Source organism: Salinivibrio kushneri (assembly GCF_027286325.1).
In the GTDB taxonomy this organism is placed as follows: Bacteria; Pseudomonadota; Gammaproteobacteria; order Enterobacterales; family Vibrionaceae; genus Salinivibrio; species Salinivibrio kushneri_A.
Genome location: NZ_CP114588.1, coordinates 1,497,947 through 1,555,617, shown reverse-complemented (window position 1 = coordinate 1,555,617; position 57,671 = coordinate 1,497,947). Strand labels below are relative to the sequence as shown.

Below are 57,671 nucleotides of genomic sequence, written 5' to 3'. Positions count from 1 at the left end.
TCGTTACCGATCAAAGCATCGATAGTGTCGAGGCATTAACTCAGCTGGTTCATGAGGTGTTTTTATTGCAACCGCCGAAAGCAGTGTTGGAAACTGCGTTTGCACAGGTAGCGGCCAACGCGGCGGCTTGAGTGAGCGGGTATTAACGAGTACGTTCGTCTTGACGTACGTACGAGATGTCGTACAATTGTTTAAAAGTTAATCACCGGAGAGGCGCTATGACGGGGATCACTGCCACTGAAGCGCGTAGTAAATTGTATCGGCTCATTGATGAAACCGCCGAATCGCATCAGCCCATTGTTATTGCGGGCAAACGTAACAAAGCGGTGCTGGTTTCTGAAGAAGACTGGTCAGCAATTCAGGAAACACTCTATTTGCTTTCTGTACCAGGGATGCGTGAGTCAATTCGCGAAGGCATCGCCACGCCGACGGATGAATGCGATGAGGAGTTGGACTGGTGACATGGAAGTTGGTTTACACCAAACAAGCCCAGAAAGACGCAAAAAAGCTGGCTTCCAGTGGCCTAAAACCAAAAGCGCAAGAACTGTTAGCACTGATTGAAGACGACCCCTACCGTAAACCTCCTCCGTTTGAAAAGCTTGTCGGTGATCTCACTGGTGCCTATTCACGCCGTATTAATATTCAACATCGTTTGGTCTATCAAGTCCTCGAGGATGAACAAGTGGTGAAAGTGCTCAGGCTCTGGAGCCATTATGAATAGTGGCACTGTCTGCGATTGCTAATGCCCTGCTCCCGAGGCTAGAAGAAAAAAGCCAGCACACAGCTGGCTTTTTTGTGGGTTAGCTATTCGTACATCCAAGTCGATAAGGTAACAATATAGCTACTAGCTAACTTTCTGTGTATGGTTTTGTGTACATTCATCCTCGTGATGCGTACTATTCTAAGCTTTCGCTGTTTAGTCAAAAATCTTGTTGGAATTTTTAAATGGATAGCAGAAGTGAGTTTTATCTTTCGTGCGCGAGTTGTGGTGATGCGATCCACTTGACTCATGACCACTTATCGACATTGAAAAATGGTAGTGCTATTGCGTGTGAGTGCGGGGTGCTTTTACATGCTGATGATGAAAAATTTGATCAAGCAAAAGCAGTCATAAACGAGCGACAAAAAGCCAAATACCTCATTTTGTCTGGGGCAGCTATGGCGGCGTTATTAGCATTTGTATATCGAGCACCTGCGCTGTGGATATTGATAACATTGGGAGCAGGGTTTTTAGTTCGAAATCTGGGGCATGGTGAGGTCTTTGAAATAAAAACTCAGCTCGCGCCACTGAATGCGGCACCTAGTGTAACGTTTTCGACCTTTGAGGAATTTAAAGCAAGTCACCCAAAACTAAAATATGGCTTTAATAAAGCGTTTAATAAATGTTGTATTTGTGAAAGCTTTACCAAGCAAACAATCAACGAGCTTCCTGTTTGTGGCGTTTGTAGTAGTACCGTCCACGCTCGCTCGTAGCGATTAAAAGTATTCGTTTTTCAAAACACCTCCGGCATCTCTCCAGAGGTGTGATACTAATAACTAACGTTTGTTGGATAGTCGCTATTGGGGTTACACCTCTGCCAGTAGTCCTGTTGGTGAGGTTGTCTATACCTTAAACTAGCCGCCCTGCAAAACATGCATGAGCATTTTGATGCTGAGCAAGAGGGATAGCACGCCCAGTGTCTTTTTCAGTTTGTCGGCGGGCAAACGTGCGGCACAGGCCACACCCAGTGGTGCTGAGAAGTAACTGGCGAGCGAGAACAGCACCACCGCGGGCAGATAGATATAGCCAAATGTGAGTTGCTCCGGTGTGGTGTTTTCCCAGCCGTTGAGCAAATACCCCAAGGTGCCTGTGATGGCGAGTGGAAACCCAATCGCTGCCGAGGTGCCAACTGCGTTTTTTACTGCTAAGTTTTGGCCGATTAAATAGGGAACAATCATGCCGGCGCCGCTGACTGAGACGAGGGCAGAAATGGTGCCAATCAGTGTGCCAACCGCGACATTGCCTGCCGGTTTGTGAGGCGTTAAGTTGGCTTGTGGGCGTTTGGGTTGGAACATTTTGTAAGCCACATAAAGCATAAACAGACTAAAAAAGAGAGCGAGTGCCACACCGTTGACGGCCGCGGCTAGGGTGGTGGCGATAAAGGTGCCGGCTATCACACCGAGTGCCATGTTAAAGGCAAGCGATGTATTGACGTGGCCTTTGGTATAGTGGGCACGCATACTACTGAAGGTGGTGAACACCATCGCGGCCATTGAGCTCCCGAGCGCCATATGGACGACATGTTGGTCGCCAATTCCTTGCGCGGCAAACAGCAAGGTAAAGGCTGGCACCGTTAGCCCACCTCCTCCCACTCCCACTAAACCGGCAATAAAGCCAACACCCATCCCTAATAACGCGTAATAAATGGCGAATGTTACGTCGATCATCGACAGTTCCTTTCTTTTGCTAACCACTGGGCTTCACTGTAGGGTGTTATTGTATTGGCATGTTAATGCGCCATGGCCTAATAATAATGAAATCTGGCCAAGTGGGGAGGGCAGCATGGGTGTTTGGGAGACAAGTGAAAGATCGTCAGGCGCGGCGCTGATCACCTGTTCGTGGTCACGTGAGGCTGATAATGGTAAAAGAGACATAAAGCGGTATCACTGGCACACGCACCATAGAGGGCAGCTTTTATGTGTGCAATCGGGACTGGTGCAGATAAAAACGGCTGAGGGCACATGGGTGTTACCACCGTCTCGCGCTGGCTGGATCCCTCCCAACGCGAAACATAGCGTGCTTTTTTGTAATGCGGTGAGCGGCTATTCGGTGTTACTTTTACCTGACTTATGCCAGTCGTTGCCGAATCGACCCCAAGTGGTCGGGTTGAATCAAATGCTGGAGTCGATGGTGGCGCGAAGTGCTGGATGGGATCAAGCGCAGCTCACTGCGGAGAACCGACGCATTACCGATGTGATAATCGATGAAATCCGCACCGCAGAGGCGGAAGCGCTTTATCTACCGATGCCGACTGATCAGCGATTAGTGCGTGTTGCCGAGGCGATTTTACGTCAGCCCGATAGTAAAAATACCGCGGAGCAGTGGGCCAAAGTGGGCGCATTGTCAGCCCGAACACTGCGGCGTTTAATGCCGGCCGAAACCGGCCTGACTTTTGTGCAATGGCGAAACCAAGCGCAGTTGAATCACGCATTAGCACTATTGGCGCAAGGTGAACGGGTGGGCGATGTGGCCTTTGCTTTAGGCTACGCGACCCCAAGTAATTTTATCGCCATGTTTAAAAAGGCGATGGGGCATCCCCCGGCCTATTATTTTTCTGGCTCACAGCGTAAGGACGTGCGATGAACATAAAACGATGGTTGACGGCAATGGTTGGGTTGGCATTGTCCTTCAATGTGAGTGCCAAGGAGTTTGCAACCAGTGGTTTGGCTTCACAGACGGTGTTTAACCCCGAGCGTGAGTCGACGATCGAGGTGGATATTTGGTATCCCACCACATTGGATTCAACCCATTTTGAGTTCGGCAAAAACAAAGTATTTGTAGGGACGAAAACCAACCGGAATGCGCCGGTTGCGTCGGGCAAACACCCTGTTGTGCTATTGGCACATGGCGGCATGCGCAGCGCCCTTCCACGCGGGGTGGGTGGCGTCCGGTTTGGCCAAAGCGGGATTTATGGTGGTGGTGCCGCAGCAAGTTGGGTTTTCTGCCGCGAATGTTACGTCGGCACCAAGCGAATTGTGGTTGCGGCCGAGCGATCTATCAATCAGTTTGACGCATCTCATAGATACCGCGCCGTTTAAGCAGGCTATCGATACTGACCATGTGTATGGGGTTGGGTTTTTCTTAGGCGGCACGTCCATGCTGTCACTGGCGGGGGCGAGATTTGAGCCGGCGCTTTACAAGCAATCTTGCGCACAGGAAGGGGTGAATATTGATTGTCAGTGGCTCCAGAAAAACAAGGTGGATTTGAGCAAGGTGTCTGAGCCAATGCTTAGCCGCACCAACCAAGATGATCGTGTCAAAGCCATTGTGGCGATTAATCCTGAATTAACCAAAACATTGGATACACAGAGCCTTGATGACATCAAGGTGCCTGTGAAAGTGATGGATATTCGCGGCCGTCAGGCTGCGCTGCCGGAATTGGAGGTGGCTGAATCTCTTGCCGCGATTCCGAATATGACGCTAATGAAAACGCCTCATACCACTATTTTCAGTGCGTTTAGTCGGTGTACGGCAAAAGGTGCGCAGATATTAGCATTGGAAGGGGAAGGCCATCTTTGCCAAACATCAGGGCAGCAATCCCGAGAAGAGGTGCACAGATTGATTATTGAGGCGATCACCCAGTTTGTTGGCAAGCATTAAAACATCAGCTTATGGTAATGATGGGCAAATGAGACAAAATTGGCCTCCAGTGACCTCAAACCAAAAGCGCAAGAACTGTTAGCACTGATTAAAGACACCGCTACCGTAAACTTCCATCATTTGAAAGCTTGCCAGTGATCAGCGGTGCCTATTCACGCCGTATTACTATTCAGCATCACTTGGTCTATCAAGTCCTCGAGGATGAACAAGTGGTGAAAGTGCTCAGGCTCTGGAGCCATTATGAATAGTGGCTGATTCGAATCCCTTTTTCTCATTTTTTAAGGAACAAAGTGTGAAATCTATCTTCTTTTTTAATTCGATGTTGACGCCAAAACTGGTCACCGGACTGTATTGGCTGTTGTTACTGATTGCGTTGTTCTCTGGGCTGTGCATTATGTTTGGAGCGCGATAATTATCAATCTCTCTCATCACACGTTAGCAATATGCACTACGCTAACAATACAACTGACTAAAATTTAAAGAGAAAGCTGAGCTAGCTGACAATAGCGAGCGGGTGATTTTACACCGTTGAGTGAATGAGCAAGGAATGTATATGTCTGTTTTAGATAAAGTTTTATATGTCGAGGATGACCCTGATATACGCGAAATTGCTACTCTCGCATTAGAGGATGTGGGAGGGCTCACTCTCAAAACTTGTGAGTCAGGTGAGCGAGCCTTGCAGGAAGTGGAAGGCTTTAAGCCGCAAATCATACTGCTCGACGTCATGATGCCGAATATGGATGGTCCCGAAACACTCACTGCGCTGCGGGAACGAGGGTTCGTTGATGACTCGGTACTGGTTCTTTTTATGACCGCGAAAGTTCATCCGGAAGAAGTAGCTCGCTATAAAGCGTTAGGCGTGAGTCAGGTTATCTCTAAGCCTTTCGACCCTATGACATTGGCTGACGAAATTAAGGCATTTTGGGACGAATTCGATGGACGATAACAAAAAGAATAATGACACCGAAAAGCGCCTTGAGAAGCTAAAGGAAGCGTATACTAAACGGCTGACCTCAGAGTTTAAACGGCTTCATGCTATCAATGATAAGTTGTTATCAGGCAATGATGATCATGAAACCTTAGAAGCGTTGCATGCTGGATTGCACACCATTGCAGGCGCGGCAGGAACATTTGGTTTTCCTAGTCTCGGTGAAGCCGCTCGTCATTTCGAGAGGCAGGTTGCTAACCGCTTATCTCAAGCTGAACAGCAAGCCAGTTTACCTAATGATTGGATCAAAGCGCTGGAGTCAGCGCATAACAAAGATAGCCTCTCAGCAAATCAGAGCACCACAACAATTCAGCAACCGGTCATGGAAGGGGCGCCTGTTATCGGCTTGGTCGAGCGCGATAGCATTTTAGCGAAATATGCCCAATCCCAGTTTGCTCGTTTTGGTTTTCAGGTGCATTGGGTCAAAGATGCGAACGAACTAAACCAATTAACCAGCCACGCACTGGACTTAATGCTGGTGGACCATCATGCCATTCAGAATGACACGCCTGATACCAATTTAGCGGATTTGTGGAAGATCAAGCTGCGGGACTTCAAATGCCCAATCTTCTTTATTGGCGCGGAAGAAAGTTATAAAGCCAGGTTGCAAGCATTGCGTGCAGGAGGCTCTGGCTATTACACCAAACCGTTGGACATGGCTACACTCGCGTCGAAGTTTGCGTATATGCTCGCGCACAATGATGCAGAACCTGGGCGAGTTATGATTATTGATCAAGACGCTTCTTTAGTCTCGCAATGCCAATCTGTTTTAGAAAACGCAAACATGAGCATCGAGGTAGTACCTAATCCCGAACACATTTTTGAATGTATCAGCGAGTTCAACCCTGAAGTCATTATCATTGGCGTCTGGTTATCTGAGGTTACGGGTGCAGAATTGGCCACTTTGCTGGCGCAGACAGAACACTGGGCACATCTGCCGATTATTTTCCTCTCTCGCGACCCTAATGCAGATTTGCGTCGTCAATCATTGCTTATCGACGGCGATGCCGTTCTTGAGGTGCCGGTGGATAAAGAGCTTTTGGTGAGCCTTTGTCAGCGGAGGGTCCAGCGCCTTCGGGCTTTCAATCGTACCCAGCACCAGGATAGCCTCACAGGTCTGTTGAAGCACGCGAGCATCAAAGACGCGTTGCAAAAGCAATGGCAATTGGCACAGCGTCGGTTGCAAGTGTTTAGCGTAGTCATGTTAGATATCGATCATTTTAAAAGCGTCAACGACACCTACGGTCATGCTATTGGCGATCAAGTGATTGCGGCAATTGGCACGCTAATACGCCAGCACTTTAGAAATACGGATAAGCTTGGCCGTTACGGCGGAGAAGAATTTGCACTCGTATTACCCGATTGCGATATGCACCAAGCTGAGAAACTGGTGAACCAGTTACGCGAAGACTTTGCAGCGGTTAAGTTTAAAGCAAATGATACACCTTTTTCGTGCACGCTTTCCGCCGGTATTGCCGATAATCAGCGTTTTCCAGCAGAAACAGGTGAATCCCTATTAGCGCTTGCTGATCAAGCCTTATACCGCGCCAAACATGATGGTCGAAATTGTGTGGTACAAGCAGTCATCACTTCTTAACCGCGAATACACGGGAGCTTTTGTATGCGAACGCCACCTGTTCCAGACAACGAAGTGCAGCGTCAAAAGGCGTTAGACGAAACCGAGTTGCTTAACAGCGGTGCCGACCCTCGCTTTGATCGCATTACTCGCTTATGCCTTGACTTGTTTTCTATCCCTATCGCGCTGGTGTCACTGGTCGATCGGGAGCGACAATACTTTAAGTCTCGTCAGGGGTTAGATGCCACTGAAACCTCAAGGGATATCTCTTTTTGTGGGCACGCCATTATGGGTAGTGAACCATTGATTATTGAAAACGTGCTAGACGATATGCGTTTTTGTGACAATCCACTTGTCTGTGGGGCGCCAGATATTCGGTTTTATGCGGGTATGCCGATTCACAGCAGCGAGGGTTATCGACTGGGCACGCTATGCCTAATTGATAACCAACCAAGGCAGTTTAGTGAAGAAAACGTGGCGCAACTAAAGAACCTTGCTGGCATGGTGGAGGATCTGATTTGGAGCGATACCTATCAGCGGCGTGAGTCAACAGCGTTGCAGCAACAACTGCAGGCTAGCCACGATGAAATGGCATCGCTGATTAATAACATACCAGGCATCACGTTTCGTTGTTTGCCAGATAAAAGCTGGACCATGCTCTATATCAGTAATCAAGTCGACACCATCAGTGGTTATGCCGCCGACGATCTGATAAACAATAAACGTGTTTGTTATGCAGATCTCATTCATCCTGATGATGTTTCATTGGTTGATGACGCTGTTACTAACGCGATGGCCAATAATGAAGAATGGCATATTGAGTACCGTGTTCGGCATCGTACACTGGGTTATCGTTGGGTGGAGGAACGGGGTAAATGTATTGACACAGACCCTAGGCATCCACGGGTGCTTGAAGGGTTTATTATCGATATTACTCGAGAGCGCAATGCCTTGACGCAGCTAGAGCGGCATCATCAGGCGTTAACCGTACTCACCGACATTGCCTTTTCAAGCCATAGTAGCTTGGATGATAGAATTAATCATGCTTTGGAAGAAGCCAAGCAGTATTTGCGGGCTGAACTGGCGATTGTCAGTGAAATCAAAGACGATGTGTATATAGTTAACTGGATAGTCGGACCTCCAGACTCGGTCATTGATGCAGGACAGCAGTTTGCGTTAAAAGATACGTGGTGCCAGCTGCTCATGTCAGATAATTCCCGTACCTCGGTGACGGAACAGTTTATCGCCGACACCTGCCGTCCGGAGTTCCGCCGACATCCTTGCTATGAAGCGGCACCGTTAGGTAGTTATGCAGGTGTGGTTATCTATGTCTATGGTCGTCCTTGGGGCACATTGAACGTGTCGTCTTCTCGTGCGCGTTCGGAAGGTTACAATGATGGTGAAAAGCTATTTCTGCGTCTATTGGGCAACTGGTTATCTGATGTACTGACCCAAAATTTGAGCCAGCAACGGCTAACCAAATTAGCGGCATTGCTACCGGGAACGCTGTACCAATTCCGTCGCTTTCCCGATGGGCGGATGGTTTTTCCCTATAGCTCCCCTCAAATAGAATCTTTGTACGGCATTACACCAGAGCAGGCCGCTGAAGACGCCACGCCAGCGTTTGAACGTATCCATCCTGGTGATATCGAAGCTATCCAGCAATCCATTGAGCATTCGGCAGACACGTTAGAATATTGGCAAGCGACCTACCAGAGTGATTGTCCAGGAAAGGGGTACCGTTGGATTTCGGGTGAGGCGCGGCCAGAAAAAATGATTGACGGCAGTGTTTTGTGGCATGGTTATTTGCAGGATGTTCACGAACATCACCAAGCACGCTTGGCTCTAGAACAGAGCGAGGCAAGGTTGCGTGGTCTTTTTGACTTCTCCCCGATCGGTATCGCGTTAAACGATTTTGAAACTGGACAATTTCTTGACTTAAATGATGCCCTCATAGCGCCCACAGGTTATACGCGCGAAGAGTTCGTTTCCCTCAGTTATTGGGATGTCACGCCCAAAGAATATGAGCCAGAAGAGAAAAAAGCGCTGGCAAGTATGCAGAACACAGGTCGCTATGGGCCGTTTGAAAAAGAGTACATCCGAAAAGATGGCAGTCGATATCCGGTACGTCTGCAAGGCATGCTGAGCACGGAGTTGGATGGAAGAAAGGTGATTTGGTCTCTTGTCGAAGACATTACTGAACGCAAAAAACTCGACAAAATGAAAGATGAATTTATTGCCACTGTCAGTCATGAACTGCGCACTCCATTAACGTCGATCAAAGGCGCGTTAGGGCTATTGAATGGCGGTGCAACTGGAGATTTACCGCCAAAGGCGAATCAGTTGCTGAGTACGGCTGAACGGAATGCAACACGTTTAAGCTTACTGATAAACGATTTGTTAGATATGGAAAAGCTTGTCGCAGGAAAAATGCTAATTCAATTAAAAAAACAAGAGCTTGGCCCGCTACTAAATGACGCGATAGAGTCTGTTAAATCCTACCAGCATCAAAACCCGATACAAATACACACCCCGAATAACTGGCCGACGGTGATGGTCAATGTTGACGGAGCAAGATTGATTCAAGCATTAACCAATTTACTGTCCAATGCGATCAAATTCTCCCCTGAGGAAGGGCAGGTGGACGTATCTGTCACAAAAAGCCGTAAAGACGTTGAAATTAGTATCCGAGATTATGGGCCCGGCGTGGACAAGGAGTTTCAAAACCGACTGTTCCAGCGTTTTAGTCAGGCTGACAGCAGTGATAATCGAAAATTACCTGGTACAGGGCTAGGGCTGGCTATTACGCGGGAAATTTGCCAACAGATGGATGGCGATGTGGGTTACCGCGATGCTGAGGGCGGCGGGGCATTGTTTTTTATTCAGTTGCAGGTTGAACAATGAACGTAATTACCAAGCAGGTAATGGCCACGCTGTCCCTGGCTGTTGTTGCCTTCGTCGGTAACATGATCAGTTTGCCGCTATTCTTTGGTGTGCATTTTATCTTTGGTTCTGTGGTTGTCATGCTGGCCATCAGGTTGCTCGGGTTATGGCCAGCTGTGTTCGTGGCGCTAGCTGGCGGCTCCTACACCTGGATACTCTGGGGCCACCCTTACGCGATGGCGACACTGGTATTGGAAGCATTTGCGGTTAGTTTACTGTTCCGCCGCGGTATAAAGAACTTAGTACTCGCGGATCTCGCGTTCTGGTTGGTGGCTAGCCCGGTCGTACTTACACCGCTCTACACCATTGTCATTGGTATGGATGCCAGCTCTACCATCATGATTACTCTGAAACAAGCCTTGAACGGTGTGTTCAACGCACTCATTGCAGGATTAATAGTAAAACTGCTGGTTTGGCGTTTTCAGAGTGGCGCCATAAATTGGTTACCAGCAAAAATACGGCTTCAGGAGCTGCTTTTTGATGCCCTGTTATGTCTGACCCTTATCGCGGGGATGACGCCCATCATTATTAACAATCAAAATAATATAATAAAAAACCAGCAAGAGGTTGCGGAGGAACTAGCGTTTGTTGCCCAAAGTGTGGTGGGGCTTCTTAACCAGCAACCCGACCTTTCGCTTGATAGTCAAAAGAGAGCACTACTTTCGTCACTACCTCAAGGTGCGTCTGGGGTGGCAATATTGAATAGCAAGGGCACACCGACAGTGCAGGTGGGTCGTTTACGCTCTATGTTACCGGGGGAGATTAGAGCAGTGGACAGTGTCGACAACCTGTCTATTTGGTTGCCGAAATCCGGAGATAATTTGGTTAACCGTTGGAAAGCGGGTTTTTATCAATATCAATTACCAATAGCAGACCGGCCCAACGTGTCTACATTGCTTGTAGAGCGGCCCGCAGCACCACTGATAAAAAATATTGAAAGTAAGCGCAATCAGAGCTTTACGGTGCTGTCGGGTATTGCTTTTTTGAGTATACTCGCCGCTTTTGTACTGAGCCGAATCCTAATTCAACCTCTAAACAGACTGGATAAAGCAAGCCGTCATCTACCGGAAAAAATACGCTATCAAGCGAGTGTTGTGCTGCCTCAAAGCCGAGTAGCAGAATACGCTGTCTTGTCGACATCACTGCAAGATATGAGTCATGCGCTTAGCTATAACTTCCGTGAATTGGAGAAAGCTGAGGCGAATCTTACGGAGGAAGTGCAAAATCGCACCCAAGAACTGGCGAGAACTTCCGATCTATTGAGTAATATATTGGCCGCCTCGACTGAGGTTGCGATTATCGCCACCGACACCAAAGGGGGGATTACCTTATTCAACACCGGCGCTGAAAGACTACTTGGTTATCAGTCCTCAGAGATCGTCGATAAAGTTAGCCCTGCACTGTTTCATGTACCTGAAGAGGTGGAAGAAAGAGCTCAGACGTTAACGGACCAGTTGAATCGTCCGATAACTGGGTTCGATACCTTCGTGGCGATTCCGATGTTAGAAGGTGCAGAAACGCGTGAATGGTGTTATATCCATAAACAAGGCCATCATATCCCCGTTACATTGACAGTGACGGCGATATACGACGATCGTCAAACGATTGCCGGTTTCCTCGGCATTGCCCAAGATATCACCGAACGTAAACGCCATGAGCAAATGAAGAATGAGTTCATTTCTACGATTAGTCATGAATTACGTACGCCACTCACCTCGGTGTCCGGGGCATTGAGTTTGGTGCGAAGTGGACGCCTGGGTGAGATCCCTGATAAAGCCCAAAAAATACTCGACACTGCACATCGTAATAGCGAGCGGTTAACCTTGTTGATCAACGATTTACTCGATATCGAAAAAATAGCGGCCGGCCAGTTGTATTTTGATATGCACGTTCAACCTATTGATCCCATCCTAGAGCAATGTTTAGAAGAAAATAAAGCATACGGTGCAGAGCGACAAGTCGACATTATCTTGAACAGTGAAACGGCGGATGTCGAGGTTCGGGTAGATAAACAAAGGCTGAAGCAAGTCATGGCTAATCTGCTATCTAATGCGATCAAGTTCTCGCCTGATGGAGCCACGGTCATCATCGATTCCGCAGTGAATGAAAAGCAAGTTATCGTCAGTGTCATTGACCAAGGTTGTGGGATTGCTGAAGACTTCCGACCCAAGCTGTTTGAGAAGTTTGCACAAGCTGACAGCACAGATACTCGTCAAAAAGGCGGTACGGGGCTGGGGTTAGCGATTACTCGTGAACTCATTGAGAATATGAATGGAACGATCCACGTTGAATCAACAGAAGGCAAAGGGTCACGTTTTTACTTTCAGCTGCCTGTGTATGAAACGGCGAAAATGAAACCGACTGTTCAGGGTAGGCTGACTGATTCGAGTGTTGGTGATAAGCCAGATTCAGATATGGATGCTTTGTATAATATCCTGATCGTAGAAGATGATCCCGACGTCGCCAGCCTGTTAAGAATGATGCTGGAAGATTCGGGATATCGGGTTGAGATCAGTCACGATGGCATGACAGCGTTAAGCGCGTTAGAAGCGAAGCATTATGATTTAATCAGTCTCGATTTAATGCTGCCCGATATTGATGGGCTCGATATTATTCGCCGTATAAGACAGCATGCTGAAACGGCTGATATTCCTATCGTCGTGGTGTCTGCAAAAATGGAGCAGGGGCGTTTAGCGCTCAATGGTGACGTTGAAAATATTGAGTGGTTAGCCAAACCCATCGAGCACAAACAACTTATCAGCTTGGTACAACAACAGTTGCTGAATGCGACACATGCAAAAATTTTGCATGTTGAAGATGATATGGATTTACATCGAATCGTTCAGGCGATGATCAGTGATTATATGACCATCGATCATGCGCTCACACTGGACCAAGCTCAATCGTTGATAGCGCAACACACGTATGATGCGATCTTGCTGGATATTGGCTTACCCGACGGTGTTGGTTGGAATTTAATCCCGCAGATTAAAGAGACACAGCCGACAGCGTCGATCATTGTGCTAACAGGGGAAGAGGTAAGCGCTGCTCGTTACGGTATCGTGCATGATGTGTTACTGAAAAGACGACTGACAACGGAAAAATTAGTCGATGTTATCGGTAAGCGCATTAGGGGTCAGCGCTTGTGCTCAAGCGATGAACCTGTGCGCTAACAGAGAATTTGTCAACGTGACTGAAACACCCGGTGTGCACCAGCATGATTGTGTCCATTGATGCATGAAAATGCGGCTACAAACAAAAAAGCCAGCGTGAGGCTGGCTTTTTAGCAAGATTATCGGCGCCTTATTCTTGATACAGGCCGAGGTTTTCTTTGGCGTAGGCTTCAAATTCAGTAAAGCCGCCAACGTGCGCTTGGTCAACAAAGATTTGTGGCACGGTTTCAACCGGCTTGCCGACGGTTTTTTCTAGGTCGGCTTTGCTAATACCTTCTGCGTGGATATCCACATAGCGGTAGTTGAAATCTTCACGGCTTGTTTTCAATTCTTCAGCCAAATCTTTTGCGCGAACACAGAATGGGCAGCCAGGGCGGCCAAAAATTACGACGAACATAGTCATCTCCTTTAGCGTTAATGGTCTTACTATGCCTGATAGGCGAACGTTAGAAAAGATGAATTTCCCTTTTGCACCAATAGGAAAAATCGATGATAAGCGCCAAGAGGTGCCAATGCCTGTGGTGCCGTAGTTGCGGAATTGGTGGGGAATAAAGTGCCAGAGTAAGGTGATTGCTTCCATGTGTATAAAGGTGTAAAACCTCTACGTCCCTCTTTTACGGCTCAACGTCAAGTAAGGAAGCACAATGAATCCAACGATTGAGACACTTCTTTCTCACCGCTCTATTCGCAAATTTACGCAAGATGCCATTTCTCCCGAGCAATTAACCCAGATTATCGATGCGGCGCGCGCGGTATCCAGCTCAAGCTTTTTACAGTGCACCAGCATTATCCGTGTCACGGACAAAGAAAAACGACGCTTGCTGGCGGAATACGCGGGCAACCAAGCGTATGTGGCCGACTGTGCCGAGTTTTTAGTGTGGTGTGCGGACTTTCATCGCCATGAGCAAATTAACCCTAATGCCAAATTGGGCTTTACCGAGCAGACGCTTATCGGTGCGATTGATGGTGCCATCATGGCGCAAAATGCGATGGTGGCGGCAGAGTCGATGGGCCTAGGCGGCGTATATATCGGCGGCTTACGCAATCAGCCGGAAAAGGTGGCTGAACTACTGGCGATGCCCAATCATGTGATGCCTTTGTTTGGTATGTGCTTGGGTGTACCGGCGCAAGACCCAGAAACCAAGCCTAAGTTGCCTGCACAGCTTTTGGTGCACGAAAACAGCTATCAAGCCATTGATGAAGCGGCGCTAAGCGACTATGACAACCAAGTGCGCGAGTATTATCAAACCCGCACGGGGGGCAATAAAGACATGAGCTGGAGCGAGCAGATCTCCGCCACGTTAGAAAAAGAAGCGCGTCCGTTTATGAAAGACTTTCTGCACAGCAAAGGGTTTAGCACCCGTTAAAAAAGCGCCTAAAAGTGATGGGTAAAAAAGCAGCGTTTTGCTGCTTTTTTATTATTTATCGCCTCAGTTTGTCCAGTTTGCTATCTGATTTGATCGATTTATTGTCTAATCCTGCCGCTAAGCGCTAAAACCTATTTACATCTGTCCTGTAAACCGTAAGATTGCCGCGTTTTTGCGCGTGATAATCACTTTTATCTGACACTATCCGCGCTCATTTTCAACATTAAATTGTTTTTATACGAAGTAGGGCTCTAATGGAAAACAAACTGGCTAATCCTGCCCCTTTGGGGTTGATGGGTTTCGGCATGACCACGGTATTATTGAACATTCACAATGCGGGCTTTTTCCCCATTGATAGTATGATTTTGGCGATGGGTATTTTTTATGGTGGCTTGGCGCAAGTGATTGTCGGCATCATGGAATTCAAAAAGGGCAATACCTTTGGTACCACGGCATTCACCTCTTATGGCCTGTTTTGGCTGACGCTAGTAGGGCTAATTGTCATGCCAGAAATGGGGATTGCTCAACCGAGCCCAGCCGGCTTTATGGGTTGGTACTTGGTGATGTGGGGCGTATTTACCGGCTTTATGTACATCGGTTCACGTCGTTACTGCCTAGCGAAGCAGTTTGTCTTTGCTAGCTTGACCGTACTTTTCTTCTTGCTGGCGGCACGCGATTTTACCGGCAGTGCATTGATTGGCACCATTGCGGGCTTTGAGGGCATTGTGTGTGGCTTGAGTGCGATTTACTTCGCGATGGCGCAGGTGCTTAACGAAGAATATGGCCGTACTGTGTTGCCTGTTGGCGAGCAAAAAGCAACGTTAGCGCCACAAACCGCGTAAACGCCTGATAGATTAGATTGTTCAGATCTAAAAAAGCTCGGCCATGTGAGTGGCCGAGCTTTTTTTATGCGCGATTAAGCCTAACAGTAAAGGATTAACACATCACTTTAACGGCCAATCCACCTTGTGAGGTTTCGCGATATTTGGCGTTCATGTCTTTACCGGTTTCCATCATGGTTTCAATCACTTTATCCAGTGATACACGCGGCTCTGACGAACGTTGAAGGGCCATGCGTGAGGCATTAATGGATTTCACCGCGGCAATGCCGTTGCGCTCAATGCAAGGCACTTGTACTTGCCCGGCAACCGGGTCACAAGTGAGGCCTAAGTTGTGTTCCATGGCGATTTCGGCTGCCATACAAACTTGGTGTGGGCTACCACCCATCAGCTCAGCCAGGCCAGCGGCGGCCATGGAGCAGGCAACGCCGACTTCACCTTGGCAACCCACCTCTGCCCCAGAGATGGAGGCGTTTTGCTTGTACAAACCACCAATTGCACCGGAGGCGGCAAAAAAGCGGGTGTAGGTTTGCTTATCAACCGGCTCGATAAACTTATCATAGTAAGCAAGCACCGCAGGAATAATGCCACACGCACCATTGGTGGGAGCGGTGACTACGCGGCCTCCGGCGGCGTTCTCTTCGTTTACGGCAAAGGCGAACATGTTCACCCAATCGACCACGGCCATGGGGTCAATGTTGTATTTTTCGCTGGTTTTTAATTGGTGACGTAAGGCGGCAGCACGGCGCGGCACGCGCAGCGGACCAGGTAATACGCCTTCGTTTTCCATCCCGCGGTCCATACACGCCTGCATGGTTTTCCAAATGTCAGCGAAGTAGGTATCAATCTCGTCTTGGCTGTGCATACTGCGCATGTTGGCCATCACCAAGCCGCTGATCGAAAAACCGGTTTCTTGGGTAAGTGCCAGTAAGCCATCTGCGCTATTGAAGTCGTAAGGGACTTGCACTTTTTGCATGGCGGGCTGACCAAACTCGGCTTCTTCAACAATAAAGCCACCGCCAATCGAGTAATAGGTCTTACTCAGCACGCATTCATCGCCTTGCCAAGCATGGATTTGCATGCCGTTCTCGTGCAGTGAGAGGTTAGAGGTATGAAAGTTCATCCCTCCGTCGCGTGGAAAGGCCACCGCATGTTGCTGCTCACCTAGTGGCAATTGCTCTGTTTCTTCTACCCGTTTAATAAAGCTGGGAATTGAATCGATATCAACGGTTTCAGGGCTGTTGCCCGCTAAGCCCATAATGGTAGCGATGTCGGTGTGATGGCCTTTACCGGTGAGTGATAATGAGCCGTATACGTCAACCGTGACGCGATCGACGTCGGTTAAACGCTGACTGGCGGTTAGCTCATCAACAAAGCACTTGCCCGCTTTCATTGGGCCAACCGTATGAGAACTGGACGGGCCAACGCCAATCTTAAAAATGTCAAAAACACTGATCATGTGTCTACCTCAGTCAATGCCCTAAGGGCAATGGATTTAGTGTTTACGCCATCCGTCCATGGTATTGACTGTGATGGCAAGCGCTCGCTCGCCAAAATGAAAAGGAGCAGCCTTCACTGCTCCTTGTTAGCCGCAAACATCGATGGATGCGGTTGGGCATAGCGCCCAATGCAGCAGTCCTATAGCGCCTGCTGCGCGCGCTGTGTTCGATTAAGCAAGACGGCTGATTCAGAATCGTTAGTGATTAAGAGATCATGCTGTACGTAATCGCAGAAATTGCTACCAGTCCCATAATCAGAACAAAGGCGTTGCTGATTGTACCTGAATATTTCTGCATTGCTGGCACGTTTTTCACGGCATACATTGGCATAATAAACAGGATGGTGGCAATGATTGGGCCGCCAAGTGATTCAATCATCCCCAAAATGCTTGGATTTAGGGTGGCGACTAACCAAATGGTCAGGATCATGAATACCACGGTGAACACGTCGATTTTTTTGCGATCAACCGGTTTACCCATGCTGCGCAGGGTTTTGGTGGCAATTCCGTTCAGGCCTTCACGTGCGCCTAAGTAGTGACCAAAGAACGAGGACACAATCGCAACAAAGGCGACCAGTGGACCTAAGAAGGAAATGAACGGGCTTTCATGTTTGTTGGCCAAGTAAGAAAGAATTGCGATGTTTTCCGCTTTCGCCGCTTCTAGATCTGCTGGCGTCAGTGACAGCACGCAAGAGAATACGAACAACATCACGAAACCGACCAACATGGCAGCTGAGCGCATCAGGATCTGGCCAGACTTGTATTCCGCGTCGTCACCGTGATCACGGCGCTGGGCCAATGAAAAAGACGAGATCGCAGGGCTGTGGTTAAAGGCGAAAACCAGTACCGGAATCGAGATCCAAAGGGTAACGGCAAAGTCACCCGCAGACGGCACTTGCGATAACGCAGCGGTGTTCCACTCTGGGATCAGGTAGATGGACATAAAGACCAAGATCCCAACCAGTGGGTAAACCAAGAACTGGGTCACGCGCAGCATCATTTTTTCGCCCAGTAGCATTACTGCCATCATGCCGAGAATCAGTGCTAATGAGAGAATCGCACGTGGCGGCGATGCCATGCCAAGCTGGTTGACCAAGAAGGAGTCGACGGTGTTGGTGATACCCACACCGTAGATCAACACAATCGGATAAATAGCGAAGAAATACAGCAAGGTGATCAGTTTGCCCGCGCCAACACCAAAGTGCTCTTCAACCACTTCAGTAATGTCGCTACCCGCATTTTTAGAAGATAAAACAAAACGAGAGAGGCCGCGGTGGGCAAAGAAGGTCATTGGGCCAACAAGCAGAGTCATGACCACAAGTGGCCAGAAGCCGCTCATGCCTGCGTTGATAGGAAGGAAAAGAATACCCGCGCCAACCGCGGTGCCAAAAAGGGAAAGCGCCCAGGTTGTATCTTGTTTGGTCCAGCGCGGGCGCGTGGTTGCGCGGGTACCAGTCGTCGAGGTTGTTTGCATAACAATACTACTCACATTGTAGGGAACAGGAATCAGGGAAGGCGATTCTGGCGATTTCCACACAGAAAACCAAGAGCTAGATCGCTATATGAAAAGCAGTGCGCAGACTATTGCACCAAAATGTGATGACTATCAATAACGGAAGCTGTATTGGTCGGACAAGTAGGCATGATTGTATGGATATTTTTTGGATAAATATGCATCAACATGCGTCTAAAGCCATTCCATAAGTATGGTTATTGGTCAGTTAATTAATGGGTGTGGGTGGTTGGTTAATGGTTATTTGAGGGTAAAAACAACGTGATCTGGCTGATCAGTGCACGGAGTAGTTGCGCGGTGGCGCCCCAAATCAGTCTGTCTTGGTGATAAAACGCACACACAGGATGCCACTGGCCATAAAGTAAGAAAGACTGCTCGCGAATATGACCCGGACGACAAAGAGTATCTAACGGCACTTCAAAGCAGGCGGCGACTTCATTGTCATCAAGATAAGGTTGATAATCCGGTGCCACCCACGCGAGTACCGGATGAATGTAGTAGCCGGTGACGGTAGGGAGCGGGCATAAGTGGCCAATAATGGCGTCAGGGGCAACACGAATCCCGGTTTCTTCCCACATTTCTCGCGTCGCGGTGGCGGTGTTATCTCTGTCAGAAGGCTCCCGCTTGCCGCCTGGAAAACTGACTTGACCAGGATGATGTTTTAGGTGACTCGCGCGTTGGGTCAATACTAGTTGGATCCCGTTTTCGCGCGGTACCAAGCCGATTAGCACCGCCGCGGGTTGAAAATCGGCCCCACCTAAAATTCTGGGTGAGAGGCGAACGCGATTCAAAATGCGGCTATCGTGGCGCGCCAGCGGCGTTAACGAAAACGCTCGGGTCACATCGGCAGGCGACAATGGGTGGCCTGGCTCGTGACATATGGGTTGAGGATGAGTCGAGGGCGCAGGCCAAGAAGCTGCTTTAGCGCGTAACGTACAGCGGATAGGCGTGAAATAAGCATGTTCCTCGGCGATTAGCGTCATCGTTACTCCGTTAAATCAGTTAAAGGGGCAGCCAAGTTATCATCGTCTGCCAGCACGGGGAGGATGTGGCTGACTTTGTCGAGCGTTTCTTGATACTCGGCATCTGCCTTGCTATCAGCGACCAAACCGCCACCGGCCCATACGTGCAGTTGACCTTGGTGGCCGACCAGAGTGCGAATGGTAATACTCGAATCCATCCGGCCACAGCGGCTGAGGTAGGCAAAACTGCCGCAATAAATATGGCGGCGGTGTGGCTCCAGCTCTTCAATAATCTCCATTGCACGTACTTTGGGGGCTCCAGTAATTGAGCCACCGGGAAAAGCCGCGCGGAGCAGATCGAGGCCTGTTTTTTCTTCAGGGAGTCTGCCTGTGACCGTGCTCACCATATGATGGACGGCAGGAAAGCTCTCTATATCAAAGAGTTTAGGCACAGAAACCGAACCTGGCGAGGCAACTCGGCCAATATCGTTCCTGAGCAAGTCGACGATCATCAAGTTTTCAGCGCGATCTTTTTCCGCCGATTTCAGTGCTTCAGCGCTCTCTGCGTCTTGCTGAGGGTCGGTATAGCGAGGACGCGTGCCCTTAATGGGCTTGGTTTCAATCTGTTGGTTGTGCAGAGAGAGAAAGCGCTCGGGCGAGACCGATAAGATGGCACTGTCCGCTAAGCGAATAAAGCCAGAGAAGGGCGCACCATTACGGGTTGCTAATTTGCGATACGCTTGCCACTCGTCACCTTGATAGGAGGCGGAAAAGCGTTGAGCTAAGTTGATTTGGTAGCAATCACCGGCATGTAAATAGGCCTGTACTTGAGCAAATTTTTGTTGGTATTGCGTCTCGGTCATGTTGGCGTGCCAGCGCTCTGTCAGGGCGAAGGGCACTTTGGAGGCGGGTGCTTTTTGACGGCTGAGCCATTGCCAGCGCTGGTCGCTGTCTGGTGCAATCACCACCGCTTGATGCTGATGATGATCAATCATTACCGCCCAATCATAGAGGCCGACCGCCATATCCGGCACCGAGAGCTCGTCTTTGGCGAGCGTCGGCAATGTCTCAACACAGCGCCCTAAATCATAGCCAAAATACCCGAGAGCACCGCCGGCAAATGGCCAGGGAGCGATTTCAGAAACCGCCGGTAACAGCTGTGCTTGTAATTGTGCGACCCAGTGAAAAGGATCGCGAGAGTCAGTGGTGCTGTGTCCATCGGGATAACGCGTGGTTACTTGGTTGTTACGCGCCGTCACAGTTGCCACAGGGTCGGCAACCAGAATATCGAAGCGACTATCCGGGTGTGTTCGCGTCGCTGAGTGAAGCAGCATCGCCCAAGGCTGGTGGGCAATCTTATCAAACAAAGTTAATGCAAGATCCGGCGCGTAGTCGATGGGTGTGGTGGTGAGCTTCATGGCGTTTTGTGGTTGCATTCTTCTTTTTGTGATCACGGTTAAGACGCCGTGTGGCGCCCAGATAGCGCTAAGCGTATCATAGCTAGGCCTTTTCCGGCACGAGCAACAATAAAAGACGAGGCGAGTTGACTGTCAACCATCCGCTTCTATCATCACAGAGCAGTACAACTGCCTAGCCAAACGATAATAACGAGGGGAAGGCCTCCCCAACACTGGATACCCGCTTTGGGTCCTGCAAATGACACCAGAGGCAATGATGACCACTATTAAACAGCAAGACGTGATCGAAAGCGTTGCAGATGCCCTGCAATATATCTCTTACTACCACCCTCTTGATTTTGTTCAAGCCCTTGAAAAAGCCTACAACAAGGAGCAGAGCCAAGCGGCAAAAGATGCCATCGCGCAAATTTTGATTAACTCGCGAATGTCGGCCGAGGGCAAACGCCCAATTTGCCAGGACACGGGCATTGTGACCTGTTTTGTCAAAGTAGGGATGGCGGTGCAGTGGGACCGACACGATATGACGGTGCAGCAAATGGTGGATGAAGGGGTGCGACGTGCGTACACCAACCCTGACAACCCATTGCGTGCCTCTGTCGTGGCTGATCCGGCAGGCAAACGTCAAAACACCCGTGATAACAGCCCAGCGGTGGTGCACATTGATATGGTGCCAGGCGACACCGTGGACATTCAAATTGCCGCGAAGGGCGGTGGCTCTGAAAACAAAACCAAAATGGTGATGCTTAACCCATCGGACGATGTCGCCGAGTGGGTAGAGAAAACCTTGCCTGCAATGGGCGCGGGTTGGTGTCCACCGGGTATGCTGGGTATCGGCATTGGCGGCACGGCAGAAAAAGCCGCGGTGTTGGCCAAAGAGTCACTGATGGAGCACATTGACATTCAAGAGCTTATCGATCGTGGTCCAAGCAATGCCGAGGAAGCGCTGCGCCTCGATATTTTCAATCGTGTCAATAAGCTGGGCATCGGTGCCCAAGGGCTGGGCGGTTTAACCACGGTGGTGGATGTAAAAGTGAAAACGGCTCCGACCCATGCTGCGTCTAAACCTGTGTGCTTAATTCCGAACTGCGCGGCCACACGTCATGTTCACTTTACACTTGATGGTACCGGGCCTGCCGAGTTGGCACCACCCAAATTGGAAGAGTGGCCGCAAGTTACTTGGGAAGTCGGCGAGAATGTACGTCGTGTCAACCTGGATACGGTGACCAAAGAAGACGTGCAAAGCTGGCAAACCGGTGAAACCGTGCTGTTATCAGGCAAAATCCTGACCGGACGCGATGCTGCACACAAGCGTCTGCAAGAAATGCTACGCAATGGCGAAGGCCTTCCTGAGGGCGTTGATTTTAATGGTCGCTTTATCTATTACGTTGGCCCCGTTGATGCGGTGGGTGATGAAGTGGTTGGCCCAGCAGGCCCCACGACATCGACCCGCATGGATAAGTTCACTGACATGATGCTCGCCGAAACCGGCTTGATGGGCATGATAGGTAAAGCCGAGCGTGGCCCTGCGGCAGTCGAGTCAATTAAAAACCACAAAGCCGTGTACTTAATGGCGGTTGGCGGCGCGGCCTATTTGGTCTCGAAAGCGATCAAGCAGGCACGCGTAGTGGCGTTTGAAGACTTGGGGATGGAAGCCATCTACGAGTTTGACGTCGAAGACATGCCAGTCACGGTGGCCGTCGACGCACAAGGACAAAATGCGCATCAGATTGGCCCTGACACCTGGAAGGTAAAGATAGCCGAAATGGATGACTAATCCGTTAATTTGGCCTGTTCGGCTTAACGCCAGCTTGCGTGAACAACAAGGCGTTACGTCGAGCAGCGTTTAAGTGGATAGAAACCATAAAAAAATGCGCCAAATTGGCGCATTTTTTGTCTATTAGATGGAGTAACGCGTAAAGACGTTACAGCGTGGGCTAGGCCACTTCCTCTTCCGCAAGGTCGAACGAGGCAGCAATCAGGTTACGCGTGTACTCGTTTTGCGGGTGGTGGAAGATCTCTTCTGGCGTACCGGCTTCCATCACTTTCCCTTTTTGCATCACCATCACCCGATCGGAGAGGGCGCGAACCACACTCAAATCGTGGCTGATAAAAAGATAACCGATGTTATGACGCTTCTGAATATCTTTCAGCAAGTCGATGACGGTCAGCTGTACGGAGCGGTCCAGTGCCGAGGTTGGCTCATCCAACAAAATAAACGCAGGGTTCAAAATCAACGCACGCGCAATGGCAATACGTTGACGCTGACCGCCGGAAAACTCGTGCGGGTAACGGTTGATCGCCGAGGTGTCTAGACGCACCTCATACAGCGCATCTTTCACTCGCTCTAAACGTTCTTTTTTACTCAACTCGGGGAAATGCGTACGCAAGCCTTCGGCAACAATTTCACCCACCGTCATACGTGGTGACAAGGAGCCAAACGGGTCTTGGAAAACCATTTGCATGTCGCGGCAGAGTGCTTTGTTCTCGCTGTTTTTGATCCCGTGGATATCTTGGCCTTTAAAACAAACGCGACCTTCAGCCACGGGTAACAGGCGCATGATCGCACGGCCTAGGGTTGATTTGCCCGAGCCGGACTCACCGACGATACCCAAGGTTTCGCCGCGACGCAGTGATAAACTGATATCACTGACCGCTTCGAAGTAGCGTTTGTTGCCACCAAAGAAGTCGGCACCTAAGAAGTACTTGATGGTGACGTTATCCACGGTGAGCAAGTTTTCTGCATCGTCCTGCGGGGCTTCTTTACGGCCACGTGGCACCGCGTCGATCAGCATCTTGGTGTAATCTTTTTGTGGGTTCTCGAACAGGGCTTTGGTGTCGTTGGTTTCGACCACTTCGCCTTTACACATGACCACTACACGATCGGCAAGGTGTTTCACCACGCCGAGATCATGCGAAATAAACATGATGGCCATGCCCATTTTTTGCTGGAGCTCGCCAATCAGATTCAGCACTTCCGCTTGCACGGTCACATCAAGCGCGGTGGTTGGTTCGTCGGCAATCAACAAATCTGGTTCGTTAACCAGTGCCATAGCAATCATGATGCGTTGTAGCTGACCGCCAGAAAACTCGTGCGGATACTTTTCTAACGCGCTGGTTGGGTTAGGCAAGTGAACCAGGTTCAGCAAGTCGATGATGCGCTGTTTTGCCTTCTCACCCGTGGTGCGATGGTGACACTGAATCGCTTCGGTCAACTGCTCGCCAACACGCATGTACGGGTTAAGCGAGGTCATCGGCTCTTGGAAGATCATGGCAACACGATCGCCGCGCATCTTCTGAATTTGCTTGGTGGATAGCGTCAACACATTGGTGTCATTAAAGGTCACTTTAGAGGCTGGCTTAACCAGTGCGTTATTGGGGAGCAGCCCCATCACGGCGCTACTAGAAACCGATTTGCCCGACCCTGACTCACCAACGATTGCCACGGTTTCACCGGGCATGATGTCAAAGCTAACATTTTTAACGGCATCGACCATGCCGTCGTTGGTCGTAAATGACACACTCAGGTTTTCGACACTGAGAAGTGGCTTAGAAGCAGATGAAGACATCATCACCTCACTGGTTGATTATTCGACGTCACGAGGTCACCGACAGCCTTCGACGCTGAATTGGTTCAGTATCGTTGACACGGTACATACTCGATGATTTGGATGGTCGTCTGCGACTTATACGCAAACGCCCGTCATTCGTGTTGGGTTGGTCATTGTTGGCCGGAGCCACAATGCACGCCCTGATGCGGATATCAGCCAGCTGGAGCGTTTCATCAATAGCCAAAACAGGCATGATGAACAGCTTGCGCCAGTGGAAGAGGTAGGATACGAGTGTCGCGATAACCGAAAGACGCTTAAGGTTACCTCTCCTTGCGAACACAGCTTTTCAACATCATCCAGTGTTGAAACCAAGCAGCGTGAATATCCATATATCACCCACACAATATACGATCCGGATATAAAAGCAAATCGTTATTGCACGCAAGGTTTGTGATGCCAGAGTTTGACCTGTCAGACAAAAACACCCTTGTTGACTCTTTATACAGTGAAATATCTGTCTTTTCGTGGGGGTGACTATGGCTGATTCGCGTTGAAGACGCTGAGTAAACCGAGCAGTGCGATTAACGTATATGGCTTGCAAAGGGAAGGGGAGACAAGATGCGCGCGACACACGGTCGCGCGCATGCATGCTAGACGCGCATGTTCAATGACTTACTGACGGTCGAACTCAAGGCGCGTTGAATAGCGTTCTTCGCTGTGTTGACCGTGCTCAAAGGCGATTTGGCCATTGACGATGGTCATATCAATGCTAGAGCCAAACGTGTGGCCGTCAAACGGTGACCATTGGCATTGGTAGAAGAGGTTGTCTTTGCCAACTGTTTGGGTTTGGTTGAGATCCACCAAGACCAAATCGGCCCAATACCCTTCACGGATAAAGCCACGATCTTTTACCTGATAACGCACCGCAGGGGCGTGTGCGACTTTTTGCACCACCAAAGGCAAATCGAAGATACCACGATGATAGAACTCTAAGGCGACTTGTAACGCGTGTTGCACAAGTGGCAGGCCTGCAGGTGCGTTGAAATAGCTGTTTTGTTTTTCTTCAAACGTGTGAGGCGCATGATCGGTGGCAATCACATCAATCACCCCGTCTTTGACCGCTTGAATCAGCGCTTGCTGATGGTGGGCTTCTTTGATCGCTGGATTACATTTGATCAAAGTGCCTTTGGTCGCGTAATCATCGCGATTGAAAAACAGGTGATGCACACAGGCTTCCGCGGTGATCTGTTTTTGCTGCAGGGCTTCGAGCGTTTTGGCTGGCTCAAACTGATACAGCTCATCTTCGGTGGTCAAGTGCAGCACGTGTAAGCGTGTACCGTGTTTTTTAGCCAAATTGACCGCCAGTTGTGAAGATTTTAAGCATGCCTCTTTTGAGCGAATATGGGCATGAGCGTCAATCGGTACGTCGTCGCCATACTTTTCACGGTAAATGCTCTCAAGCTCGCTGATCATGGGGGTGTCTTCACAATGGGTCGCGATCAGCGTGGGACAATCAGCGAAAATGGCGTTCAGTGTCTCTGGGTCATTGACCAGCATATTGCCGGTGGAGGCGCCCATAAACACTTTTACCCCACAGGCACTATTTGGGTCTAAACGACGGATTTCGTCAATATTGTCGTTGGTAGCTCCGAGATAAAACGCGTAGTTGGCATGGCTGGATTGTGCCGCGCGTTGGTATTTTTCTTCCAGCGCCTCTAGCGTCGTGGTAGGTGGGTTAACGTTAGGCATTTCCATGTAGGTGGTAATGCCTCCCGCCACAGCGGCTTTGGATTCGGTGGCGATGGTGCCTTTCTTCGGGAAGCCGGGCTCACGAAAGTGCACTTGGTCGTCAATCATTCCTGGGAGGAGGTGCTTGCCGGTGGCATCAATCACGCGGCAATCGGCCGCGGCGGGAGCACTGATATCTTGGGCGATTTGGCTGATTCGGCCATGCTCAATGAGGACGTCCGTTTCAACAACTTGTCCTTCGTTGACAACGGAGACATTCTTAAATAATAGGGTGGTCATGCTGTGATCCTTACATGTCAAGGCATTGTCGCTATGGTAACGCAATCGATTACTTGATTCAGCCCCTGATTGTTTAAGGAGATTAACCAAGTTTTAACCGGATGTTGACGTAATTGTTGTACATTAGCACAGTCAGCGTATTGCCCTTCAAGTAGGGCTGCCGCATACTTGGCGCGGTAAACAACAATAAAAGGGAGTGGACCATGGCGGAAGAAACAATTTTTAGCAAAATCATTCGTAAAGAAATCCCCGCGGATGTTTTGTATCAGGATGAACTCGTGACCGCCTTTCGCGATATCAACCCGCGTGCCCCTGTGCATATCTTGGTGGTGCCCAATAAGTTGATTCCGACCACCAACGATGTGGATACCGATGACGAGCTTGCACTGGGACGTATGATTACCGTGGCGAAAAAGTTAGCGGCTGACGAAGGGATCGCCGAAGACGGTTACCGCTTGATCATGAATTGTAATCAACATGGTGGGCAAGAGGTTTACCATATTCATATGCATCTAGTCGGTGGCCGTGCGTTGGGGCCGATGGTGGTTGGTTAGTTGCGATAAGCGTTAAGAGGGTGAGCGTATGAGTCAATGGCTGTGTTTACTGGCAACCCTGAGTCTGTTGGCTGGATGTGCCACCGGCAAGCCATCTCTTTCTGTCACACCGGGACAATCTGTGGTTTTTTCGGATGATGCACTGGCGCAGGCCCTCGAGGTTAAGCGGCGGGCGTGTGCCGATGCGAAGGCGGTGCAACAAACCTGTTTAACACTGATTAATCGTAGCCAACATTCTCAGTGGATGCGGTACCGTTTCTACTGGTACGACAAACAAGGACTACAAATAGAGGCTTCGCCGTCTGAGTGGCAGCGCATTTCGTTGCCTGCGAAGGCCTCTAAACGTATCAATACTCCGGTGCCTACCGCGAGTGCGACCCAGTACCGCATGGTGATCGTCCATTAGCGCGCCTCCTTAATCCGGGAGGCTCATACTATTGTTGAGGAAATAACATAATGGCACTTGTCCGCTTTGTTTCTCTACCCATGCCATTGTCGGGGCGACAGTCTTCACTGCGACAGTCTTCACTGCGACAGCGTTCACCGCTCACCTTACTGGTCATGACGTTTTTCGTACTGAGCGTGGTTGGCTGTGCGCCACGTACACAACCGGTTTATCAACCGGGGGCGCAGAACTCACAGACAACAACTCCCTCTGGTCGGCCACACCGGAGCTTGGATCAGGCAATGCATGCGGCGGTAAGTGGGCTACTTGATAGCCAGCCTCTGCAATCGTCCCCCGTCACCCTCGTGCAGCCTATTCAAAATCTGAGTAATCATTACTTTCCGACACAGACGTACTCCGAGCAGCTTAAAGCAGGGTTAGTCAGTGCTGGTCGCATTACGCCAGTGCCTGACACGAGAGTACAAGCGGTGCGTCAGTCACTTGGGCTTGCGCAAAACCAAGCATTGGTCGACCCGTCTACCATTGTTCAATATGGGCGAATGCTGGGTGCTGAGTATCAGCTGAGTGGCAAAATAACGGCTGGCAGCCCGTATCATCTGCGCTTGCAACTGATGGACTTACACTCAGGAGTGATTGCGTGGCAAGGGGTTGAGACGTTTGTCAGTGAGTGATGGGTCATCGGCGCTCGACGCGCCAATTAACACGGCCCTGAGCCGCTTTTACGCCAAACCGACAGAAATTACCCACACTGAGCCACTGGCCGCCGGTTTGACCAATCGTTGTTGGCGCATCACCGATTCTCACGGTGGAAAGAGTGTATGGCGTCCTAATAGTCAAGCGGTCAGGGCGTTTGACATCGATCGTTCCCGCGAAGCAACTGCACAATCCTTGGCTGCCAATTACGGGTTGGCACCCCAGCCGATTGCGCTGTTGGCAGAAGGCTTACTGGTGCCCTGGGTGCCAGGTCAGCCACTTGATCAGTGCAACGATGATTACACAGCGATCTTAATTGACCTGTTGGTTCGTATACACCAATTACCGGTTGAAGTTGAAAATGCATCCGTTGAGGCACAATGCCAACATTATGAGCGGCAGCTTTCAGCCGCGAACATGCGTCATCTAGAGGATATTAAAGCCTGGGTAATCGCGCAGCGACCTGCCGAGCGGGGCGACATCCCGGTGGTGTGTCATATGGATCTGGGCGCTTACAACGTTGTAATGACGCCCAGCCGCGATGCGGTAGTGCTCGATTGGGAGTATGCACGCACGGCCGATGCGCACCTTGATATTGCGCTGTTTTGTCGTGCCAATGGTCTTCAACCCGATAAGGTGATTGAAGCTTACTGTGCCAAGCAGCAGATAAAGACGATAGAGGCCGTGCGCAAGCGCGTGTTGGCGTGGTTGCCGTTTGCCGACTATCTGGCGCTATGCTGGTATGAGGTAGGTGCGAAGTTGTATCGGCTACCGGCCTATAAAGAGGCGGCTAATCAGCTTTTTGAACAGCTGGCGGCGCAAAGGCGAGGCTAATTGAACACGGAGGAAGGGATGGTCAAACAAGGTTGTCGAACAGGGTGGTTAGTTGGCTGTTTACTCTTGTTGGTGGGCTGTACCACAGAGCTGGCCTACAACACCTTGCCGTTTTGGATTCATTACTACATTGACGATATTGTCAATTTACGCCCTGAGCAATCTCGGCAAGTCAAAGCCGATCTCGACACGATTCAACAATGGCACCGCACTCACGAATTACCGGCGATTGCTGAGCGGCTAGGGCTTATCGCTACACAAAGTACCGAGCGACAAACCATGTCGCAATTGCGCGCGCATCAAGACGCGGTGAAAGAGAGAATTCGCGCGACGTTACAGGCTTTTGTGCCCGCCACCGCACGTTTACTTGACAGTTTTGACGATAAGCAAGCGCAAGCACTGACGCAGTGGCTGGAAGAGGAAATTGAGCAAGCTACCCAGCGCCGCGCCAAGCGTTCGGAGGATGAGCAGTTTGCCTATCAGCGGGATGACTTAGAAGAAGATACCGAAGAGTGGGTGGGTGATACCGACCGCGATCAGCAGCCGCTCTTCGCCGAAATGGCGCAATACCAACAAGCAGCAATGCCGACGTTCCGTCAAGTACGAGAGCGGTTAGTCAGTCGCCTATTTGATATTATCAATAATAGACAATCAATGGATACCGAAGCGGCGTTGTCTCAATGGGTGGACGATGTGGTGGCGTGGCGAGCTGGGCCAGACACAGAGACCGAAATGGCCATATACCGTTCGCGGCGACTGGATTGGTTGTTGCGCCTAGATCGCAGCTTGGATGACGAGCAACGTAACCGCTTAGTGGAAAGCCTGAATGAGTGGCAAACACGCTTGAGTGAAATGAGCCGTTGATTGTGACTTAGAGCAATGGTGACTGGAGCCGGTGGCGTTATCTTATTATCGAGACGAGGTACCGAAATCATCGCGGGTCAAATACCCTAGGGTGATCTTGCTCATTTTTCTGTCTGGAGGGCTATGCTATTGATAAGGGTCACAGCTCCGCGACAACCAAGGATGGCTTTACATGATCATATACCTTCACGGTTTCGATGCCACTAGCCCAGGCAACCATGAAAAAGTGCTGCAGCTTCAATTTGTCGATGACGATGTCCGCACTATCAACTACAGCACCATGCACCCTAAGCACGATATGCAACATCTGCTGAAACAGGTTCAGACTCAAATTGACGCGAGTAGCGATCCAGACCCTTTGATCTGCGGTGTCGGCTTGGGTGCTTATTGGTCTGAGCGCATTGGCTTTTTGTGCGGTATTAAGCAGGTGATGATTAACCCCAATCTGCATCCTTACGAGAATATGCAGGGCAAAATCGACCGTCCAGAAGAGTATGAAGATATCGCCACTAAATGCGTGGCTGACTTTCGCCAGCGTAATCAGCGGCGTGCATTAGTCATCTTATCGCGTGAAGATGAGGTGCTAGACAGTCAACGCAGTTATCACCTGTTGTCTCCGTTTTATCCCGTACGTTGGGATGAAAAACAAAGCCATAAGTTCAAAAACCTCTCCGCCCACCTCCAAGCCATCGCCCAGTTTAAACAATCTGCTTAACCCCGGTGCTCGCAATGCTATTTTGCGAGCATTTGGTGTAATTTTCCTACATGTAATCCATTAATTAAGCGTAGACAAGGCTCGAAGTAATTGTCGTTTTACGGCAAAATAGAGTCTTGCGTTGACGAACAACCCAATAAAAAAGAACGCAGAATACGCAACAGGTGTTGTTAGTTACTGACAAAACACCAATGAGTGCCAGTTTTAGCCAGTCGCCGATGGGCGGCTAGCGTGTATTTTTTAGTTAGGTAAGGATGTAGAAGTGACCAAAATTATCGTTGTCGGTGGCGGTGCAGGCGGGCTTGAGCTTGCGACCAAGCTAGGCCGAACGTTAGGCCGAAAACGTCGAGCCGAGATCACCTTGGTGGATAAAAATAGCAGCCACCTTTGGAAACCGTTATTACACGAAGTGGCGACCGGTTCAATGGACGAGGGCGTCGATGCACTGAGCTATCGTGCCCACGCGAAAAACCATGGCTTTGATTTCCAAATGGGCACGCTGTGGGACATTGATCGTGACCAGAAAGTGATCACCCTCGCACCCATGTATGATGAAAACAACGAACTGTTGATGCCTGAGCGTGAGCTGGAATACGACATCTTAGTGATGGCGATTGGCTCAACCTCGAACGATTTCAACACCCCAGGGGTACGGGACAATTGTATTTTCCTCGACAACCCCAAACAGGCGCATCGTTTCCGTCGTGAGATGAACAACGAGTTTATGCGCTTGCATGCCAAGCACGGCCAGGGGAGCGTGGATATCGCCATTGTGGGGGCGGGCGCGACAGGGGTAGAGCTGTCTGCCGAGCTACACAATGCGATTAAAGAGTTGCGTAACTATGGTTTCCGTGACCTCGATAACTCGAAACTAAACGTGACCTTGGTTGAAGCCGGTGAGCGGATCTTGCCCGCGCTGCCGCCACGTATTTCTAGTGCCGCACACCAGGAGCTATTGAAACTAGGTGTGAAGGTAAAAACCAATACCTTTGTCACCAAGGCCGATGAGGAAGGGCTGGAAACCAAAGAAGGCGAGCGCATCCATGCCGATATTATGGTGTGGGCAGCAGGCATTAAAGCCCCTGACTTTTTGAAAGATATTGCCGGTTTAGAAACCAACCGTATCAATCAGCTAGAAGTAGAAAACACCTTGCAGACCACCCGTGACGAAAACATCTTTGTGATTGGTGACTGCGCGGCGTGTACACAAGAAGATGGCAGCAAAGTGCCACCACGCGCGCAATCTGCCCACCAGATGGCGAGTCGCTGTTTTAGTAACATTGTGGCGAAGTTGAATGGACGTGAACTCAAACCGTATGTCTTTAAAGATCACGGTTCGTTAGTCTCACTCAGCCGCTTTTCTACCGTGGGTAGCTTGATGGGCAACCTGACCAAAGGCTCGATGATGATCGAAGGCCGCATTGCTCGCATGGTTTATATCTCGCTGTACCGGATGCACCAAATTGCCTTGCACGGTTATGTCAAAACTGGCTTGATGATGCTGGTTGGACGGATTAACCGCGTATTGCGTCCAAGTCTGAAGTTGCACTAAAAGGGGTGCCTGAATCAGGCACCGCGAAATAAAATGATAAGACCGGGGCATGCCTCGGTCTTTTTGATCGTAGTCAATAAAGGTAGACATTACACTCGCACAAGTCTTGATGGGTGACTATTTTACATTAGAGGTCACTAAATAAAAAATATCATCAGGAGGAGCAATGCGTTCAATCATTACGACGGTTATTGTCGCTACCGGACTTATAGCGAGTCAGGTTGCATCAGCATTACCCCGCAACGAACCCGTTTCACCGATTACCCCGCCAGAAGAGATCCATATCGGAAAAGCCGAGCTTGGTAAGAAACTGTTTTTTGATCCACGGCTATCTAAGTCTGGCTTCATTTCGTGTAATTCCTGCCATAACCTCAGCATGGGCGGCAGTGATAACCTAAAAACGTCGATTGGTCATAATTGGCAACAAGGCCCGATTAATTCGCCTACCGTTTTGAACTCTAGCCTGTCGATTGCTCAATTTTGGGACGGTCGCGCGTCTGATTTGCAAGAGCAGGCCGGCGGACCGATCGCGAACCCAGGAGAGATGGCGTCGAACCATGTGCTCGCCATCGATGTTCTGCAGTCGATTCCGCAATATGTGCGTGAATTCAATCAAGTGTTTGGTGTCACGGAGATCACGATTGATCACGTGACGGATGCTATTGCCGAGTTCGAGCGTACCTTGGTCACGCCCAACTCTCCTTTCGATCAGTGGCTAATGGGGGATGATTCTGCGATCAGTGATTATGAGTTGGCGGGTTATCGTCTGTTTGTCGAGTCAGGATGCGTGGCATGCCATAACGGCAGTGCGTTAGGCGGTACCTCGTTCCAGAAAATGGGCTTGCTTGAGCCTTATCAAACTGATAATCCCGTCGAAGGGCGTATTGCGGTCACGGGTAAAGACGCGGATCGCTTTATGTTTAAGGTGCCGACGCTACGTAATGTGGAATTAACCTATCCGTATTTCCATGACGGTGAAGCGCAAACGTTAACAGAGGCGGTCGACATTATGGGGCGTCTGCAACTAGGTCGTAAGTTTACCGATGATGAAAATGCGAAGATCGTGGCATTCTTGCTCACATTGACTGGCGATCAGCCGAGCTTTGACTTACCGACACTTCCACCTTCCAACGCTGATACCCCAGTGCCTCAGCCATTTGACGATTAAGCCATGTTGCCAGCTCGTGCCGGTTAGCACTGGAATGAGCTGGCATTTTGCATGATAGTGGTTGCCGCGTGGCGTGAAAGTCGTCACAATAGCCCCGCAATCAAGATTATTGATATCACTTCTAGAGCAACCCTCCTGACGCCGAGTTTTTCTCACAACACGATATTGATATTCATGACCCTAAGTGATGGGCCATGCGGCCTGTGACGACATTTTTTATTTATTGAGATCAATTGATGAGTTTCTCCTCTTTAGGACTATCTGCACCACTATTAAAAGCCGTGCAAGAGCAAGGCTATACCACACCCTCACCGATTCAGGAAAAAGCGATTCCAGCGGTGATTGAAGGCCAAGATGTCATGGCTGCCGCGCAAACCGGTACAGGTAAAACGGCGGGCTTTACTTTGCCCATTTTAGAGCGTTTACAAGCGGGTAAACGTGCGCGTCCAAACCATGTACGCACGCTGATTCTGACCCCAACCCGCGAGCTTGCCGCCCAAGTACATAAAAATGTTGAGCAGTACAGCCAGCATACATCGCTGAGCTCTATGGTGGTATTTGGCGGGGTGAAGATAAATCCGCAGATGATGAAGCTTCGCAAAGGCGCCGATGTGCTGGTGGCCACGCCGGGGCGTTTGTTGGATCTGTATCAGCAAAACGCGGTGCGTTTTTCTCAGCTTGAAGTGCTGGTACTGGATGAAGCTGATCGCATGCTAGACATGGGGTTTATTCGTGATATCCGCAAGATCTTGGGATTGTTGCCAGCCAAGCGTCAAAACTTGCTCTTTTCTGCCACCTTCTCGGCCGACATCCGCCAGCTGGCGAAAGAGCTGGTGAATAACCCGGTTGAGATCTCGGTGAGCCCTGCGAACCAAACCGCGACAGGGGTGGAGCAGTGCATTTATCCGGTTGATAAGAAGCAAAAGCCTGCGATGCTGCTTTCTTTGATTTCTGACAATAATTGGCAGCAGGTGTTGGTGTTTAGCAAAACCAAGCACGGCGCCAACCGCTTGTCGCGTTATCTGGATGAGTACGGCGTAAGTGCCGCCGCCATTCATGGTAACAAGAGCCAAGGCGCGCGCACCAAAGCGCTTGAACAATTCAAAACCGGTGACGTGCGAGTGTTGGTGGCAACGGATATCGCCGCGCGTGGTATTGATATTGCCCAATTGCCACAAGTGGTGAACTTCGATTTACCCCATGTGGCGGAAGATTATGTTCACCGTATTGGCCGTACCGGTCGTGCGGGGGCGGTAGGTAATGCGGTGTCTTTGGTGTGTGCGGATGAAGCCAAAGATCTGTTTGCGATTGAACGCTTGATTAAACAGGTCCTCCCGCGCCATAGCTTGGCAGACTTTCCGGTGGCGAATCCAGTGCCAGAGTCTAAGCTCGATACGCGCCCGATCAAGCCCAAGAAACCGAAAAAGAATAAACCGCGTCAGGATGGTCAACGCTCGGGTGACAATGCACGAGGTCACAAACCAGTGGGGAAAAACCGTCGCCATACCGATAAACCAAGCGGCGGTAAACCGGGCTCGGGTAACACACAACGATCGCGCGGTGATGCCAATTCGGCTAACAAACCCCGTCGTGCGCGACCAACGGGAGCCAAAAACAGCGCATAATGCTGTACCTGTTTGCTGAAGATGAATGATAAAAACCGGCTGTTGGCCGGTTTTTTGGTTTAGATTACCTTAGCCAACTGCGTCAATACCTTATCAATCGCGTCGCCCACTTTCGCCGCGTGCTCGATGGTCTCTTCTGCCTCGTCAATCACCTTTTGTGCTTGGCGTGCATAGAGGAAAAGATGCTCCATGGCGTACGCATCCTGCTCAAGTTGATCGCTATGCTTAGCAATCAAGCTGGTGTGGTAGGCGTATAGTTTTTCTCCCAGTTGTTCTCTTTTCTGCTGCAAGGGTTCCAGTTGTGGGCCAATCAATGTTTGACTCAAAAATCGGTCGAGGCTGTCATAATTTGATTTTAGTAGCGGATAGATAGCGTCTTTGGAGCTCATCGCTTACTCCTTCAAGGACTGTTGAAAATCGCTGAGCGCATCAAGGTGGCGCTTGGTGGTGTCAATCGCACGGCGAGCGCCTTGCACAGAGGCGGTGTTATCTAGACGGAGCGAAGCAATGATAGCGTTATGCATAGCCACATAGTCTGATAAGGTGCGATCTAAGCGTGCAAAGTACGCATCCAGCCCCAGTAGCTTTTGTTTGGTGTGATACGCATGGCGGTAAGCGTTAAGTCGCTGATCATAAGACGTATGGAAAGTGATACAGCGTCGCTCACGATGTTGCTCGCAGCGATTTGGGTTGTTTAGCAGTTGCATACGAATAGATAACGCTTGATTTAAAGAGACTCGGGTTGCCATTTGCCAATGGGGGAGATCTTGGCGAAGACGGGCAATAGTTTGCTCTATCACTGGTTGCCCTGCGTCCATCACGGCCAGCAATTGCTGATGACGAGTGGTATCGCTCATTACGCGGCCGAGTGCATTGATACCGGTTGAGGCCAGCGAAATGTCGGATTCATTGATGGCTTGGACGTCACGCACAAACGGGTTGTCTGCTAAATCGGTCAAGGTGTCATGGAGCTGCTCTGAGGCATCGTCGATCCGCGAACTGTGATCCTTGGAGGCGAGATCGGAGAGAAGATGGCTGTAGCGAACGAGATCGGCGAGGGCTTGTTGTTGCCCAGTATCGGCAATCGGGGTGATGTTGAGCTTGGCAGCTGGGAGCCCATCGCGTACTGCGCGTGATAGCACCGCGTCAATGCGCGCCTGTTTCGCGTTAACGTAGACAGATTCAACGGTGTGATGCACCTTGATGGACTGTTGCGCATAATCTTTGACCAGTTGCTGCGAGGGTTGGGATGTGCAGCCTGCTAAAATAAGAAACGCAACCATCGTCACTGTATTGCGGTATCGAAAGAAAGCAGGAGGGAAACGCATGTTCATAGGGGCCAATTCACCGATAAATGAGACTTAATCAATGAGTGTGGCTGCTGGGCGGCAATTATAAATATCAATAGAGGCTTTTTATTGAATATGGCATCAATCGCAACACGCGATGAAAATGATATCGTTGTTAGTTACATGAGGATGAGTTGATATAAAAATGCCTTGTCATCACCAGTGGACAACAAGGCATAGACAGCGGCGATATGTTAACAGGAACTAGTTCGCTTTACGCACTTGGATGATCATACCCATCATGGGGTTATCTAAATAGTGGATTTCGCCACTGCGCATCCGTCGTTTGTGTGTAAATGCATAAGGCTGTAAAAATCGCTCGATGTGGTACTGCTTCTTCACCTTCTCTAGACCTGCAACTTGCACGTTATCCGTCTTTGATGCGGCACCTTGCTGCGCATCTGTGGTTTGCAGTGGCATATTGACCACGTCTTCAACCAGTGCGCGTCGCTCGCTGGGCTCTCGTAGTACCATGTCGGCTTCGACGAATAAGTAATGCTGCACGTACACGCGCAGTGTCCCATCAAGCTCATAGAGGGGTTGGCGAGGGGGCGTCGTTTCAAGTGCTTGCTCGTCCCACGCTTGTCCGCCATCTGACTCGGTATTGCTCTTGCTCGACGAGGTGGATTGCGCTGTCACCGGCGTGCCGTCTGGATTAAAACGGTCGCGATAGTCCTTTCCGGCACTGACACGTAGTAAAGGCAGGGCGGCGCGGCCACTGTCATCTTGACGCCATGCAACATGCACCATGGGCGTAAAGCCCGCATGGTTAGACAGTTTGTTGTAGGCATTTGTCAGCTGCCATTGGCTGCGTGGCAGTGGGGTGAGCCCCGCATTTTGTAGCGCGCTGTTATTGGTCACTGGCGTTGCACGGCTTACCGATCCCATATCGATTTGTGCTGGCCAGCTTTCTTCCACGCTAGCAGGGTCTTGGTTGCGTTTAAACACAATCAACTCGACATCATAAAGTCGCTTAGCTAAAACCGGCTGGCTAAGTGAGATCAGTAGCAACGCCCAAAGGCTCTGCTTGGTATAGCGTGCTAGCCGGCCTTGTGGGTGACATGAATGATTTTTCACAGGTTACTCCGTTTTCTTTGGCAAGCCATTATGCGACCAGTTGGTGGCTTGCAAATTGAGTCAACAGCTCATCAATAAAGTTCATCCTCTCACGTCGGTCAGTGAGATTTTCAACAAACTTGATTTTGGTTGGCCCGTCAAATTTATACTTGTCTGGCCGCGATTGTAACAGCCCAACCAAGAATCCGGGATCAATTTGCGCGTCCTCATGAAACTCGACCATGCCACCACGATCGCTCGCTTCGATCTTTTTCACCCCTAATGCAGCGGCGCGTATCTTGAGCTGCTGGATATGAAGCAGATTCTTGGTGGCGTCAGGCAGTAGACCAAAACGGTCTATCAACTCAACTTGCAGCTCATTGATGTCATCATTGGACTTGGCGCTGGCAATGCGTTTGTACATTGACAAACGCATGTTGATATCGGGAATGTAGTCATCCGGTAGCAGTGCAGGCAGGCGCAGTTCAATGTCGGTTTGCTCATTAAGAAGGGCGTCCAAGCTTGGCTCTTTGCCTTCTTTGAGTGCCTCAACGGCCTGCTCAAGCATGTCCATGTACAAAGTGAAACCAATGGATTGGATTTGACCGCTTTGCTCGTCTCCCAGTAACTCGCCTGCGCCACGTATCTCCAAATCTTGAGTGGCAAGGGTAAAGCCGGCGCCAAGATCTTCGAGCGACGCAATGGCTTCCAGCCGTTTTACCGCATCTTTGGTCATCCGTTTGGGGTGCGGAGTGAGCAAGTAAGCATAGGCTTGATGGTGTGAACGACCCACACGGCCGCGCAGCTGGTGGAGTTGCGCCAGGCCAAAGTGGTCAGCACGATCGATGATAATGGTGTTGGCTGAGGGAATATCGATACCGGTTTCGATAATGGTGGTACATACCAGCACGTTGTATCGTTGATGGTAGAAATCGCTCATGATCTTTTCTAGCTCACGCTCGCGCATTTGACCATGGGCCACGGTCACACGCGCTTCTGGGATCATCTCACTGATTTCATTGGCCGTTTTTTCTATGGTTTCGATGTCATTGTGTAAAAAGTACACCTGGCCGCCGCGCATAATCTCACGCAGTAATGACTCTTTAATCAGACTGTCTTCGCGTTCACGAACAAAGGTTTTGACTGCGAGGCGACGCGACGGAGGGGTAGCGATAATCGAGAGATCGCGCATGCCACTCATCGCCATATTAAGCGTCCGCGGGATCGGTGTGGCGGTTAATGTGAGAATATCCACATTGGCACGCATGGCTTTGATCTTCTCTTTCTGGCGAACGCCAAAGCGATGCTCTTCATCGACAATCAATAATCCGAGGTCGCGCAGCTTCACATCCGATTGCAGTAACTTATGGGTGCCAATCAGAATGTCCACTTTGCCCGCTTCACAATCGGCCAAAATCGCTTTTTGCTCTTTCGCGGATTTAAAGCGTGAGAGTACCTCGACCCGGACCGGGAGGTTAGCGAAGCGGTCACGGAAATTCTCGAAATGCTGCTGAGCGAGCAAGGTGGTGGGAACCAACACAGCAACTTGCTTGCTGTTATTGACCGCTAAGAAGGCGGCACGCATAGCCACTTCGGTTTTACCAAAGCCGACATCGCCACATACCAAGCGATCCATGGCAATGGGACGACACATGTCTGAGAGCACTGCGTTGATCGCTTGTGACTGATCACTGGTTTCTTCAAACGGGAAGGTCGCCCGGAAGGCGCGATAGGCGTCTTTGTCATGGCTAAACGCAAAGCCAGGCTTGGTTTCTCGCTTGGCATAAACATCAAGCAGTTCGGCGGCGACATCACGCACTTTCTCTGCCGCGCGGCGGCGTGCTTTTTCCCACGCCTCTCCACCAAGCTTATGCACGGGTGCGCTCTCTTCCGCGCCACCTGAATAGCGGCTAATCAAGTGTAGTGCGCCCACCGGAACATATAACTTGGCGCCTTGTTGGTATTCCAGCGTCATATATTCGGTTTTGAGTCCGCCCGCTTCCAGGGTTTGCAAGCCTTGGTAGCGTCCAATGCCGTGCTCAAGATGCACAACGGGTTGGCCAGGTTTTAGTTCGGCCAAGCTTCTGATCACTGCATCTGTACTGACATTTTGCTTTCGCTTGTCGCGGCGGCGTTGCTGCACCGCGCGCTCGCCAAACATATCGCTTTCACAAATCAGCGCAAACTGGCGGCTGTTGTCAATAAAGCCTTGATCAACTGGGCCGATGATTAAACCAAACCGGCCAGGCTGCGCCAATGCCTCGGGCAGGCCATCTGCCACCATAGGGCGAATCTTGGCTTGGGCGAGGAGATCGAGCAGGGCTTCGCGTCGCCCTTCAGACTCGACTGAGAAAATGATGTCGCCGTTAAATTGCTCACTAAACTGGCGCAGCGCGGCGAGTGGTTCTTTGGCTTGGTGGTTGACCGTTAGCGTTGGCAGCGGTGTAATATCGAGGTTTTCCCGCCCGGCCTTTTCGGTGACGGTGTCACTTTCTAGCTTTAAGCGTGGGTATTGCTTAAGGGTGGTAAATAGTGCCTCTTTACTTAACCACAGCGCATCGGGGGGAAGCAGTGGTCGAAGCGGATCGACGCGACGCTGATCATAGCGGTTTGCCACGTCGGCTTGGAAATGATCAATAGCGCTTTCAATGTCGCCAACCGATAACACCAAGGTATTGTCAGGCAAATAATCAAACAAGGTTTCTGTTTGTTCAAAAAACAGCGGCAGCCAGTACTCAATCCCGGCCGGCCAGGTTTTTTTACTCACCTGCTGGTAAATGGATTCTGGCTCTCGGCGTGCCTCAAAATGCTCGCGAAAACGGCCACGAAAATACTCCACTGCGGCGTCATCGGTAGGAAATTCATGTGCCGGCAAAAGCTGGATGTGCTCCAGCTCGCCGGTTGAGCGCTGGTTTTCCGGGTCAAATTGACGAATGGTGTCGACTTCATCGTCAAAAAAGTCAATACGATAAGGCTCGTCACTGCCCATCGGGAACAGGTCGAGGATCGAGCCTCGGCTGGCAAATTCGCCATGTTCCATGACTTGATCGACATGACGATAGCCCGCATCGGTGAGCTGATCGCGCAGTTTTTCTAGCGATAAAATATCGCCTTTTTTCACCATTAAGGCGTGTTGATGGAGAAAATGCCTTGGGGTGACACGCTGCAAGGCCGTGCTCGCCGGTGCAATCAGGACGCCATCTTGTTGATGTGGCAGTTGATACAAACAAGACAAACGCGCGGAAATAATATCCTGATGGGGCGAGAAACTGTCGTAGGGCAGGGTTTCCCAGTCAGGAAAGAGATCGCAATGGCCTTGAGTAAACTGGCGAATGGCGGGCTGCAAACGCACGGCGGTTTGGTTGTCCGGTACCAAAAGAAACACCGGGCCTGCGTGTTGCTGCGTGAGCGTGGCAATGGCTAGCGGTAAGGCAGCCCCAGATAAATTACCAAGATGTTTAACATCGCCTGGCCCAGAGGGCAGCGTAAAAGCATAGAGCGGTTGTTGGGTCATGAGTTTAACTGCTTGATTGTTTTCGGTTTCGTGCACGCTTTTTTAAGAGTTTCTGCTGATGATGCAACGCAGCACGAATGAGCGTGTCTCGGTCTTCTTCCAATAAACGGGTGTACTGGATTTGGATCACATAATGTGGATTGTCTTGGTCACTCTCGGGGTGAAGCTCACACCCTGTTACCACGCCATAACAGTAAACCGCGGTGGGCGGGTAATCGAGAAACAACTTTACGCGCGTGTGGACGCCTTTTTGAAGCGGCGAGTGGCTCAAGTACGAGAAACTGCTGGCACCGAAAGCGCGGGTGACAAAACGATATGTAGGCTGGTCTTCATGACTTAACATGTAGCCCATCATTAAGGTGATTTTTTCGTTTTGAGCCTGTAGAACGCGGAATAATGCGGAGGCGTCGTCAGGATCGATAGCTTTTAGATCTTTTTCTACATCACTATCGAGTTGACCACACTGGCTGGCGAGGCGGAAAGGCGCTGGGATTTCGGCCATGAAGGCGTCCGCATCGGGTTGCGCTTGATTGTCGGCAAGTGGCTCAACATTGATACGAATCGCCGCTCGCACAGAAAAATATTCGTCTTGGCTCATCACTGTGCCTTAGATTGCAGTTGTATTAATGATTATCACGCACCCGCCGCGAGAGGTAAAGGTTAGTTGCTTTTTCTTGGCAAAGGAGACGGCATTTATGCTGTGAATCCTGGCTTTGAGGCAAGGTTGGCTTGGCGTCCCAGTGTTGGACAGGTATGCTTGCAACGAATCAAAACAATAAGCTAGGTGCGCTATGTTTCAACCCTTGTCGGTGTTTATTGGCTTGCGATACTTACGCGGCCGCTCAGCCGACCGTTTTGGCCGATTTGTCTCGTCGATGTCCACCGCAGGCATTGCCATCGGCGTCATGGCTTTAATCACGGTGTCGTCGGTGATGAATGGCTTCGAAGCTCAATTGAAAGGACGAATACTCGGCGTGTTACCCCATGCGATTATTGCCAACGGGCAAGCACACCCAGATAAAACCGCGATTGAGGGTTGGCCTCATGTGATTGATACGGCACCGATACAAACCACGGATGCCGTGATTCAAAGCCGCAAAGGCTTGAGCGCCGGGTTATTAGAGGGCATTGACCCCAGTGCGCATGAACCCTTGGCTTCCCACTTATTGCAAGGTGAACTATCGGCACTGGCAGCCGGGCGTTATCAAGTGATCATTGGGCGTAGCATGGCCTCTGAATTACAACTTCGCGTCGGGGATGCTGTCCGCGTGATGGTCACCAGTGCCAGTCGCTTTACACCGATAGGTCGGATCCCCGCACAGCGCTTATTTACGGTGGCGGGTATCTTTCATACCGGGACGGATGTCGATGGGCAATTAATGCTGGCTAACATCGACGATGTGGCGAGACTCAGTGGGGTGTCACCGTCTCAAGCCAACGATTTACGCCTGTTTTTAGATGATCCATTTGCCATTACCCAATTAAAGACACACGCTGATCCCGATACGTGGACGGATTGGCGTGTTTGGCGCGGCGAGCTGTTTCAAGCGGTAAAAATGGAAAAAAACATGATGAGCTTGATGCTCAGCCTGATTGTGATTGTCGCCGCGTTTAACATTATTTCTGCGCTGATCATGGTGGTTATGGAGAAACAATCTGAGGTTGCCATTCTAAAAACCCTCGGGATGCAAGATAAAGACATTGTTGCTGTCTTTATTGCCCAAGGCAGTTTGAGTGGTGTGCTTGGCGCAGCGGTTGGTGGCATCCTCGGCGTGCTCCTATCAGCATATATCAATGAAATTATGTCTATTTTTGGTGTGAGTTTGTTGGGTAATGGTTTGGCGTTACCTGTGGTTATCAATCCTTTTCATGTGGCGATGGTATTAGGCTTAGCAGTCGTGCTAAGTGTGCTGGCCACGCTATTTCCTGCATTTAAAGCGGCATCTGTTCACCCTGCTGAGGCACTGCGTTATGAGTAAATCTTTGTTGTCCTGTCACCGCGTCAGTAAAACGTATCAAGAGGGCGGACAGCCGACCTGCGTGTTAAACGATGTGTCCTTGACCATTGCCCCGGGAGAGCTGGTGGCGATAGTGGGCTCCTCGGGCTCGGGGAAAAGTACATTATTACACACCTTGGGAACCCTCGACTTGCCGTCGGAGGGCGATGTGCAGATACAAGGGGAGTCAGTCAGTGCGATGAAAGCCAGCGAGCAAGCGAAACTACGCAATCAGACGTTGGGGTTTGTATATCAGTTTCACCATTTGCTTGCCGATTTCACTGCGCTGGAAAATGTGATGATGCCGCTGTTGATTAACAAAATGAGCCACAGTGCTGCGTCTGAACGCGCCACGGCGATGCTAACAGCCGTTGGGGTTGGACACCGACTCAGTCACCGTCCATCGGAGCTCTCAGGTGGCGAGCGCCAGCGTGTGGCCATTGCACGTGCGTTAGTCAATGAACCCAAGTTAGTGTTAGCCGATGAGCCTACGGGGAACCTTGATCATACCACCGCCCTGGAAATTTATGATTTGATGCGTCAGCTCAACGCGCAGCATGGCACGGCATTTTTGGTGGTGACCCACGATAGCGAACTTGCCGCCAAGCTAGACCGTCAGCTGACGATGCAAGATGGTCAATTGCTGGGGCAGGAGGGAGCATGAAGCCTTTATCGTTGGCAATAGGCCGTCGTTTTAGTCGCGCCAGACAACGCAATCGCTTGGTCTCCTTTATTTCCTTGTCGTCAGTGATCGGGATTGCGGTAGGGGTAATGGTGATCATTGTAGGTCTATCTGCGATGAACGGGTTTGAGCGTGAACTGAATCAACGTGTGTTGTCGGTGGTACCGCATGCACAAGTGTTTGGTGTCAATGGACCCATCGATAATTGGCAACAGGTAAAACGTCAGACTGAACAGCATCCTAATGTGGTGGCTGCGGCTCCCTATGTTGAAATGACCGTGTTGATGGAGCATGGCTCTGCGCTGCAGCCTGCGCAAATTCGCGCGGTTGAGCCGGCGTATGAGCAAACGGTGAGTCGCATTGGTGATTATATTGAAGGTGGCTGGGAGAGCTTGCCGTCTGGGCAGTCGCAGATTGTGTTGGGGCAAGGCGTGGCGGCGAAGCTGGGCGTCAGTCAAGGGGATTGGTTGACGGTCATGGTCCCCGCGACGGATAGCCAGCTTGCATTGCGTGCTCCGAAGCGGGTGAGAATGCAAGTGGCTGGACTGTTGCGTCTTGGTGGCCAAATCGACCATTCCTTGGCCCTGATGCGACTTCAGGACGCGCAAACTATTATGCGCATCGGCCAGTCAGTGACCGGTGTGTCGCTGAAAGTCTCTCCGGTGTTGCAAGCGCGGCAGATTGTGCATGAAGTCGGCCAAACGCTAACCACTTATGTGTATTTAAAAGACTGGACCAGTGAGTTTGGTTATTTATATCGGGATATCCAATTGGTGCGAACCATCATGTACTTGGTGATGGTGTTAGTCATTGGCGTGGCCTGCTTTAATGTGGTGTCAACCTTGATGATGTCGGTAAAAGATAGAGCCGCAGACATCGCGATTTTGCGCACCATGGGGGCGGACGATCGACTGATCCGTCGCATCTTTATTTGGTATGGGCTCTTTTCTGGTGCCTTAGGCAGTGTGTTGGGCAGTGTATTGGGTGTTACCTTAGCCACTCACCTCACGGCGATATTGTCTCAGGTCGAACAGTGGCTCGGGCATCGCTTTTTATCAGGTGATGTGTACTTTATTAACTTCTTGCCCAGTGAACTGCATGCCGCTGACGTCGTACTGGTAAGTAGCACGGCCATACTGCTTAGTTTGCTTGCCGCTTGGTATCCTGCCCGAAGAGCCTGTCAGCTCGAGCCAGCCGCGGTATTAAGTGCCAAATAGTGGCCATGCTGCTTGGCGTGCTTTGGTTACTAATACGCTTAACGTTTCTAATACCAAGAGCCCAACAATGGGCTCTTTTTGATCTACCTCGGTGAATCCTGAAGTGAATATCATCTGCATACGCGGGGCTGACGGTTGCGTCGCACTTTGACTGACGACGTTTGGTCGTGTTTGATGCCTCACTTAGATTAAATCAGGACGATTTAAGAGGACTTATTTGGATTAGGCAACACTTCTTTAATTTTCTTGGGCAAGCGTAGTTTACGTTTTTCCCAGCTTCTGACCACAGAATAGCGCCAGATGCCGCGTACGGTGAAATAGCCGATCACAGCCATCACCAGTCCGCTGGTTGCGCAGCCTAATAAAAACGGTGGGCCGATGTGGCTCATTTGCTCCGCCAAATAGTGCCAAGAGAGCTCGAAGTGAAACGGGTATGGAGGGCTGTTCATCATCCAGGTGCCGAGCTTATAAGCGAGATAAAAAAGCACCGGCATGGTGATAGGGTTACTGACCCAAACCAACGCCACAGCCAGAGGCAAATTGACCCCAAATAGGATCGCTAGCCCTGCGGCCATGATCATCTGACTGGGTAGAGGAACAAACGCCATAAACAGGCCGACGGCAAAGGCGCCGGATGCCGACCGACGGTTAAGGCACCATAAGTTGGGGTCATGCAACAGGCTACCAAACACCCTGAGTGCCTTATTGTCGCGCAATGTTTCACGCTTGGGCATATAGCGTTGGAAAAACTTCTTGGGCATACCTGTTTACATTACCTGGAAATTACGCAATGACGCTGACCTTTACACTGACTGCCGCACTGGCTGTGCTGTCGCTACCTTGGTGGCCAATGTTACCGCCAATTTGGGTCTGCATCATGACAGTTATCGTCTTCTTTATTGGGTGGAAAAGACGTTGGTGGTGGCTCGCTGGGAGCGCGTTAGGGCTCACTTGGGCTGTATTGTCCGCAAGCTTGTATCAAGCCGACGTGATCCACGTCATTTCACACCAAGAGGATACTACAATCAGTGGGACAGTGGGCACCCTTTTTAGTGCGAAAACGGGCGCGCAAGCGATTATTTTTGACGTCGATAAAATTAATCAAACAAGACTGCCGCCTTTTCGCTCAGCCAGAGTGCGTGTTTATTGGCAATCTCCCCCGTACCCTAAGCAAGGCGAGCGCTGGCAATTGCTGGTGACGTTTAAGCCGCCTTATGGGCGGTTAAACGAGGCAGGGTTCGATGCCGAACAGTATTATGTGGCAAGGCGTGTGCACGCCAAGGCACGTTTGAAACAGGCGACCCGTTTGACCGAGCAGGTGAGTTGGCGTCAGCAGTTGCTTGATAAACTCAGCCCAGTTTTGTCGCCGCTTGCCTTTGGTCCGCACCTTTTGGCATTGAGCCTTGGTGAGCGTGAGTGGCTAACTCCAGCGGACTGGGACACCCTGACACGCAGTGGTTTGGCGCATTTGATGGCCATTTCAGGATTGCATATCGGTTTGGCTTACGGGATAGGGTGGCAAATCGGTCGCTGGGCGCGCGTCTTTCTCCCTGAGCGACGCCTGTTTTTATGGTTGCCGTTGTACGTTGCGGTTGGGGTGGCGTCGCTCTATGCGGCATTAGCCGGGTTTGCACTGCCCACTCAGCGCGCGCTCATTGCATTGATGCTGGTCTCGATCACTAAACGCTTGGGTGCCCGAATTTCCCTGCTCAATTTGCTGCAGTTAACTTTGCTATTGGTATTGCTCCGCGATCCTTTTGCTGGTTTCTCGGTGAGTTTTTGGCTCTCATTTGCCGCCGTGGGGGCCTTATGCATCGCGCATTACTCGCTGACTCACGTCGCTTCTGGTGGTCGAAAACACACAAGGCCTTGGCTTCGTCCAATCAAGCAGCTTATTGGTATTCAACTGATTCTATTAGTGGGGATGCTCCCTTTGCAGTTGGGGTTGTTTGCAGGGATCAGCGCTGCCGCCACGCCCATTAACCTTGTGGCGGTCCCTTGGGTAGGCATGGTGACCGTACCCCTGGTTTTTGTCGGCCTACTGAGTGAGAGTTTATCGCTCTCCCGTGTCGCGGATTGGGTGTGGGGCGGGGCAAATGCCAGCCTTCAACCTGTTATGGCGCTGGCTGATCAGGCTGCTGACACCTGGTTACCCGCCCCAGTTACCTCGGCAGGCTGGGCAATATCGGCGATGGTGCTCGTTTGGGGTCTCTACGGGTGGCGCTGGCATCGTTTAAAAGCGGTAATGCTGGTCCTTGTCGCGGCGGTAGTGGCTTGGCGAGAACCCAATCCGGTCAACTGGCAAATTGATGTGTTGGACGTTGGTCATGGGCTCGCTGTATTGATCAGTAAGAATAACCGTGCGGTGCTCTATGACACGGGCAACCGCTGGCAGGTGGGTGGCATTGCTCAGGCGGTTATCGCACCGATTCTGACCCATCGGCAAGTCAGGCAGTTAGATGGCCTGATTCTTAGCCATGGTGACAGTGACCATGATGGTGGCGCTGAATTTATTTCTGCTACTTATTCACCACAGTGGCGACGCGCCAGTGAGCGTCGCGATGGGTATCAAGCCTGTGTGGCCGGAGAGCGTTGGCGCTGGCAAGGACTTACCTTTTCGGTACTCTGGCCGCCAGCAAAAAAGTCGCGTGCTGATAATGATGACTCCTGTGTGATCCGGGTGTCTGGCGATGGGCGTAGCGTGTTGCTCACGGGCGATATAGAAGCGAGTGGGGAGGCTGATTTGTTGGCCTCTCTGACTGACAAACAGGCACTTAATAGTGACATCATCTTAGTGCCCCATCATGGTAGTGCGTCTTCGTCTTCCTCAGCGTTTATTCGCGCCGTTGACCCTATTTGGGGCGTGGCGTCAACAGGGCTTCTCAACCCATGGCAGCTTCCGTCACAAGCGGTGACGTTGGCTTATCAAAACGCTGGTATTACCTGGCTTGATACGGCCGCGAATGGCCAAGTGCGTTGGCAGGACGTCGGCTCTGGTTGGCAGTTAACACGTTGGCGGCAGGACCGCAGCGATTATTGGTATCGTCAGATGTTTAAACGTCGGCCAGTATATTTGGACGCAGACTTGTAAAAGAGTAGAATGCCCGTCTGTTTAACACATCTAAACGATTTTAATGAGCGAATATCAAGATAAAACGACCTGGCAGACGTTTAAGCAGCTATGGCCCTACATTGCTAACTATAAAGTAGGCCTCATTGTTGCCATTATTGCGTTGGTGATTAATGCCGCCAGTGACACCCTGATGCTCTCAATGCTGAAGCCGTTGCTTGATCAAGGCTTTACCTATGACGATGTCAAAGGCGATTTCCTCAAATGGATGCCTGTCTATTTGGTCGCACTCATGGTGATACGTGGCTTGTCGAGCTTTGTGTCCGCTTATTGCTTATCTTGGGTATCGGGTCATGTGGTGATGACCATGCGCCGCCGGATGTTCAATCACTTTATGAAAATGCCCGTCAGCTTTTTTGATCAAGAGTCGTCGGGGGCACTGCTTTCTCGGATTACGTATGACTCAGAACAAGTGGCGTCAGCGACCAGTAGCGCCTTGGTCAGTTTGGTGCGCGAAGGGGCATCCATCATCGGTTTGATGGCGTTGATGTTTTGGTCAAGCTGGCAGCTCTCCGCCATTCTTCTGGTGATTGCGCCGGTGGTCGCGATTTCTATTCGCATCGTCTCTAAGCGCTTCCGTCGCATTTCTTCCAATATGCAAGATGCAATGGGGTCGGTGACTAGCTCCGCCGAGCAAATGCTTAAGGGGCACAAAGTGGTGCTTAGCTACGGTGGACAAGACGTTGAAAAAACGCGTTTTGAGAAAGTCAGTAACCGTATGCGTCAGCAGACCATGAAGCTGGTGTCTGCACAAGCGATTGCCAACCCAGTGATCCAGTTAATTGCGTCAATGGCATTGGTGGTGGTGTTGATTTTGGCCAACACCGAGGCGATCCGCTCTGAGCTAACTGCAGGTACCTTTGCGGTGGTGTTTGGTGCCATGTTTGGTCTGATGCGCCCACTTAAATCTTTGACCAACGTCACCTCGCAATTCCAACGCGGGATGGCGGCTTGCCATAGCTTATTTAACCTGATGGAGCTTGAGACCGAGAAAGACACCGGGACGCATGAGGTTGAGCAGGTCAATGGCGATATTCAGGTCGATAATGTGGTCTTTACTTACCCCACTCGCGACGCACCGGCACTCAACCATGTCAGCTTTGAGCTGCCCGCGGGTCAAACCCTAGCGCTGGTGGGACGCTCAGGGTCAGGAAAAAGTACCATTGCCAACTTGTTAACCCGTTTTTATGAACTTGACAGTGGCGTGATTACGCTCGATGGCGTACCGATTGAGGACTATACGCTGGGTAATTTGCGCCAGCATGTCGCGGTGGTGTCGCAAAACGTTCACCTGTTTAATGACACGGTGGCGAATAACATCGCGTATGCCGCAGAACATAAATACAGCCGTGAGCAAATAGAGCATGCCGCCAAGCTTGCCTACGCTGATGACTTTATTCGAGAGCTTGACCATGGCTATGACACCATGATTGGTGAAAACGGGGTGAGCTTGTCAGGCGGACAGCGTCAGCGCTTGGCCATTGCGCGCGCCTTGCTACGTAACGCGCCAGTTTTGATCCTGGATGAAGCAACGTCGGCACTGGATACCGAGTCTGAGCGTGCGATTCAGGCGGCATTGGATGAGCTGCAAAAAGACCGTACGGTGTTAGTGATTGCACACCGGTTGTCGACCATTGAAGATGCCGATCAGATTCTGGTTGTCGACGAAGGTGAGATCGTCGAGCGTGGTAGTCATCAAGCACTACTTGAACGTGATGGCGCTTATGCACAACTTCACCGTATCCAGTTTGGTGACTGAGGATGTTAGAGCAACTGTGGTTTGGTCATCAACGCCCGCTATGGTCGGCCTTATTAAGGCCGCTTAGTGCGTTATTTGGCCTCGTTGCGCGCCATCGCCGTCGTCAATATTTACGCGGCAAAATACAGCGCTATTCAGCCCCTGTACCGGTAATCGTGGTGGGGAACATCATGGTTGGCGGCAACGGTAAAACCCCGTTTGTGATTTGGTTGGTAGAACAACTAAAAGCGCATGGCTACCGACCAGGGGTGGTGTCACGCGGGTATGGCGGCAAATCCGAGCAATATCCACTATTACTCAGCCAAACCACGCCACCGCGCACGGCGGGAGACGAACCAGTATTAATTGCACGTCGTACTCAGGTGCCGGTTTGTGTTGACCCCAACCGTAGCGAGGCGGTTAAGCGCGTCCTTCAAGAAGGTGTTGATATTGTGGTCACTGATGATGGTCTCCAACATTATCGGCTGGATAGAGACATCGAAATCGTGATCATTGATGGTCAGCGTCGGTTTGGTAATGGTCATTACCTGCCATTGGGGCCGTTGCGCGAATCACTCGATAGGCTTGAGAGCGTCGATATGTTGGTCACCAATGGTGGGACTCCACAAGGCCAAGAATGGGGAATGCACCTGGTGGCTGGCTTGGCGGTTAACCTGCGCACGGGACAACGCTGTCAAGCTTCAATGCTACCGCAAGTGGTGGCGGTAGCAGGGATTGGCCACCCACCACGCTTTTTTAACACCTTACAGCAAATGGGTGTGACACCTGTGCATAGCCAAGGGATTAACGATCATCAAACCCTCAGCGCTGACGAGCTGGACAGGTTGAGCAAGAAGGGGCAACATTTGCTGATGACAGAAAAAGATGCGGTAAAATACCAAGGGATCGCCCAAGATAACTGGTGGTATTTGCCGGTAGAGGCGCGGCTGCCTGACGAGGCGGCTCAGGCCGTATTAACTAAGATCGAACGTTTGCACACAAACGCGAATAAAGAATAAAGGAACGCTATGGATCACCGCCTGCTTGAAATTGTGGCCTGCCCATCATGCCAGGGAAAACTCTATTATCAACGTGATAACAATGAGTTAGTTTGTAAATTTGATCGTGTTGCTTACCCCATCATCGATGGTATTCCCGTGCTGCTTGAATCAGAAGCTCGCGATATGTCATTGGAAGAGGTCCAGGGATGAGCCCGTTTTATGTGGTGATCCCGGCGCGGTTTGGCTCAAGCCGCTTGCCGGGTAAACCGTTGGCTGATATCGCTGGTAAGCCGATGATCCAACATGTGTACGAGCGCGCCCAAGCGGCGGGTGCCAGTCAGGTGATTGTTGCCACCGACGACCAGCGTATTGAAACGGCGGTACGGGCGTTTGGCGGTGAGGTGTGTTTAACACGTGCCGACCATGAGTCTGGCACTGAGCGCTTGGCCGAGGTTGTTGAACGCTATGGCTTTGCCGATGACGATATTATCGTCAATGTGCAAGGTGATGAACCGTTGATCCCCGCTGCGGTGATTGGTCAAGTGGCAGAGAACCTCAGCCAGAATGATCAAGCACCGATGGCAACATTGGCCGTTGTCATCGATGACAAAGAGCAAGTGTTCAACCCCAATGTGGTCAAAGTCGTGACGGATCAAAAAGGGTTTGCCCTGTATTTTAGTCGCGCCACCATCCCTTGGGATCGCGATCATTTCGAGGCTGAATCACCTGACATTCCGCAGGCGTTGCTGCGCCATATTGGTATTTACGGCTATCGTGCAGGATTTATCAGCCGTTACATCCACTGGACGCCGAGCCCGTTGGAAAAAATTGAATCGTTGGAGCAACTGCGTGTGTTATGGCATGGCGAGAAGATCCATGTTGCGGTTGCTACACAGACGCCCCCTCATGGCGTCGATACTCAAGCAGACTTAGACGCTGTTCGCGCCTACTTAGCCGCAGATGGCGACATATAGACGTGGTTTTATGCCTACTGTGAGTAATAATAAAAAAGCCGCGAATCAATCGCGGCTTTTTGATGGTTGACGCTTTGGTGAGCTTAATCAGTTGGCTGAGCGATAAAGTCACGAAGCCGTTGCCACGCTTGTCCCAATCGCTCGTGCCAATAGCGTTCGAATTGCTCGAGGTATTGCGCACGTGGACCGTATTTTATCCATGGTTGCTTAATTTGCTTCTGCGCCATGAAGTTAGTGGGAGCTGGGATGGGGTCGAGTCCAGCGCTTTGAAACTCATAAACCGCGCGATCCATGTGTGCTGCGGATGTGACGAGCACCAGGTTACTACTCCCGACTACCGATGCGGCTTGATAGGCTTCCTCCCACGTATCCTTGGCGGTTTCAAGTAACAGGATACTGTTTTTATTGACACCCAATGCCATCGCGACACGTGCCAACATACGCGCATGGCTGACTTCATAACCATGATCATAGCCTGACAAAATCAGCTTGGAGGTGGGGTACATACGGTGAATACGGATGCCTTCTGCTAAGCGCATCAACGCCGCACGAGAAAGCTCAGAGGTTGGGGGGATGGCGTCATCTACCACATGACTGTTGCCCAGTACCATGACAAAGTCCACCGGCTTTTCCGTAGGGAGAAACGCGGTGTATTGACGCTCAAGTGGACGAAGGAGCCCTGAGGCGACCGGTTGAAACGAAGTGAGAAAAATCCCAGCAAACGCAACGAAGATAACAAAAGATGCCAGCCTTTTACGCTGAGAGAACCAAAGCAGGCATAGCCCGAAAAGACCCAACAACAACAGCGCGGGCAAGGGCATTATCAAGGTTGAGATAAGTTTTTTTAATTCAAACATGCAATGTCGCCCGAAATATAGTCAAACGAGGCACAAATAGTGCCATAAACCTTTATTAACGTAAGGCTTGTGACAGAATATGCCTTTCTACCACTCAATGATAACGAATGCCATTGTGACTGAGGATAAAAATTTCGACGACATTGCCCACAAATTTGTTAAAAACATTTATGGATCGGGCAAAGGCGAAATCCGCCAAGCGGTTGTTTGGCAGGACATCGAGCAGATCCTGCAATGTTTCCCGCCTGAGCAGACACTGCATATTTTAGATGCTGGCGGTGGGGTTGCCCCTATATCCCAGCACTTGGCAGCCCGTGGTCACAGGGTCACTTTATGTGATCTTTCTTCGCAAATGCTCGACTTAGCCCGTCAGGAGATTGAACAACGGGGCTTACTTGCGCAGTATCAGCTGGTTCATTCGTCGGTGCAGACGATTGGCGACCATTTGAGTGATCCACCGGATGTGATTTTATTTCATGCGGTACTGGAGTGGACCGCCGAACCAGAGCAGGTGTTGAAAGACTTGCTCAAGCACTTGCGACCGGGCGGAATTGCATCGGTGATGTTCTATAACCAAACTGGGTTGCTATTTAAGAACCTCGTGTGCGGTAACCTCACGCATGTTGAGGAAGGCATGCCGCATCGCAAGCGGTTTAAACTTCAGCCACCTAAAGGCTTGCAACCAGAGAGCGTGTATCGATGGATGCAAGACAGTGACATTACCCTCAAAGGTAAAACAGGCGTGCGCACCTTTCACGATTATATGCGTGATACCAATATTGGTGATTTTACCTTTGAGCAAGTTATTGCATTAGAGCAGCAGCTTTGCCGCCAAGAGCCGTTTGTGTCTCTTGGGCGATATATTCATGTCTGGGGCCAACATCATGCCCCACGCAATCAAGATGAAAACAAGGACAACGGATGAGTGATCAGGCTCAGTCTTCCCAGCATTGGGCAGACGACGCTCAGACAGTACCTGAGTTGGTCAGTTGGGTAAAACAAAGTGGCTTGGGGTTAAACCTGCCGCCAGAGCGCTTGGCATTTTTGCTGGCGATGGCGGTGATGAGCCAGGAAAGATTAGAAGACGAATTGAGTGAACACGAGCTCGTGGACGTTTTTCGGTTGGTTAGCGAGCAGTTTACAAGTGATGAAGGGGGCAGTCTTGGCAATGTTGCCTTCCGCGCCAACAATGCCATCAACGAAATGGTACAAGCGAGACTGCTAAGTCGGTTTACCAGTGAAATGACTGATGGTGACAGCATTTACCGTCTCACGCCGTTGGCGTTGGGGATTGCGGATTATTACGCCCGTCACCGTGAGTACTCGACCTTGAAGCTTTCAGTGCAGCTATCCATGGTGGCCGATGAAATCGCCAAGGCGCGTCGCGCCGCTGAACAGGACGGTGATGCCACTTTTTGGCGCCATAATGTTTATGGCGTGTTGAAGTACTCGGTCGCCGAGATTTTTGACCGCATCGATCTTAATCAGCGCGTAATGGATGAGCAGCAGCAACAGGTCAAAGAAGACATTGCCGCGCTACTGACCCAAGATTGGCAAGCCGCAATCGCCAACTGTGAATATTTGCTCAACGAAACCTCGAGCACCCTGCAAGAGTTGCAAGAAACACTTCAGGCCGCGGGGGATGAGCTTCAAAGCCAGCTGCTGGAGATCCAAGAGGTGGTTCGGGGCCGTGATGACCTCGACTTCGTCGATAGCATGGTATACAGCTTGCAAATGAAGCTAGACCGTATCGTGAACTGGGGACAGCAAGCGATCGACCTATGGATAGGATACGACCGCCATGTGCATAAATTTATTCGCACCGCGATTGATATGGATAAAAACCGTGCATTCAGCCAGCGTTTACGTCAGTCGGTATCAGACTACTTTGACGCGTCATGGTTTTTAACCTATGCCGATGCTGAGCGACTGCGTGATACGCGAGATGAAGCGTTGGTGTTACGTGACGATGAAGTCACAGGAGAGATGCCAGAAGAGGTGGCGTTTGAACAATTAAGTGTGGTTGACGATGGCCTTTCGCAGAAAGTGTCACAGATGCTCAACCGCCATCGAGAAACCGGACAAGCGATCGACTTAGGTCGTGTTCTGAAAGATTACTTAGCCGAGCATCCACAAGCTCGCCATTTTGATCTCGCGCGCTTAGTGATTAACCAAGCGGTTCGGATGGGCTACTCCCAATCTGATCTCAACGCGATTCAGCCTGATTGGCAGGCGATTAACGACTTCGGAGCTAAGGTACAAGCGAATGTCATCGATAAATACTGAACAGCCAATGCCAGAAGGGCTGGCCAAAGCCATTGCTAACCCTTTGTTCCCGGCGTTGGACAGTGCATTGCGTGCTGGCCGCCATATTGCCAGCGACGATCTGGATAACCACGCCTTGCTGATGGAATTTGAGCAAGAGCTTAATATTTTTTACCAGCGTTATAACGCTGAACTCGTGCGCGCCCCAGAGGGCTTTTTCTATCTTCGTCCTCGCTCAACCAGCTTAATCAGGCGCAGCGTGTTGTCTGAACTCGATATGCTGGTTGGCAAAGTGCTTTGCTTTTTGTACTTGAGCCCAGAGCGCTTGGCACAAGAGGGGATCTTTACCACCCAAGAGCTCTTTGATGAGCTGCTGGTGTTGGCGGATGAGAAAAAATTGATGAAGTTGGTCACGCATCGTGCAACGGGCTCAGATCTTGATCGTGAAAAGCTTTTCGACAAAGTGAAAACCTCGCTGCGACGCTTGCGTCGTCTTGGGATGATTTTACCCATCGGTGAAGGAAGCAAATTCCGCGTCAGTGAAGCGACTTTCCGCTTTGGTGCCGATGTAAGAACCGGGGACGATCCACAAGAAGCCCAGTTGCGTCTGATTCGTGACGGGGAAGCCGTGGTGCATAGCCAAGCGCATATTCAATCAAGCTTGCTTGATGACTACTCGGATGAAGACGCAGACAATGCCGACAAAGAGACAACGGAGGAGCCGACAGTATGAGTCAGCGCGGTAAGTATCACTCACTCACCATGGTGAACTGGAACGGCTTTTTTGCACGAACCTTTGATATTGACTCCCTTGTTACTACCTTATCAGGCGGGAACGGCGCGGGTAAGTCGACTACCATGGCGGCCTTTATCACTTCGTTGATCCCTGACCAAACCCTGTTGCACTTCCGTAATACCACAGAGGCGGGGAGCTCGAGCGCGTCTCGTGATAAGGGTTTGCATGGTAAATTACAGCCTGGTGCCTGTTATGCCGCGTTAGATGTGGTGAATTCGCGTCAACAGCGGATGCTGTTTGGGGTGCGTCTTCAACAAGTAGCGGGGCGCGACAAAAAAGTCGATATCAAACCGTTTATCCTACAAGGCTTACCGTCATCGGTGGCGCCGACCGATGTGTTGGTGGAAACCTTGAGCAATGGCCAAGCGCGAGTCCGTCAGCTTAACGAGGTGAAAGAAGCGGCGGGTGAGTATGAGACTGCGCACTTTAAAGCCTTCAATTCGGTCACTGACTATCACGCGCAAATGTTTGAATTTGGTGTGCTGCCGAAAAAGCTTCGTACCCAGCAAGATAGAGGCAAGTTTTATCGATTGATTGAAGCGTCACTCTACGGCGGTATTTCAAGCGCGATCACTAAATCGTTGCGTGAATATCTGTTACCGCAAAACGGTGGCGTGAAAAAAGCTTTCCAAGATATGGAAGTGGCGCTGAAAGAAAACCGTATGACGCTAGAGGCGATCAAGCTGACGCAGCGCGACCGTGATTTGTTTAAGCATTTGATCACCGAAGCGACGCATTATGTTGCCTCGGACTATATGCGCCATGCTAATGAACGTCGTAGTAAGCTTGAGCAAGCGCTGTCATTGCGGGCGGAACTGAACGCTGCACAGCAGACGTTGCAGCAAAAGCAGCAGCATGCGGAAACCATGCGAGCAGAATTAGCCGAGCTGGAAGCCGGACAAGATCACCTCGAGCAAGATCACCAAGCGGCGGCCGATCATCTGCAGTTGGTGCAATCAGCGATGCGCCAACAAGAAAAGATTCAGCGTTATGAAGAAGACTTACTAGAGCTCTCTGAAAAGCTGGAAGAGCAAATCATGGTGGTGGAAGAGGCCACAGAGCAGCTTGCTGAGGCTGAATTGCGTGCGGCGCAGAGTGAAGAGGAAGTGGATAGTCTGAAGACCCAGCTTGCCGACTATCAACAAGCGCTCAACACGCAACAAACGCGGTCTTTGCAATATCAACAAGCGGTTAGTGCGCTAGAAACCGCCCGCCGTCTCACTGAGGATGAGACCCTCAGTGCAGACGAGGCCACGACACGGTTACACGCGTTGAAAACGCAAGAGTCTGAACAAACCGATCGCGTACTGTCACTCAAACATAAACGCGATCTGGCGTCAGCAACGGCCAATCAATTTGAACAGGGCTTGCAGCTGTTGCACCGTCTTGATCCATCCGTGCCCCGCGCAGAAGCGGGAACAGAAGCAAAGCGTTGGATCGAGCAGGGTAGAGAGCGTCGTTATCTGGCCGATAGCCTGACGCAGCGCCAGTATGAGCAGCGTGAATTGAGCCAACGGGCTGAGCAGTATCAGCACGCGAGTCAGTTAGTGTCGGAGTATCAGACGTTAACAGGCGAGCCGCTGGCTGACAGTGATGCGGTCGAGCAAGCCGCGGCGATGCAGCAAGCACGCCGCGACGCGCTACAAGAGGAAAAAGACACCCAAGCCGAGCAACTGCGTGAGCTCGCTCGGACCCAGGAAGCGGTTGACGCACAAATTCAAGATCTTGAGCTCAAAGCACCGACTTGGTTTGCGGCCAATGACGCCTTGACCAAACTGGAAAGCCAAACTGAAAAAAGCTTGGTGGATAGCCAAGCGGTCATGGCAGCGATGCATGAGACGCATGAGGCGGTACGCACGCGTACGCAGCACCAAGATCAGCTGGGTAAACAAAAAGCAGATATTGAACAAGCGATTGAGCAACTAGCGCAGCCAGGTGGCAGCGACGATGCGCAATTGCAAGGCCTCGCCGACACCCTTGGTGGTACCTTACTCTCTGAAATTTATGATGATATCACCTTAGATGACGCTCCTTACTTCAGCGCACTGTATGGCCCGGCGCGGCATGCTATTGTGGTGCCCGATCTCAAAGGCGTTAAAGACAAACTCACTGATTTAGACGCTTGTCCTGATGACTTATACATCATTGAGGGTGACGCAGACGCGTTTGATGATAGCGTGTTTGATGCGCAAGAGCTGTCGGGTGCCGTGTGTGTACACCTCAATGATCGGCAAATGCGCTATTCGCGTTTCCCGGCCACGCCACTGTTTGGTCGTGCTGCCCGAGAACACCGTCTTGAGCAGCTACGTGAACAGCGGGAGGCCTTGGTCGAAGATCACGCCAAAGCTTCTTTTGATGTACAAAAATGGCAACGCTTGTCTCAAGCCTTTAGTCAGTTTATTGCCGAGCACCTCACGGTGGCGTTTGAGCCCGACCCTGAGCAGGCGATAGCCGCTTGCCGCGAGAAACGA

At 50.6% G+C, this 57,671-nt stretch carries 49 protein-coding genes and 1 pseudogene (2 of these 50 running past the window's edge); 35 read left to right on the top strand and 15 right to left on the bottom strand.

The window, feature by feature from the left end; all coding sequences use genetic code 11:
* From N8M53_RS07290 to N8M53_RS07275, 4 genes are all read left to right on the top strand, one after another.
* Positions 1-131, top strand: partial view of an arylamine N-acetyltransferase family protein gene (locus tag N8M53_RS07290; RefSeq protein WP_269578297.1) — the 3' portion only. It extends 685 nt beyond the left edge of the window; 131 of the gene's 816 nt are visible here — the last part of the coding sequence; its start codon lies beyond the left edge, outside the window; the stop codon is at positions 129-131.
* 87 nt (positions 132-218) lie between these two features.
* Positions 219-461: a type II toxin-antitoxin system Phd/YefM family antitoxin gene (locus N8M53_RS07285; RefSeq protein ID WP_269578296.1), complete on the top strand. Its 243-nt coding sequence runs from the start codon at positions 219-221 to the stop codon at positions 459-461.
* The gene (locus N8M53_RS07280) at positions 458-721 is read left to right on the top strand and encodes a Txe/YoeB family addiction module toxin (protein ID WP_069587257.1); all 264 of its coding nucleotides are present in this window, start codon (positions 458-460) and stop codon (positions 719-721) included. Before N8M53_RS07285 ends, N8M53_RS07280 begins: the two co-directional genes overlap by 4 nt.
* A 224-nt stretch (positions 722-945) precedes the next feature.
* Positions 946-1,473, top strand: coding sequence for a hypothetical protein (locus N8M53_RS07275; RefSeq protein ID WP_077639086.1), 528 nt, complete (start codon positions 946-948; stop codon positions 1,471-1,473).
* A 141-nt stretch (positions 1,474-1,614) separates the two neighbouring features.
* On the opposite strand, the gene N8M53_RS07270 is transcribed toward N8M53_RS07275, so the two are convergent.
* On the bottom strand, positions 1,615-2,427 hold the full coding sequence (locus N8M53_RS07270; RefSeq protein WP_269578295.1) for a sulfite exporter TauE/SafE family protein: 813 nt from the start codon (positions 2,425-2,427) through the stop codon (positions 1,615-1,617).
* 298 nt (positions 2,428-2,725) lie between these two features.
* Between N8M53_RS07270 and N8M53_RS07265 the strand changes: the two genes are divergently transcribed.
* From N8M53_RS07265 to N8M53_RS07235, 7 genes are all read left to right on the top strand, one after another.
* Positions 2,726-3,343, top strand: coding sequence for an AraC family transcriptional regulator (locus N8M53_RS07265; protein WP_269578294.1), 618 nt, complete (start codon positions 2,726-2,728; stop codon positions 3,341-3,343).
* Positions 3,340-3,798, top strand: a complete 459-nt coding sequence (locus N8M53_RS07260) for a hypothetical protein (protein ID WP_269578293.1) — start codon at positions 3,340-3,342, stop codon at positions 3,796-3,798. The genes N8M53_RS07265 and N8M53_RS07260 overlap by 4 nt, the downstream gene beginning before the upstream one ends.
* Positions 3,767-4,360 carry an alpha/beta hydrolase family protein gene (locus tag N8M53_RS07255; protein ID WP_269578292.1) on the top strand — a complete coding sequence of 198 codons (594 nt, stop codon included), beginning with the start codon at positions 3,767-3,769 and terminating at the stop codon, positions 4,358-4,360. The genes N8M53_RS07260 and N8M53_RS07255 overlap by 32 nt, the downstream gene beginning before the upstream one ends.
* Before the next feature lie 553 nt (positions 4,361-4,913).
* Entirely contained in the window at positions 4,914-5,306 is a 393-nt protein-coding gene (locus N8M53_RS07250; protein ID WP_269578291.1) for a response regulator, read from the top strand.
* Positions 5,296-6,945, top strand: coding sequence for a diguanylate cyclase (locus N8M53_RS07245; RefSeq protein ID WP_269578290.1), 1,650 nt, complete (start codon positions 5,296-5,298; stop codon positions 6,943-6,945). The genes N8M53_RS07250 and N8M53_RS07245 overlap by 11 nt, the downstream gene beginning before the upstream one ends.
* Before the next feature lie 24 nt (positions 6,946-6,969).
* Entirely contained in the window at positions 6,970-9,828 is a 2,859-nt protein-coding gene (locus tag N8M53_RS07240; protein ID WP_269578289.1) for a PAS domain-containing protein, read from the top strand.
* Complete coding sequence (locus N8M53_RS07235) at positions 9,825-13,040, top strand: response regulator (protein ID WP_269578288.1); 3,216 nt, start codon at positions 9,825-9,827, stop codon at positions 13,038-13,040. The genes N8M53_RS07240 and N8M53_RS07235 overlap by 4 nt, the downstream gene beginning before the upstream one ends.
* Before the next feature lie 130 nt (positions 13,041-13,170).
* Here N8M53_RS07235 and N8M53_RS07230 read toward each other — a convergent pair whose 3' ends face one another.
* Positions 13,171-13,437 (bottom strand): GrxA family glutaredoxin, encoded by a 267-nt coding sequence (locus N8M53_RS07230; RefSeq protein WP_077458277.1) that lies wholly within the window; start codon positions 13,435-13,437, stop codon positions 13,171-13,173.
* Positions 13,438-13,684: 247 nt separating this feature from the next.
* Here N8M53_RS07230 and nfsA point away from each other — a divergent pair, with 247 nt between their 5' ends.
* Together nfsA and N8M53_RS07220 are read left to right on the top strand one after the other, a co-directional pair.
* The gene (nfsA, locus tag N8M53_RS07225; protein ID WP_046073117.1) at positions 13,685-14,407 is read left to right on the top strand and encodes an oxygen-insensitive NADPH nitroreductase; all 723 of its coding nucleotides are present in this window, start codon (positions 13,685-13,687) and stop codon (positions 14,405-14,407) included.
* A gap of 254 nt (positions 14,408-14,661) precedes the next feature.
* Positions 14,662-15,249: an acetate uptake transporter gene (locus tag N8M53_RS07220; protein WP_046073118.1), complete on the top strand. Its 588-nt coding sequence runs from the start codon at positions 14,662-14,664 to the stop codon at positions 15,247-15,249.
* Positions 15,250-15,343: 94 nt separating this feature from the next.
* Here the strand turns inward: N8M53_RS07220 and N8M53_RS07215 are convergent, their stop codons facing one another.
* The 4 genes from N8M53_RS07215 to pabB form a co-directional block, all read right to left on the bottom strand.
* Positions 15,344-16,705 carry an L-serine ammonia-lyase gene (locus N8M53_RS07215; protein WP_269578287.1) on the bottom strand — a complete coding sequence of 454 codons (1,362 nt, stop codon included), beginning with the start codon at positions 16,703-16,705 and terminating at the stop codon, positions 15,344-15,346.
* A 244-nt stretch (positions 16,706-16,949) separates the two neighbouring features.
* The gene (locus N8M53_RS07210; protein WP_269578286.1) at positions 16,950-18,218 is read right to left on the bottom strand and encodes a serine/threonine transporter; all 1,269 of its coding nucleotides are present in this window, start codon (positions 18,216-18,218) and stop codon (positions 16,950-16,952) included.
* Positions 18,219-18,490: 272 nt separating this feature from the next.
* Positions 18,491-19,240, bottom strand: coding sequence for an NUDIX hydrolase (locus N8M53_RS07205; protein WP_269578285.1), 750 nt, complete (start codon positions 19,238-19,240; stop codon positions 18,491-18,493).
* A 2-nt stretch (positions 19,241-19,242) separates the two neighbouring features.
* On the bottom strand, positions 19,243-20,655 hold the full coding sequence (pabB, locus tag N8M53_RS07200; protein WP_420066574.1) for an aminodeoxychorismate synthase component 1: 1,413 nt from the start codon (positions 20,653-20,655) through the stop codon (positions 19,243-19,245).
* 238 nt (positions 20,656-20,893) lie between these two features.
* On the opposite strand from pabB, the gene N8M53_RS07195 reads away from it, so the two are divergent.
* Complete coding sequence (locus tag N8M53_RS07195) at positions 20,894-22,411, top strand: fumarate hydratase (protein ID WP_269579999.1); 1,518 nt, start codon at positions 20,894-20,896, stop codon at positions 22,409-22,411.
* Between the two features lie 160 nt (positions 22,412-22,571).
* Here the strand turns inward: N8M53_RS07195 and N8M53_RS07190 are convergent, their stop codons facing one another.
* On the bottom strand, positions 22,572-24,203 hold the full coding sequence (locus N8M53_RS07190; protein WP_269579998.1) for an ABC transporter ATP-binding protein: 1,632 nt from the start codon (positions 24,201-24,203) through the stop codon (positions 22,572-22,574).
* A 654-nt stretch (positions 24,204-24,857) separates the two neighbouring features.
* The gene (locus N8M53_RS07185; protein WP_269578284.1) at positions 24,858-26,213 is read right to left on the bottom strand and encodes a dihydroorotase; all 1,356 of its coding nucleotides are present in this window, start codon (positions 26,211-26,213) and stop codon (positions 24,858-24,860) included.
* A gap of 203 nt (positions 26,214-26,416) precedes the next feature.
* On the opposite strand from N8M53_RS07185, the gene hinT reads away from it, so the two are divergent.
* The 9 genes from hinT (at position 26,417) to N8M53_RS07140 (ending at position 34,624) form a co-directional block, all read left to right on the top strand.
* Complete coding sequence (hinT, locus tag N8M53_RS07180) at positions 26,417-26,767, top strand: purine nucleoside phosphoramidase (RefSeq protein WP_046073123.1); 351 nt, start codon at positions 26,417-26,419, stop codon at positions 26,765-26,767.
* A gap of 28 nt (positions 26,768-26,795) precedes the next feature.
* Positions 26,796-27,173 carry a YcfL family protein gene (locus N8M53_RS07175; RefSeq protein WP_269578283.1) on the top strand — a complete coding sequence of 126 codons (378 nt, stop codon included), beginning with the start codon at positions 26,796-26,798 and terminating at the stop codon, positions 27,171-27,173.
* A gap of 50 nt (positions 27,174-27,223) precedes the next feature.
* On the top strand, positions 27,224-27,844 hold the full coding sequence (locus N8M53_RS07170) for a hypothetical protein (RefSeq protein WP_269578282.1): 621 nt from the start codon (positions 27,224-27,226) through the stop codon (positions 27,842-27,844).
* Positions 27,837-28,700 (top strand): phosphotransferase, encoded by an 864-nt coding sequence (locus N8M53_RS07165; RefSeq protein WP_269579997.1) that lies wholly within the window; start codon positions 27,837-27,839, stop codon positions 28,698-28,700. The genes N8M53_RS07170 and N8M53_RS07165 overlap by 8 nt, the downstream gene beginning before the upstream one ends.
* Positions 28,701-28,718: 18 nt before the next feature.
* On the top strand, positions 28,719-29,564 hold the full coding sequence (locus tag N8M53_RS07160) for a DUF6279 family lipoprotein (RefSeq protein ID WP_269578281.1): 846 nt from the start codon (positions 28,719-28,721) through the stop codon (positions 29,562-29,564).
* Between the two features lie 172 nt (positions 29,565-29,736).
* Positions 29,737-30,279 (top strand): alpha/beta hydrolase YcfP, encoded by a 543-nt coding sequence (gene ycfP, locus N8M53_RS07155; RefSeq protein WP_269578280.1) that lies wholly within the window; start codon positions 29,737-29,739, stop codon positions 30,277-30,279.
* A 262-nt stretch (positions 30,280-30,541) separates the two neighbouring features.
* Entirely contained in the window at positions 30,542-31,831 is a 1,290-nt protein-coding gene (locus tag N8M53_RS07150) for an NAD(P)/FAD-dependent oxidoreductase (protein WP_077772861.1), read from the top strand.
* Positions 31,832-31,997: 166 nt separating this feature from the next.
* Positions 31,998-32,999 carry a cytochrome-c peroxidase gene (locus N8M53_RS07145; protein ID WP_077486109.1) on the top strand — a complete coding sequence of 334 codons (1,002 nt, stop codon included), beginning with the start codon at positions 31,998-32,000 and terminating at the stop codon, positions 32,997-32,999.
* A gap of 236 nt (positions 33,000-33,235) precedes the next feature.
* Complete coding sequence (locus tag N8M53_RS07140) at positions 33,236-34,624, top strand: DEAD/DEAH box helicase (RefSeq protein WP_269578279.1); 1,389 nt, start codon at positions 33,236-33,238, stop codon at positions 34,622-34,624.
* A gap of 59 nt (positions 34,625-34,683) precedes the next feature.
* Here the strand turns inward: N8M53_RS07140 and N8M53_RS07135 are convergent, their stop codons facing one another.
* The 5 genes from N8M53_RS07135 to N8M53_RS07115 form a co-directional block, all read right to left on the bottom strand.
* Positions 34,684-35,013, bottom strand: coding sequence for a hypothetical protein (locus N8M53_RS07135; RefSeq protein WP_269578278.1), 330 nt, complete (start codon positions 35,011-35,013; stop codon positions 34,684-34,686).
* A 3-nt stretch (positions 35,014-35,016) separates the two neighbouring features.
* Entirely contained in the window at positions 35,017-35,907 is an 891-nt protein-coding gene (locus N8M53_RS07130) for a hypothetical protein (RefSeq protein WP_269578277.1), read from the bottom strand.
* A gap of 270 nt (positions 35,908-36,177) precedes the next feature.
* Positions 36,178-37,050 carry a peptidoglycan binding protein CsiV gene (locus N8M53_RS07125; protein WP_269578276.1) on the bottom strand — a complete coding sequence of 291 codons (873 nt, stop codon included), beginning with the start codon at positions 37,048-37,050 and terminating at the stop codon, positions 36,178-36,180.
* Positions 37,051-37,078: 28 nt separating this feature from the next.
* On the bottom strand, positions 37,079-40,543 hold the full coding sequence (gene mfd / locus N8M53_RS07120) for a transcription-repair coupling factor (RefSeq protein ID WP_269578275.1): 3,465 nt from the start codon (positions 40,541-40,543) through the stop codon (positions 37,079-37,081).
* Positions 40,544-40,547: 4 nt separating this feature from the next.
* A complete protein-coding gene (locus N8M53_RS07115; RefSeq protein WP_269578274.1) occupies positions 40,548-41,141 on the bottom strand; it encodes a PilZ domain-containing protein in 594 nt (197 codons plus the stop codon).
* A 193-nt stretch (positions 41,142-41,334) separates the two neighbouring features.
* On the opposite strand from N8M53_RS07115, the gene N8M53_RS07110 reads away from it, so the two are divergent.
* From N8M53_RS07110 to lolE, 3 genes are read left to right on the top strand one after another with little or no spacing between them, the layout of a single operon-like run.
* Positions 41,335-42,522: a lipoprotein-releasing ABC transporter permease subunit gene (locus tag N8M53_RS07110; protein ID WP_269578273.1), complete on the top strand. Its 1,188-nt coding sequence runs from the start codon at positions 41,335-41,337 to the stop codon at positions 42,520-42,522.
* Positions 42,515-43,204, top strand: coding sequence for a lipoprotein-releasing ABC transporter ATP-binding protein LolD (lolD, locus tag N8M53_RS07105; protein ID WP_269578272.1), 690 nt, complete (start codon positions 42,515-42,517; stop codon positions 43,202-43,204). Before N8M53_RS07110 ends, lolD begins: the two co-directional genes overlap by 8 nt.
* The gene (gene lolE / locus N8M53_RS07100) at positions 43,201-44,439 is read left to right on the top strand and encodes a lipoprotein-releasing ABC transporter permease subunit LolE (protein WP_269578271.1); all 1,239 of its coding nucleotides are present in this window, start codon (positions 43,201-43,203) and stop codon (positions 44,437-44,439) included. The genes lolD and lolE overlap by 4 nt, the downstream gene beginning before the upstream one ends.
* A 203-nt stretch (positions 44,440-44,642) precedes the next feature.
* On the opposite strand, the gene N8M53_RS07095 is transcribed toward lolE, so the two are convergent.
* The gene (locus N8M53_RS07095) at positions 44,643-45,200 is read right to left on the bottom strand and encodes a DUF2062 domain-containing protein (protein WP_077772899.1); all 558 of its coding nucleotides are present in this window, start codon (positions 45,198-45,200) and stop codon (positions 44,643-44,645) included.
* A 29-nt stretch (positions 45,201-45,229) separates the two neighbouring features.
* Between N8M53_RS07095 and N8M53_RS07090 the strand changes: the two genes are divergently transcribed.
* From N8M53_RS07090 to kdsB, 5 genes and pseudogenes are all read left to right on the top strand, one after another.
* A complete protein-coding gene (locus N8M53_RS07090) occupies positions 45,230-47,530 on the top strand; it encodes a DNA internalization-related competence protein ComEC/Rec2 (RefSeq protein ID WP_269578270.1) in 2,301 nt (766 codons plus the stop codon).
* Between the two features lie 43 nt (positions 47,531-47,573).
* Positions 47,574-49,328 (top strand): lipid A ABC transporter ATP-binding protein/permease MsbA, encoded by a 1,755-nt coding sequence (gene msbA / locus N8M53_RS07085; RefSeq protein WP_269578269.1) that lies wholly within the window; start codon positions 47,574-47,576, stop codon positions 49,326-49,328.
* Positions 49,329-49,330: 2 nt separating this feature from the next.
* A pseudogene (gene lpxK / locus N8M53_RS07080) lies at positions 49,331-50,355 on the top strand (tetraacyldisaccharide 4'-kinase).
* Positions 50,336-50,518, top strand: coding sequence for a Trm112 family protein (locus N8M53_RS07075; RefSeq protein ID WP_046073143.1), 183 nt, complete (start codon positions 50,336-50,338; stop codon positions 50,516-50,518). The pseudogene lpxK and the gene N8M53_RS07075 overlap by 20 nt, the downstream one beginning before the upstream one ends.
* Positions 50,515-51,282, top strand: coding sequence for a 3-deoxy-manno-octulosonate cytidylyltransferase (gene kdsB / locus N8M53_RS07070; protein WP_269578267.1), 768 nt, complete (start codon positions 50,515-50,517; stop codon positions 51,280-51,282). The genes N8M53_RS07075 and kdsB overlap by 4 nt, the downstream gene beginning before the upstream one ends.
* An 83-nt stretch (positions 51,283-51,365) precedes the next feature.
* Here the strand turns inward: kdsB and elyC are convergent, their stop codons facing one another.
* A complete protein-coding gene (elyC, locus tag N8M53_RS07065; RefSeq protein ID WP_269578266.1) occupies positions 51,366-52,139 on the bottom strand; it encodes an envelope biogenesis factor ElyC in 774 nt (257 codons plus the stop codon).
* 115 nt (positions 52,140-52,254) lie between these two features.
* On the opposite strand from elyC, the gene cmoM reads away from it, so the two are divergent.
* The 4 genes in view from cmoM to mukB are tightly spaced (each overlapping or abutting the next) and all read left to right on the top strand, a layout consistent with a single transcriptional unit that may run on beyond the window.
* A complete protein-coding gene (gene cmoM, locus N8M53_RS07060) occupies positions 52,255-53,064 on the top strand; it encodes a tRNA uridine 5-oxyacetic acid(34) methyltransferase CmoM (RefSeq protein ID WP_269578265.1) in 810 nt (269 codons plus the stop codon).
* Positions 53,061-54,425 carry a chromosome partition protein MukF gene (mukF, locus tag N8M53_RS07055; protein WP_269578264.1) on the top strand — a complete coding sequence of 455 codons (1,365 nt, stop codon included), beginning with the start codon at positions 53,061-53,063 and terminating at the stop codon, positions 54,423-54,425. The genes cmoM and mukF overlap by 4 nt, the downstream gene beginning before the upstream one ends.
* Complete coding sequence (mukE, locus tag N8M53_RS07050; RefSeq protein ID WP_269578263.1) at positions 54,406-55,137, top strand: chromosome partition protein MukE; 732 nt, start codon at positions 54,406-54,408, stop codon at positions 55,135-55,137. The genes mukF and mukE overlap by 20 nt, the downstream gene beginning before the upstream one ends.
* Positions 55,134-57,671, top strand: the 5' portion of a protein-coding gene (gene mukB / locus N8M53_RS07045) for a chromosome partition protein MukB (RefSeq protein WP_269578262.1). 1,914 nt of this gene lie beyond the right edge of the window; only the first 2,538 of its 4,452 coding nucleotides appear in the window; the start codon lies at positions 55,134-55,136; its stop codon lies beyond the right edge, outside the window. The genes mukE and mukB overlap by 4 nt, the downstream gene beginning before the upstream one ends.

What these genes read in the sequence shown, in the direction of transcription:
- N8M53_RS07175 (WP_269578283.1), top strand. Translation starts at nt 26,796, where the DNA reads ATGAGTCAATGGCTGTGTTTACTGGCAACCCTGAGTCTGTTGGCTGGA.
- N8M53_RS07285 (WP_269578296.1), top strand. Translation starts at nt 219, where the DNA reads ATGACGGGGATCACTGCCACTGAAGCGCGTAGTAAATTGTATCGGCTC.
- N8M53_RS07145 (WP_077486109.1), top strand. Translation starts at nt 31,998, where the DNA reads ATGCGTTCAATCATTACGACGGTTATTGTCGCTACCGGACTTATAGCG.
- N8M53_RS07130 (WP_269578277.1), bottom strand. Translation starts at nt 35,907, where the DNA reads ATGGTTGCGTTTCTTATTTTAGCAGGCTGCACATCCCAACCCTCGCAG.
- lolD (WP_269578272.1), top strand. Translation starts at nt 42,515, where the DNA reads ATGAGTAAATCTTTGTTGTCCTGTCACCGCGTCAGTAAAACGTATCAA.
- lolE (WP_269578271.1), top strand. Translation starts at nt 43,201, where the DNA reads ATGAAGCCTTTATCGTTGGCAATAGGCCGTCGTTTTAGTCGCGCCAGA.
- N8M53_RS07260 (WP_269578293.1), top strand. Translation starts at nt 3,340, where the DNA reads ATGAACATAAAACGATGGTTGACGGCAATGGTTGGGTTGGCATTGTCC.
- N8M53_RS07205 (WP_269578285.1), bottom strand. Translation starts at nt 19,240, where the DNA reads ATGACGCTAATCGCCGAGGAACATGCTTATTTCACGCCTATCCGCTGT.
- N8M53_RS07115 (WP_269578274.1), bottom strand. Translation starts at nt 41,141, where the DNA reads ATGAGCCAAGACGAATATTTTTCTGTGCGAGCGGCGATTCGTATCAAT.
- mukF (WP_269578264.1), top strand. Translation starts at nt 53,061, where the DNA reads ATGAGTGATCAGGCTCAGTCTTCCCAGCATTGGGCAGACGACGCTCAG.
- mukE (WP_269578263.1), top strand. Translation starts at nt 54,406, where the DNA reads ATGTCATCGATAAATACTGAACAGCCAATGCCAGAAGGGCTGGCCAAA.
- N8M53_RS07195 (WP_269579999.1), top strand. Translation starts at nt 20,894, where the DNA reads ATGACCACTATTAAACAGCAAGACGTGATCGAAAGCGTTGCAGATGCC.
- N8M53_RS07135 (WP_269578278.1), bottom strand. Translation starts at nt 35,013, where the DNA reads ATGAGCTCCAAAGACGCTATCTATCCGCTACTAAAATCAAATTATGAC.
- N8M53_RS07170 (WP_269578282.1), top strand. Translation starts at nt 27,224, where the DNA reads ATGGCACTTGTCCGCTTTGTTTCTCTACCCATGCCATTGTCGGGGCGA.
- N8M53_RS07190 (WP_269579998.1), bottom strand. Translation starts at nt 24,203, where the DNA reads ATGTCTTCATCTGCTTCTAAGCCACTTCTCAGTGTCGAAAACCTGAGT.
- hinT (WP_046073123.1), top strand. Translation starts at nt 26,417, where the DNA reads ATGGCGGAAGAAACAATTTTTAGCAAAATCATTCGTAAAGAAATCCCC.
- N8M53_RS07090 (WP_269578270.1), top strand. Translation starts at nt 45,230, where the DNA reads ATGACGCTGACCTTTACACTGACTGCCGCACTGGCTGTGCTGTCGCTA.
- N8M53_RS07270 (WP_269578295.1), bottom strand. Translation starts at nt 2,427, where the DNA reads ATGATCGACGTAACATTCGCCATTTATTACGCGTTATTAGGGATGGGT.
- N8M53_RS07160 (WP_269578281.1), top strand. Translation starts at nt 28,719, where the DNA reads ATGGTCAAACAAGGTTGTCGAACAGGGTGGTTAGTTGGCTGTTTACTC.
- ycfP (WP_269578280.1), top strand. Translation starts at nt 29,737, where the DNA reads ATGATCATATACCTTCACGGTTTCGATGCCACTAGCCCAGGCAACCAT.
- N8M53_RS07275 (WP_077639086.1), top strand. Translation starts at nt 946, where the DNA reads ATGGATAGCAGAAGTGAGTTTTATCTTTCGTGCGCGAGTTGTGGTGAT.
- N8M53_RS07245 (WP_269578290.1), top strand. Translation starts at nt 5,296, where the DNA reads ATGGACGATAACAAAAAGAATAATGACACCGAAAAGCGCCTTGAGAAG.
- N8M53_RS07250 (WP_269578291.1), top strand. Translation starts at nt 4,914, where the DNA reads ATGTCTGTTTTAGATAAAGTTTTATATGTCGAGGATGACCCTGATATA.
- N8M53_RS07095 (WP_077772899.1), bottom strand. Translation starts at nt 45,200, where the DNA reads ATGCCCAAGAAGTTTTTCCAACGCTATATGCCCAAGCGTGAAACATTG.
- kdsB (WP_269578267.1), top strand. Translation starts at nt 50,515, where the DNA reads ATGAGCCCGTTTTATGTGGTGATCCCGGCGCGGTTTGGCTCAAGCCGC.
- mfd (WP_269578275.1), bottom strand. Translation starts at nt 40,543, where the DNA reads ATGACCCAACAACCGCTCTATGCTTTTACGCTGCCCTCTGGGCCAGGC.
- msbA (WP_269578269.1), top strand. Translation starts at nt 47,574, where the DNA reads ATGAGCGAATATCAAGATAAAACGACCTGGCAGACGTTTAAGCAGCTA.
- N8M53_RS07075 (WP_046073143.1), top strand. Translation starts at nt 50,336, where the DNA reads ATGGATCACCGCCTGCTTGAAATTGTGGCCTGCCCATCATGCCAGGGA.
- N8M53_RS07140 (WP_269578279.1), top strand. Translation starts at nt 33,236, where the DNA reads ATGAGTTTCTCCTCTTTAGGACTATCTGCACCACTATTAAAAGCCGTG.
- N8M53_RS07220 (WP_046073118.1), top strand. Translation starts at nt 14,662, where the DNA reads ATGGAAAACAAACTGGCTAATCCTGCCCCTTTGGGGTTGATGGGTTTC.
- N8M53_RS07230 (WP_077458277.1), bottom strand. Translation starts at nt 13,437, where the DNA reads ATGTTCGTCGTAATTTTTGGCCGCCCTGGCTGCCCATTCTGTGTTCGC.
- N8M53_RS07185 (WP_269578284.1), bottom strand. Translation starts at nt 26,213, where the DNA reads ATGACCACCCTATTATTTAAGAATGTCTCCGTTGTCAACGAAGGACAA.
- pabB (WP_420066574.1), bottom strand. Translation starts at nt 20,655, where the DNA reads ATGCAACCACAAAACGCCATGAAGCTCACCACCACACCCATCGACTAC.
- N8M53_RS07110 (WP_269578273.1), top strand. Translation starts at nt 41,335, where the DNA reads ATGTTTCAACCCTTGTCGGTGTTTATTGGCTTGCGATACTTACGCGGC.
- N8M53_RS07210 (WP_269578286.1), bottom strand. Translation starts at nt 18,218, where the DNA reads ATGCAAACAACCTCGACGACTGGTACCCGCGCAACCACGCGCCCGCGC.
- N8M53_RS07240 (WP_269578289.1), top strand. Translation starts at nt 6,970, where the DNA reads ATGCGAACGCCACCTGTTCCAGACAACGAAGTGCAGCGTCAAAAGGCG.
- N8M53_RS07215 (WP_269578287.1), bottom strand. Translation starts at nt 16,705, where the DNA reads ATGATCAGTGTTTTTGACATTTTTAAGATTGGCGTTGGCCCGTCCAGT.
- N8M53_RS07235 (WP_269578288.1), top strand. Translation starts at nt 9,825, where the DNA reads ATGAACGTAATTACCAAGCAGGTAATGGCCACGCTGTCCCTGGCTGTT.
- elyC (WP_269578266.1), bottom strand. Translation starts at nt 52,139, where the DNA reads ATGTTTGAATTAAAAAAACTTATCTCAACCTTGATAATGCCCTTGCCC.
- nfsA (WP_046073117.1), top strand. Translation starts at nt 13,685, where the DNA reads ATGAATCCAACGATTGAGACACTTCTTTCTCACCGCTCTATTCGCAAA.